At 60.7% G+C, this 54496-nt stretch carries 47 protein-coding genes, 4 tRNA genes and 1 pseudogene (1 of these 52 running past the window's edge); 10 read left to right on the top strand and 42 right to left on the bottom strand.

The window, feature by feature from the left end; genetic code table 11:
- Positions 1-268: pseudogene (locus ACTQYB_RS06285) on the top strand (hypothetical protein); the annotation flags it as partial.
- A gap of 201 nt (positions 269-469) precedes the next feature.
- Positions 470-1480, top strand: a complete 1011-nt coding sequence (locus tag ACTQYB_RS06280) for a hypothetical protein (protein WP_441482162.1) — start codon at positions 470-472, stop codon at positions 1478-1480.
- A gap of 356 nt (positions 1481-1836) precedes the next feature.
- On the opposite strand, the gene ACTQYB_RS06275 is transcribed toward ACTQYB_RS06280, so the two are convergent.
- The 17 genes from ACTQYB_RS06275 to ACTQYB_RS06195 form a co-directional block, all read right to left on the bottom strand.
- A complete protein-coding gene (locus ACTQYB_RS06275) occupies positions 1837-2034 on the bottom strand; it encodes a hypothetical protein (RefSeq protein WP_441482161.1) in 198 nt (65 codons plus the stop codon).
- Positions 2024-2179: a hypothetical protein gene (locus ACTQYB_RS06270; protein ID WP_412170727.1), complete on the bottom strand. Its 156-nt coding sequence runs from the start codon at positions 2177-2179 to the stop codon at positions 2024-2026. The genes ACTQYB_RS06275 and ACTQYB_RS06270 overlap by 11 nt, the downstream gene beginning before the upstream one ends.
- 261 nt (positions 2180-2440) lie before the next feature.
- Positions 2441-3523 (bottom strand): hypothetical protein, encoded by a 1083-nt coding sequence (locus ACTQYB_RS06265; RefSeq protein WP_441482160.1) that lies wholly within the window; start codon positions 3521-3523, stop codon positions 2441-2443.
- Complete coding sequence (locus tag ACTQYB_RS06260; protein ID WP_441482159.1) at positions 3507-4778, bottom strand: SWIM zinc finger family protein; 1272 nt, start codon at positions 4776-4778, stop codon at positions 3507-3509. Before ACTQYB_RS06260 ends, ACTQYB_RS06265 begins: the two co-directional genes overlap by 17 nt.
- A gap of 1013 nt (positions 4779-5791) precedes the next feature.
- Positions 5792-5864 (bottom strand) — tRNA-Asn (locus ACTQYB_RS06255).
- Positions 5865-6132: 268 nt separating this feature from the next.
- Positions 6133-7176 carry a tRNA (adenosine(37)-N6)-threonylcarbamoyltransferase complex transferase subunit TsaD gene (gene tsaD, locus ACTQYB_RS06250; protein ID WP_441482158.1) on the bottom strand — a complete coding sequence of 348 codons (1044 nt, stop codon included), beginning with the start codon at positions 7174-7176 and terminating at the stop codon, positions 6133-6135.
- A 94-nt stretch (positions 7177-7270) separates the two neighbouring features.
- Positions 7271-7825, bottom strand: coding sequence for a ribosomal protein S18-alanine N-acetyltransferase (gene rimI, locus ACTQYB_RS06245; protein ID WP_033507450.1), 555 nt, complete (start codon positions 7823-7825; stop codon positions 7271-7273).
- Positions 7826-7868: 43 nt separating this feature from the next.
- Positions 7869-8750 (bottom strand): tRNA (adenosine(37)-N6)-threonylcarbamoyltransferase complex dimerization subunit type 1 TsaB, encoded by an 882-nt coding sequence (gene tsaB, locus ACTQYB_RS06240; RefSeq protein WP_441482157.1) that lies wholly within the window; start codon positions 8748-8750, stop codon positions 7869-7871.
- Positions 8751-8855: 105 nt separating this feature from the next.
- Entirely contained in the window at positions 8856-9407 is a 552-nt protein-coding gene (tsaE, locus tag ACTQYB_RS06235; RefSeq protein ID WP_044098754.1) for a tRNA (adenosine(37)-N6)-threonylcarbamoyltransferase complex ATPase subunit type 1 TsaE, read from the bottom strand.
- Positions 9408-9577: 170 nt separating this feature from the next.
- Positions 9578-10561, bottom strand: coding sequence for a DNA polymerase III subunit delta (holA, locus tag ACTQYB_RS06230; protein ID WP_441482156.1), 984 nt, complete (start codon positions 10559-10561; stop codon positions 9578-9580).
- A 65-nt stretch (positions 10562-10626) separates the two neighbouring features.
- Positions 10627-12510 (bottom strand): ComEC/Rec2 family competence protein, encoded by a 1884-nt coding sequence (locus tag ACTQYB_RS06225; protein ID WP_441482155.1) that lies wholly within the window; start codon positions 12508-12510, stop codon positions 10627-10629.
- Complete coding sequence (locus tag ACTQYB_RS06220; protein ID WP_441482154.1) at positions 12507-13160, bottom strand: ComEA family DNA-binding protein; 654 nt, start codon at positions 13158-13160, stop codon at positions 12507-12509. Before ACTQYB_RS06220 ends, ACTQYB_RS06225 begins: the two co-directional genes overlap by 4 nt.
- Before the next feature lie 224 nt (positions 13161-13384).
- The gene (leuS, locus tag ACTQYB_RS06215; RefSeq protein WP_412170676.1) at positions 13385-16339 is read right to left on the bottom strand and encodes a leucine--tRNA ligase; all 2955 of its coding nucleotides are present in this window, start codon (positions 16337-16339) and stop codon (positions 13385-13387) included.
- A 42-nt stretch (positions 16340-16381) separates the two neighbouring features.
- Positions 16382-17230, bottom strand: coding sequence for a transporter substrate-binding domain-containing protein (locus ACTQYB_RS06210; RefSeq protein ID WP_441482153.1), 849 nt, complete (start codon positions 17228-17230; stop codon positions 16382-16384).
- Between the two features lie 197 nt (positions 17231-17427).
- Positions 17428-18378 carry a magnesium transporter CorA family protein gene (locus ACTQYB_RS06205; RefSeq protein ID WP_033507459.1) on the bottom strand — a complete coding sequence of 317 codons (951 nt, stop codon included), beginning with the start codon at positions 18376-18378 and terminating at the stop codon, positions 17428-17430.
- Positions 18379-19112: 734 nt separating this feature from the next.
- Positions 19113-19186, bottom strand: a tRNA-Arg gene (locus ACTQYB_RS06200).
- A gap of 718 nt (positions 19187-19904) precedes the next feature.
- Positions 19905-19977: transfer RNA gene (locus ACTQYB_RS06195), tRNA-Ala, on the bottom strand.
- Between the two features lie 362 nt (positions 19978-20339).
- Here ACTQYB_RS06195 and ACTQYB_RS06190 point away from each other — a divergent pair.
- The gene (locus ACTQYB_RS06190) at positions 20340-20927 is read left to right on the top strand and encodes a cadmium resistance transporter (protein WP_441482152.1); all 588 of its coding nucleotides are present in this window, start codon (positions 20340-20342) and stop codon (positions 20925-20927) included.
- Positions 20928-21104: 177 nt separating this feature from the next.
- On the opposite strand, the gene ACTQYB_RS06185 is transcribed toward ACTQYB_RS06190, so the two are convergent.
- Entirely contained in the window at positions 21105-22259 is a 1155-nt protein-coding gene (locus tag ACTQYB_RS06185; RefSeq protein WP_441482151.1) for a hypothetical protein, read from the bottom strand.
- A 212-nt stretch (positions 22260-22471) separates the two neighbouring features.
- Between ACTQYB_RS06185 and ACTQYB_RS06180 the strand changes: the two genes are divergently transcribed.
- A complete protein-coding gene (locus ACTQYB_RS06180) occupies positions 22472-23206 on the top strand; it encodes an HAD family hydrolase (RefSeq protein ID WP_441482150.1) in 735 nt (244 codons plus the stop codon).
- A gap of 327 nt (positions 23207-23533) precedes the next feature.
- On the opposite strand, the gene ACTQYB_RS06175 is transcribed toward ACTQYB_RS06180, so the two are convergent.
- Positions 23534-24454 carry an EamA family transporter gene (locus ACTQYB_RS06175; protein WP_081966588.1) on the bottom strand — a complete coding sequence of 307 codons (921 nt, stop codon included), beginning with the start codon at positions 24452-24454 and terminating at the stop codon, positions 23534-23536.
- 445 nt (positions 24455-24899) lie between these two features.
- Here ACTQYB_RS06175 and ACTQYB_RS06170 point away from each other — a divergent pair, with 445 nt between their 5' ends.
- Entirely contained in the window at positions 24900-25304 is a 405-nt protein-coding gene (locus tag ACTQYB_RS06170) for a pyridoxamine 5'-phosphate oxidase family protein (protein WP_033507463.1), read from the top strand.
- Positions 25305-25386: 82 nt separating this feature from the next.
- Here the strand turns inward: ACTQYB_RS06170 and amrS are convergent, their stop codons facing one another.
- The 10 genes from amrS to ACTQYB_RS06120 form a co-directional block, all read right to left on the bottom strand.
- Entirely contained in the window at positions 25387-26661 is a 1275-nt protein-coding gene (gene amrS / locus ACTQYB_RS06165) for an AmmeMemoRadiSam system radical SAM enzyme (RefSeq protein ID WP_441482149.1), read from the bottom strand.
- Positions 26654-28453, bottom strand: coding sequence for an AmmeMemoRadiSam system protein B (amrB, locus tag ACTQYB_RS06160; RefSeq protein WP_441482148.1), 1800 nt, complete (start codon positions 28451-28453; stop codon positions 26654-26656). The genes amrS and amrB overlap by 8 nt, the downstream gene beginning before the upstream one ends.
- 377 nt (positions 28454-28830) lie before the next feature.
- Entirely contained in the window at positions 28831-29577 is a 747-nt protein-coding gene (locus ACTQYB_RS06155) for a histidine phosphatase family protein (RefSeq protein ID WP_441482164.1), read from the bottom strand.
- Positions 29578-29600: 23 nt separating this feature from the next.
- On the bottom strand, positions 29601-30023 hold the full coding sequence (gene rsfS, locus ACTQYB_RS06150; RefSeq protein WP_015451250.1) for a ribosome silencing factor: 423 nt from the start codon (positions 30021-30023) through the stop codon (positions 29601-29603).
- Position 30024: 1 nt separating this feature from the next.
- Positions 30025-31407 (bottom strand): bifunctional UDP-N-acetylglucosamine diphosphorylase/glucosamine-1-phosphate N-acetyltransferase GlmU, encoded by a 1383-nt coding sequence (glmU, locus tag ACTQYB_RS06145; RefSeq protein ID WP_441482147.1) that lies wholly within the window; start codon positions 31405-31407, stop codon positions 30025-30027.
- A gap of 422 nt (positions 31408-31829) precedes the next feature.
- Positions 31830-31900: transfer RNA gene (locus tag ACTQYB_RS06140), tRNA-Gln, on the bottom strand.
- Positions 31901-32001: 101 nt separating this feature from the next.
- Positions 32002-33021, bottom strand: a complete 1020-nt coding sequence (locus ACTQYB_RS06135; RefSeq protein WP_015451252.1) for a ribose-phosphate diphosphokinase — start codon at positions 33019-33021, stop codon at positions 32002-32004.
- Between the two features lie 64 nt (positions 33022-33085).
- Positions 33086-33850 (bottom strand): nicotinate-nucleotide adenylyltransferase, encoded by a 765-nt coding sequence (gene nadD / locus ACTQYB_RS06130; protein WP_044098753.1) that lies wholly within the window; start codon positions 33848-33850, stop codon positions 33086-33088.
- Positions 33847-34500: a phosphoribosylglycinamide synthetase gene (locus ACTQYB_RS06125; RefSeq protein ID WP_441482146.1), complete on the bottom strand. Its 654-nt coding sequence runs from the start codon at positions 34498-34500 to the stop codon at positions 33847-33849. Before ACTQYB_RS06125 ends, nadD begins: the two co-directional genes overlap by 4 nt.
- Positions 34501-34598: 98 nt before the next feature.
- Positions 34599-35918 (bottom strand): glutamate-5-semialdehyde dehydrogenase, encoded by a 1320-nt coding sequence (locus ACTQYB_RS06120; protein WP_033507505.1) that lies wholly within the window; start codon positions 35916-35918, stop codon positions 34599-34601.
- 210 nt (positions 35919-36128) lie between these two features.
- On the opposite strand from ACTQYB_RS06120, the gene thrC reads away from it, so the two are divergent.
- Together thrC and ACTQYB_RS06110 are read left to right on the top strand one after the other, a co-directional pair.
- On the top strand, positions 36129-37613 hold the full coding sequence (gene thrC, locus ACTQYB_RS06115) for a threonine synthase (RefSeq protein ID WP_441482145.1): 1485 nt from the start codon (positions 36129-36131) through the stop codon (positions 37611-37613).
- Positions 37614-38171: 558 nt separating this feature from the next.
- Entirely contained in the window at positions 38172-38345 is a 174-nt protein-coding gene (locus ACTQYB_RS06110; protein ID WP_160249019.1) for a hypothetical protein, read from the top strand.
- Here the strand turns inward: ACTQYB_RS06110 and ACTQYB_RS06105 are convergent.
- From ACTQYB_RS06105 to ACTQYB_RS06090, 4 genes are all read right to left on the bottom strand, one after another.
- Complete coding sequence (locus ACTQYB_RS06105) at positions 38342-38734, bottom strand: GntR family transcriptional regulator (protein ID WP_033507469.1); 393 nt, start codon at positions 38732-38734, stop codon at positions 38342-38344. The genes ACTQYB_RS06110 and ACTQYB_RS06105 overlap by 4 nt on opposite strands.
- 166 nt (positions 38735-38900) lie before the next feature.
- Positions 38901-39560 (bottom strand): HAD family hydrolase, encoded by a 660-nt coding sequence (locus ACTQYB_RS06100; protein ID WP_321046225.1) that lies wholly within the window; start codon positions 39558-39560, stop codon positions 38901-38903.
- 56 nt (positions 39561-39616) lie between these two features.
- Entirely contained in the window at positions 39617-41401 is a 1785-nt protein-coding gene (gene recN / locus ACTQYB_RS06095; RefSeq protein WP_441482144.1) for a DNA repair protein RecN, read from the bottom strand.
- Positions 41401-42336, bottom strand: a complete 936-nt coding sequence (locus ACTQYB_RS06090) for an NAD kinase (RefSeq protein ID WP_441482143.1) — start codon at positions 42334-42336, stop codon at positions 41401-41403. The genes recN and ACTQYB_RS06090 overlap by 1 nt, the downstream gene beginning before the upstream one ends.
- Positions 42337-42470: 134 nt before the next feature.
- Between ACTQYB_RS06090 and ACTQYB_RS06085 the strand changes: the two genes are divergently transcribed.
- The 3 genes from ACTQYB_RS06085 to ACTQYB_RS06075 all read left to right on the top strand — a co-directional run bounded on the left by ACTQYB_RS06085 (position 42471) and on the right by ACTQYB_RS06075 (position 45695).
- Entirely contained in the window at positions 42471-43934 is a 1464-nt protein-coding gene (locus ACTQYB_RS06085; RefSeq protein WP_441482142.1) for a TrkH family potassium uptake protein, read from the top strand.
- A gap of 133 nt (positions 43935-44067) precedes the next feature.
- Positions 44068-44721: a potassium channel family protein gene (locus tag ACTQYB_RS06080; RefSeq protein WP_033507380.1), complete on the top strand. Its 654-nt coding sequence runs from the start codon at positions 44068-44070 to the stop codon at positions 44719-44721.
- 170 nt (positions 44722-44891) lie between these two features.
- Positions 44892-45695 (top strand): hypothetical protein, encoded by an 804-nt coding sequence (locus ACTQYB_RS06075; RefSeq protein WP_441482141.1) that lies wholly within the window; start codon positions 44892-44894, stop codon positions 45693-45695.
- Here the strand turns inward: ACTQYB_RS06075 and ACTQYB_RS06070 are convergent.
- From ACTQYB_RS06070 to argH, 9 genes are all read right to left on the bottom strand, one after another.
- Positions 45659-46432 carry a TlyA family RNA methyltransferase gene (locus tag ACTQYB_RS06070; RefSeq protein ID WP_441482140.1) on the bottom strand — a complete coding sequence of 258 codons (774 nt, stop codon included), beginning with the start codon at positions 46430-46432 and terminating at the stop codon, positions 45659-45661. The genes ACTQYB_RS06075 and ACTQYB_RS06070 overlap by 37 nt on opposite strands.
- Positions 46429-46728, bottom strand: coding sequence for a hypothetical protein (locus ACTQYB_RS06065; protein ID WP_441482139.1), 300 nt, complete (start codon positions 46726-46728; stop codon positions 46429-46431). The genes ACTQYB_RS06070 and ACTQYB_RS06065 overlap by 4 nt, the downstream gene beginning before the upstream one ends.
- On the bottom strand, positions 46725-47759 hold the full coding sequence (locus ACTQYB_RS06060) for an HAD-IIA family hydrolase (RefSeq protein ID WP_033507350.1): 1035 nt from the start codon (positions 47757-47759) through the stop codon (positions 46725-46727). The genes ACTQYB_RS06065 and ACTQYB_RS06060 overlap by 4 nt, the downstream gene beginning before the upstream one ends.
- Complete coding sequence (locus ACTQYB_RS06055; RefSeq protein ID WP_441482138.1) at positions 47756-49867, bottom strand: helicase; 2112 nt, start codon at positions 49865-49867, stop codon at positions 47756-47758. The genes ACTQYB_RS06060 and ACTQYB_RS06055 overlap by 4 nt, the downstream gene beginning before the upstream one ends.
- A 153-nt stretch (positions 49868-50020) precedes the next feature.
- A complete protein-coding gene (gene tyrS / locus ACTQYB_RS06050; RefSeq protein ID WP_033507377.1) occupies positions 50021-51346 on the bottom strand; it encodes a tyrosine--tRNA ligase in 1326 nt (441 codons plus the stop codon).
- Between the two features lie 84 nt (positions 51347-51430).
- The gene (locus ACTQYB_RS06045; RefSeq protein WP_441482137.1) at positions 51431-52468 is read right to left on the bottom strand and encodes a hypothetical protein; all 1038 of its coding nucleotides are present in this window, start codon (positions 52466-52468) and stop codon (positions 51431-51433) included.
- Positions 52469-52728: 260 nt separating this feature from the next.
- Positions 52729-53544, bottom strand: coding sequence for a putative ABC transporter permease (locus ACTQYB_RS06040; protein ID WP_441482163.1), 816 nt, complete (start codon positions 53542-53544; stop codon positions 52729-52731).
- A complete protein-coding gene (locus tag ACTQYB_RS06035; protein ID WP_033507343.1) occupies positions 53544-54068 on the bottom strand; it encodes an HD domain-containing protein in 525 nt (174 codons plus the stop codon). Before ACTQYB_RS06035 ends, ACTQYB_RS06040 begins: the two co-directional genes overlap by 1 nt.
- 1 nt (position 54069) lies before the next feature.
- Positions 54070-54496, bottom strand: partial view of an argininosuccinate lyase gene (gene argH, locus ACTQYB_RS06030; protein ID WP_033507341.1) — the 3' end only. The gene runs 1076 nt beyond the window's last position; 427 of the gene's 1503 nt are visible here — the last part of the coding sequence; the start codon falls outside the window, past its right edge — the gene reads right to left on this strand; its stop codon occupies positions 54070-54072.

Raw genomic sequence — 54496 nt, 5'->3', positions numbered from 1 at the left:
CACCAACACCACCCACGCAAACCAACCACCCAACCACCACCCAACAAACCCTACAAAACACAAGCAAACACCGGCGTGTCGAAAACACCACACACCACACACAAAACAACAACAAAAATCCTCTCATCATCCCGACACGCCGATATCTTCGAGTATTCTATTTGCATTTATCGCACTGTGCCAGATCTGTTCCTCCCATGGGTCCCTGATTTTGGATAAGCTGTTCTTCATCGTCGGACGGATATCCGCCCGCGACCATATGGAATGATCCATACACGATAATGGCCAGGGGGAATATATGCTTTGCAACACATGTAAGTTCTCAATTGATCATCCAACATCGTCCTGCCCGCGATGCGGTTCGCCGACAACCATCGGTGATGTTGGGCAGCAGCAATCCATACCCGGACGTTTATCAGCACTACTCACCACGACTCGGGCACGGTTGCACCAACTGTTCAGGAACAAGATGATGATTATCATGGTTGTTCTCGCAGTAGTAGCTGCTGCTGGTTACGGATGCTACACAGTATTGTCTCGCACGATTTTCAGCCCAAACACCCTTGTCAATGAATACCTTGCAGCAATCGCCTCTGGTAACTATCAGCGTGCTACACAACTCGCAGAGCCCAGGCTTCAAGCAAACAAGCGAGCGATGCTCACCGACAAGGTTGGGCGGGCTGAATCCTCGAGAATCTCCGAGCCTCGCGTCGTTTCGATTCGCCCACGTTCCGACGAGACATTGGCTGTAGATATCTCATATGAATTGAACGGGGAAACCTGCAGTGACGAAATTATACTTGCCCCGGATGGTTCACGATATATGGTCTTCGACAATTGGAAAATCATCAGGCCGCTACTCAAGCAGGTCTCTTTTAGTGCGCCCAAAGGACAGGACGACTATCTTGTCAACGACGTGAAGCTTAACGCGGAACAAGCTGAAACCACAGGGCATGTCGTTGATGACAGGACGCTGACTTTTACTGCTTATCCGGGAACGTATGTCGTCAAAGCCGATGTCGGGCGGTATTTCAATACGAGTACAGTGACCATTCGTACAAACGAGAACACCCTGTTGTTTGACAGGGAGATTGACGTGGAGCCCAATGCGGATTTGGAAGCCGCAATCTCAAAGGAGATGCGAAGCGCATTGAATGAATGCGCGACCATGAAGACGCTGAGGAGCGAAGCATGTCCTTTCGGTTTCACACCGATCTATTGGTCAGGTGAAGATCCCGCCATCAGCAACATCAGCTGGTCGATGGATTTCTATCCGACAATCGACAATGTCAGCATAGATGGGACTTACAGCACCAGATATGACGGAAGGGTGAAACGCACGTTCGAGGCACCGGATGACTTCAACAAGGAAATACGCAGAATGTGGACAGGGTACGAGACTTTCTCGGTCGAGGGGAAATATGCAGTTGATGGGGACAGAGTAGTGGTCGAGATGAACACCTATGGATCATACTTCTGAAAAACCGTAACATGGCATAATACATTTCGGTGTTGAAGTAGGGGGCAATGCAATACAGTGCGTATGAAGTTCGGCAGTCTGACCGGCTTGAAAGCCACCATGGTGTTCGTAAGGTGTTCGTATGTTCGGACAGCCCGAAAGCCGGTCACGACCGAACCCACCTGTCGTGACAAGATAGGTTCACTGATTCTACCCAAGCAGGGCTCATAATCATGGCGTCCATCATTGACAAGCGGCAACAACTGCGAGGGTGTTCTAGTTCCACAGTTTGTTGAGCGCACAGTGTCACTGGCACAAACATGCGAAGAGTCAAGAGTCACCGATGTGCTTCAACCCATACACCGGTGATTGTAAACTCAGTCGCCGTGCCGTTGCCCCCTGCCGGTGACAACGATAATCACCAGTGCAGAGAGACCAAGCAGGATGCCAGGGGTCATGCCCTTGGCGAACGCACCGAAATTGCCGCCAATCAGAAGGCCGATATAACCGACGACCCCGAAGACGATGCCGATGACACCGAAGATGAGCAGCGCCCTGCGCAGGTTAGTATTCATGATGAATATCCTTCCCCGTGCAGGCATCATCGGACTCTCTTTCAGCGAGCACAATGGCTTTGGCGCTGCCCGTCACAGAAAACGACACAACACGATGGCCTTGCGCGGCAAGTTCATTCGCAGCGTGCTCGATCGCTGCAGCCATATCGCTGGCTTTCGGATGATACCCAATTCCAACAGTCTTATACGTGAGCAGTCCTCCTGCCGGCAGGCTAAGGCATGAAAACCTACCCGTCGCGAACAGGAGATGGCAACAAGTTGAACATCAAAGAAACACTACGAGAGAGGGGAAGCTGGATAACAGTGCGGGCGGAATACCAGTTGAGACAACAAACAGGCCTGCATGTCAGCAAGCAGCATACTGTATTATTGTATTACATCACAGCAATACAGCAGTGCGGGCTTGTCACCTGCTGTCCCGCCCCCATGAAACGTCGTCATCATGCTCCTCGAACGCATTATCCAGCATCATTTGCAGTTGCGGGCGGCGTGGGTACATCATCCGTAACCGCTCTCGCTCCTGTACCGCACGGTCCCAAGCGCCAAAACGTATGCACTGCCTGAAGATGCGCTGAATCTTCGCCCGGTTCTTCTCGGTATCCTCATGGAGCAGATCGCCATCGGCGTCCTGCAACGGATGCATCAGCATCGAGACCACCGCATCGCGCTGAGATAGCGCCGCAACCGGCGCAAGCGTACTGAACAAAGAGTCCCAATTCTCGACACTATCGCTCAGGAAAATCGGCTCGCACCCACCGACGGGAGGCTTCCGCCGACGAAGATAATGCCACGCGGCATCACCCAGCTGCTCCTGCACCAGCAACTGTTCGTATGCGACACTGCGATTGTCATACCCGATGAATACCTTGTTGTCGAATTCTTCGAACAGTTCGACAATGTAATCGCGAGTTTGCGGCCATTCATCGCCGGCGAGGTCCTTCGCCATGGCAAGGTAGCGGTGCGCGGGAACGATATCGGACACAATCGCGTACACTGCGATTCTGAGCAAGCCTTCATTGTCATCGAAATGCTCATACGCAGCCTCCAATACGTCAAACACTCCTCCGGGCAGGCCGCGCCTGGCAATCTCACCCGGGCTTGGAGGGACAGTATTTTCTGCGGTATTGCCAACCTTGCCATCACCGGCAACGCCGCCACCGGTACCCTTGCGATAATCATTCTCGCCAGCGCAAAGCATCGAGTCCAGATCCTGCCGAAAACGCGCATGCCCTGGCACGCCTGGATTTCGCTGCAGCCCATCATGTACGCGCTCAGCTGCGTAGCGCAACGCGGTGGTGACATCCTTCATCCCAAAGTAGCGTTCAAGAATATCTCTGACCGTTTCCCACTGGGGGTCGGTAAGCAGATCCTGCTGGAGAAAACGGTACCCGAACCGGTAGCTCATCGTCGCAGCAAGCAACGATTCCATAGTTCCGTTTGGCCGCTCCTCGATGAAATTCTCATCATGGAAGTCATTGTTCTTGCTCATTGCTCTCCTCATTCCCGCCGTCAGAGTCATCGGTATCTTCATCTGTTGTTTCCGGCTCTTGCTCGCTCTCCGCGACGCCGTAGTACGGTAGCAACCGCGTATGCAACCATTCGCGCTGCGGAAACATGCAAACAATCTGAGTAGCCAATTCATGGGCCAGCTCCTCACCGAACACCGTTTCAATCCTGCTGATCCACGCCGCCACATAACGCACTGAGGTATCGTTATTCACTCGGTAGAACTCCGAATCAGGTTGCAGCAGCATCGTGCACACCCGGTCCTTCCACCGTTCCGGATCGGTTTGCGCCACCAGATCAAGCAGATTCAGCAATACCCGGGGATTCGCATTGTGCCGGCAATATATTGCGGCAGCTTGCGGCAAATGCTCTTCCCGTAGCAATCGTTCATATGCCGGATTGTTTCCGCCATAGGAAATCTCCAGCGAATGCCGGGATGCGAAATCAACGATGGCATCTCGGTCCTCCTGCCAATGCTCCCCCGAGACCTGGCGAAGCCGTTGCACGTACACCGCTTCGGGCAGGGTGCGGGCCATGAGGATGTACCTGCTGTACATGTGCCGCAGTCCCTCGCGATCACCAAGACGCTCATATGCGGCTTCAAGGAAAGTGAACCAACCGTGAGGCAGCTGTGCAACATCTGTGGGGTGGAACAGCGGAACCAGCAACCGTATGTTTGCATTCGTCTGATTGCTCCTCTGGGCAGAAGTCGATGACCGTTTGGTGTATGAATCGTTCGCGCGAATCAACGACACCAAGTGCAACTGTGAATCAGGCAATCCCAAAGCGGTTTCCAGCACGCGGCGAACCGCTTTCCAATCCTGCTCGTCCAACGCATCAACGGCTTTCCAGCCATTCGCGCCCGGAAACTGATCATTCCAATACCAACGAATTGCCTCCGAAGCGTCGTTCGGGAGAGCGGCATCTGCCAGCCGCTCATCTTGCTGGTCCGCAATCGTCAGGAGCACTGCACCCACATGCTTGCAATACGAGTGTTTCTGGCCGTAGGGGCATGTGCACGCGGCCGACATAACCGCACCACCGTGAATGCGGATATCGACATCATAGAATCCGAGCGAGCCCGCCACCTGCGCATGCCACAAATCGGCGTCATCCGTGGATTGTCTGATATCGGTGACCATGCCGGCATCACGGTACCCATACGCACGGTCGAGAATCCGCTGGTCAAACAGCGACGAAAAATCCATGAGTTTGCACGTGTGCTGGCCGTTCCCCATCTCCGCCTCCATCGATGACGCTAGCGTTGCGCGTTGCTGAGTATTGTAGCGGGAGTATTGGATGCGGGTTGTGCGAAGACGATGACGGGAATCTGTCATGCGAGAGATCGACAGGTATTCGCTGAGGAAATACACGTATTGTTGAGTTCAATCGAGACACGCTTATGCCACATAGGCGTAGCGAAGTCGAAATGCAGGCATGCCAGGCGTGATTGACCGTCGCGCGTCCCGGACTGAATCGTTAACACGCATGGCTGTGGTATTGGAGATGCGTATCTCGCGTATCTGTAGTACCTCCCCGACCGCATCTTCGCTATTTGTGTTCATGTATGTTCAACATCGCAGGTACTCGCCGCAGAATATCAATAACCCTACTTCGGATATCAGGTGTTGACGAACACAGATACGCAAGATGGTTTCCAGCAGGTACTACAGATAACGCAGATAGCTACGCACCAACGCGCAACAGGGTGACACCCGCCCTCCTCCCCCACCCAAAAGGAAAGGAAACCACAATACGTTGGGAACAGGATGGGGAAGAACGGCCATGACCGGCTCGGGCGCCAACGCTGGATGTGCCCGGGTTGCAGGACGACAGGCACGACACGCGACCTTCCCGGACGACACCGTGTCCTCGCATACGAATGGGCATGCTACATGAAAAGCGCCAAGCCGGAACCCGGCACCTCAATCGAATGGACTGACCTGCACATGCCCGTCTTCAACACCTGAACGTGAAGTCTAAAGCAATAACTTTGGCTCCTATATGCCGCGTCGGCAGAAGGTGTGACGCACGGTTTGCGAGCTACAGGAGCACCGGCATTGGAACACTTGTTGGCCTATACGCCCACAAAGAACGAAGTCTAAAGCACCACGTTTTTCCTATACGCCCAATGAACAATACGGGTGCATACCTCCCCAGACTTTGCTGGACGACACGCTGACGGAGCAGTCACGGAAGGTACATGAGGGTGATACGGAAACAGCCCCCGGTGACCCGGGGGCTGATGGAGCTCCTGCGGCTGGGCTTGAACCAGCGACCGTCCGATTAACAGTCGGATGCTCTGCCAACTGAGCTACGCAGGAATATCTGCTTTCGCTTTGTCCGTGGGATTAACTCCCGCGCACAATTGATATATACTACACGTGTCGAGCGGATATGCAAATCGGGCTGGCATTCGGCGTGTCGCAAGTCATTGCAATCATTCGGACTCAATCAGACACCGTCCGCTGACCGTTCTCACTGCATCGTGCACGCGTAGTCGTGACTAGAGCAAGACCTCGCGTGCACGCCCGCAGCCCGTCGGCACTGTCGGCCTCGTCGCCCCGGCAGCATCCTCACCCGCTCACCCGCTCACACGCTGATCGTCGTCAGCGGCATGGCCGAGTCGATCGGGAAATCCGGGTCGGACGGCTTGACTCCAGCCTCGACCAGATTCACACCAAGCATCGCGACCATCGCCCCGTTGTCTGTGCACAGCTTGATCTGCGGGATACGAACCTCCACCCCGCAACGCTCTCCTTCTTCAAGCAGCTTGGCTCGCAGCTGGGAGTTCGCCGAAAAACCACCGCCGACGATCAACGTCTTCGACCCGTATTGTTCGCATCCGTGCATTGCCTTTCGAGCCAACACGCTCGCCACGGAATCCGCCAACGACGCGCACACGTCATCCACCGGGATGGCACGTCCTTCGGCCTGCTGCTCCTCGATCCACCGGGCGACAGCGGTTTTCACACCGGAGAAGCTGAAATCGTACGGATGCTCCCGTCCGGCCTTACCTTGCGTCAACCCTTGGGGCACGCGGATGGCATGTGGATTGCCCTGCTGCGCGTGCCGGTCGATATGCGGGCCACCCGGATACGGGAATCCCAGCAGGCGCGCAACCTTGTCGAAGCACTCCCCCGCCGCATCATCGAGCGTGGTGCCAACGACATCAATATGCCGCGCGACATCCTCGACATGCAGCAGTGACGTATGCCCGCCGGAAACAATCAGCGCGAGCGTGTCCGGCGGAAACGCGCCAAATTGCAGCTGCGTGACCGCAATATGCCCGATGACATGATTGATACCGTAAATCGGCTTGTGCGCCGCCCATGCAAGCGCTTTGGCTCCGGAAACCCCGACGGCGAGGCAGCCTGCCAGCCCAGGGCCTGCGGACACGGCAACCGCATCGACGTCGGAAAGCTCAAGCCCGGCATCCGCGAGCGCCTGCTGAACGCACGGGACGAAGGCTTCGGCATGAGCGCGTGAGGCGATTTCGGGGATGACACCACCGTAGCGCGCATGCTCGTTCATGGATGAGGAGACGACGTTGGAAAGCAGAGTGTTGCCCCGAACGATGGCTGCGGCGGTTTCGTCGCAGGTTGATTCAATGCCGAGAATGGTTGGCTGGTTCATGGTTGATTCCTTTGGATGCTGATCATATGCGTTGCACTGCGTGCCGTTCACGCTTGCTGTTTTTTCGTGCTGTTCGTACGTTTCTCCAGGCGTCTCACGGGTCATGTCGCATGCCGTCCGTCGCGTCATCACTGGGAAGCGCAAATCCGGCGATATGCGGCGTCAAATCGAGCGCCATGGTGTAGGCGTCGACGTTGTCCGGCTGATAGTAGTGTTTGCGCCTGCCGAGCGTGGTGAACCCTTGATGCCGGTACAGCGCCAGTGCGGGTTCATTGTCGACGCGCACTTCGAGCAGGATGCGACGGGCACCTTGCGTTCGCGCGCGGCCGATCAGCCCGCCCAGCAACCGTGTGGCGATGCCCTGGCCTTGGTATGGGCGGGCCACGCCTATGGTCATGATTTCAGCGTCGTCACCGTCGTACCAGTAGCCGGCATATCCGCGGATTGGCAGGGTTCCGGGCTGTGCCGTCGTCGAATGGTCGATGGCGGAATCAGAAACGATATCAATCAGGTACGTGCGCGCGGGTGCGTCGAGTTCTTGGCGAATCATGGTGCTTGTCCACGATCCGCGCCCGAACAGGTCGCGTTCGAGCACGGCGAGCGTGGCGATCAGCGGTTCGCGTTCGAGTGTGGTGTAGTCGACAATCATGGCTGTCGGTCCGTATGTCTTGTATCCCAGTTCAGCTACGTGGTCAACGGCTGTCGGCTGCGGTTGCGGCGCCGTGGTTGAGCACGTGTTTGAGCGGATTGGGGATGGACACGTCGGGCCGGCGCAGATACAGGGGTTCTGCGCTTGCCGGGGTCGCTCCCGCGTTGAGCTGGGTCATGGCCAGTTCAGCGAAGGCCCGCAATCCTGGTTCGCCTTGTTCCGGCAGGGATGCATCGAGGACGGTACCCGGGTGTTCAAGCTGGTTCCAAGCTTGGCTGTAGCGTTGGACACCATGTCCGATGACGTCGACGATGATGTCAATCTGTCTGCCGCGCCCGTCGGCCTCTCGCAGCTGTTGGACGACGGCGTTCACCCGTTGCACGATATTGTCCGGGTAGTCGATATCCATGCCGATCAACGTGGCGATACGACCGCGTTCTTCCACGGGTTGCGAGGTGCGCAACGCGTCGAGGTAGGCCTGCGCATCGACGAGCTGGAAGTACAGTTGGCGGCGCCTGGCATCGTTGACGGCAAGAATGAGCCTGTGCGGCTCGTCTGGATCGGGGTCGTCATCTTGCGCCTGTTTGCCGGTGATGGATGTGAGGCTGCCGTCTTCCTTGCGCAGGAGGCCGAGTAGCGTCTGCGCGTCGAGAATGTTCTGCCCGATCAGCTGGGCACCGGTCGCAAAAGCGAGTGCTTTGGCGGTGACGATTCCCGCCCTGAGCCCGGTAAACGGCCCCGGACCGGTGCCTACGATGATGCGGCTGATGTCCTGCGGCTGGATGTTCGCCTGCTCGCAGGCGTGGCTGATATTGACTTGGAGGCGTTCGACATGGGTTCGTGAGTCGGTTTCGATGATGGGCTCGTGCCCGACGAGCCCCACCGTCGAACCATATGATGTGTCGATGACCAGCGTATGCGTCATGGTGCCTCCTGCGTGTTTGCGGATCCTCAGTTACTTTACTCTTGTCGCGCGGGTGATGCTCGGGCGTTGAAGCTTGCAGTGCCCGGGCAAGGACGTGAGCGGCGCTTACCGGAGGTCGGCTATGGCGTCAATCCGTCGCCGCCATGGTTGACCGACGGGGATGAGTTCGACGGTTCTGATGCCGTCGCTAGTCAGTTCCGGCGTGGCGCTTTCCGCTCCCCTGCCAGTGTGCGGGGCGGCTGGCAAAGGCCTGCCGATGTGGATGTCGAGCCGTTCGTCGGCGAGCGCGGCAGCCATTTGCTCGCCCCATTCCATGAGGATCACGGTGTTGTCGCTCGGGTTGTCGAGTTCTTCGTCAAGGCCGATGGATTCTAGCTCGTCAAGCAGCCGGTCCACGCTGTCTTGTCCCGGCGCGTACGCGTTTCCACCCAGCCGGTAGGCGTCGACATGGATGAGGGTTGCCGGCGTACCGTCGGCAAATCGGCCGTGCAGTTCGCGTGCGATGGTGAACGTGGGCGACACGACGGGCTCGTCGGCGTGCAGTCCGGCGCCAATGCCTTGGGCGAGCGTGGTTTTCCCGGCTCCCAGCGGCCCGGACAGGAGCAGGACGTCACCGCCGTGCAGCATGCTGCCGATGCGGATGCCGAGCGCGCGCATCGCGTCGGCGGTGGGAACTTCGACGCTCAGCGTCGTGCCGGTCTCGCTGTGGGCTGTGTTAGCGCCGCCCACGTTGGTATGGGTTGTACCGGTATAACTTACGTTTGGATTGATGGTGTGTGTCATGGCGTGTTCTCGATGTCTGGTTGTTCAGTGTGTCCGGTTCTTGTTCAGGCCGCCGGCCTGCCTTTGCGGGCGATGAGCTGGATGGCTTGTTCGAGCGCGTATACGGGGTCGCCGCCGTTGGTTTTGCTTTGTTCGTCGGCCCACGCGAGCTGTTGGATGCATGCGGACAGCCCTGCGGAGGTCCAACCGGTCAGCTGGCGCATGGTGTTGCGCATGACCCATGGGTTGGTTTTCGCTTCAGCCACGGAAATGGTGCCCGCTCGCACGGCTGATGCCTTGGCGATGGTGCGCAGTTTCAGGGCGAGCGCGCCGATGAGCGCGATCGGGTCGGTGCCCTGTTGGACAGCCGATCGCATGGCGATGATGGCTTGTGTGGTGTTGCCCGCCATGGCAGTGTCGGCGACGGTGAAGCCGGTGACCTGCGGATTGGCGGTCAAGTACTGGTTCACACGATCAAACCCGATGGGGTCATCGTCGAAATCGAAGCACAATTGTTCGCACATGGCGGCGAGCTCGCCAGTACGCTCTCCAAGGACCGCGACAAGTTGCTGCGCGGCCGCAGGCTCAATCCGCCGGTGCCGTTGTTCGAACTGCGAGGTGACGAACTGGACTTTAGCCTTCGGGTTTTTCAGGTCGGCTGGCTTGTCGACACGCGCTCCGGCGCGAGTGAGCTCCTCGAGCAGCCGTTTGCCTTTGGGGCCGCCTTCATGCTGGGCGATGACAATGCTTGCCTGCCTGGGGTCGGCGACTGCCTGCTTACAGTAGGCGACCATGCTGTCGCCGAGCTGTTCGTCGGCGTTCTGCATATTGGTGACGGTCACGATGGATACAGGCGACAGCAAGGAAGGGCTGACGGCTTCGTCGAAGGCGTAACGGTCTGCCGTAGAGGCATCGAGCTCCACGGTTTCGGCGTCGGGCCGCGCGGCTGAGGCCTGTCGACGCATATCGCGTACGGCTTCCTCGTTGAGGTAGGAATCCCCGCCACAGACAATGCAGAACGGCGGGAAAGTGTGTTTCGTGGCTGCCATGGTTCCAATCTCGCTGTATCGGTGGACATCTTCGGGTGCGTGAGGTATCGGGATGCGACAAGTCATCAATCGTGCCGGTGCCATTGGTCGTCGATCATACCGCGTGTTTCGGCAAGCCATACCCCAATCTTCCCGCATGCCCGCCATGGGCGTCCCGCCGGAGTGCAACCCGCACGGCTGTTGCCCGCAATCGGCGGGTGCGGCCGTCGTTCGCCTCCAGCGGTCACGAAGGTGCGGCGCGCTTCCCGCTCGTGTTGCTCTCGACTCGTTCGCCCGAGCCCATAGCGGATTGCACGGTCGCCTATGGCATGCGCACCCGAACGGATGATGCCGGGCAGCAACGCGATGACCGCTTGCACGGCGAGTGCCAGTAGCGCCCCCGGGATGCCGGACGGCCATGCCAACGCCGTCCATGTCGGGGCCGCGCACACACGGGCGGTCCACGCCATGATGGCGGTGCCGCAACTAGCCAGCCATGCGGCCGCGAACGCCAAAGCCGGCACGAAAGGCGCAAGTATCAGCGCAATCAGCCCGGTGATGGTGGCCCAGCTGACAAACGGCGCCACCATGAGGTTGGCGAGGACGGACAGCAGCGGAATCTGCGGTTCCATAAGAATTTGTATGGGCAAGGTGAATATCTGCGCGGACAGGGTCGTTGCGACCGCTTGACTTGCCGCGTGGGGCAGTCGGCGATCCAATCGCCGTTGCAACGGCAGGGTGCACAGGGTGATGCCGAGCACCGCCGCACTGGAGAGCGCATACCCGTAGCTTGCGGATTTTCCCGGAGCGAGCGTCAGCACCATAATCGTAGTCCATGCGAGCGCGCTGGCGGTCTGCGGCGGACGGCCGAGAAGCATGCCGATGGCACTGAACGTTCCCATGATCTGGGCGCGCAGCACGGAATCTGACGGGTACACGAGGATGGCGAGCCCCTGATAGGCTGCGATAACACCAATTGCGGCAACAGGGCGCGGCAGGCGGATGGCAGCGCCCAGCCATTGGGCCAGTTGGGCGACGAGAATGAAATGTCCGCCGGACACGGCCATCAGGTGCATGATGCCACTCGTGCGGAATTCCTGTTCGACCCGTGCCGCATACGTGGTGTCCGGCTGTTCCAAGGCGCCCGGACCGATGTAATCCTGTCCGAGCAAGCCGCAAGTCAATCCCGGCACGAGAATCCGGCCTTGATCCGACAGTCCCGCGGTCACGGCGGCGAAGCTGTGGCGCATCCGATTGGCAAGAGAGCGGGCAGGTTGCGGCGCGCGCGTAATCCCGGTGTGCTTAAGGTCATCCACCCACAGCGGTCGACTGCCGAATGCGGCTGGGCTCACGCTTGCCTGTGTGCGAATCTGCATGCCGTGGTCGAGGCTGATACAGGTGTCGCCATTGGCAAACAGCCGTGCGCTCGCATGCGAGGGTGTCACGCGCGCAGTTTCATGCACACCGATGATGGTGACATCCGCCTGGCAATCAGCCCCGCGTCTCGATGATGCGGTCATCGGCGTGTCGATACGCATATCAAGCGTGGATAGTCGCGACGCTGACGTCTGTTGGGCTACACGCATGGCTGGATCACGTTGTTGCGTCCGCTGGTGGGCACTTGAGACCAGTATTCCTGCCCCGCCCGCCGTAAGGACCATGACCAGCAGCACGATGCCTGCGCCTGTGGGAACCGTGCCCCGCCATGCTGTGCGGATAATGCAGGCAAGACTACGGCGGGCATATATCATCGCTGCGAGCAATGCGAGGCTGACAGGAAAAATCACAAGAAAAGCGTGCATCATGGACGCCGTCCATACCCGGGCACCCGGGGAGGCGCCAGCAACGGGGTTGGCACGGTTGCAGACTGCCGAGGCGGCGAGCTCCCCCGCCCACATGGCAATGGCGACAGGCAGCAGTCTCAGATCGCGGCGGCCATCGAGCCGCACTCCGGTTGACGTCCGGCTCATCGGACGACCGCCTGGGCTCGCAGTTTTTCGAGGGTTTTCGCCCCGATGCCGCTGACGTTGAGCAGATCGTCGACGCTGGAGAACCGGCCATGCTCATTCCTGTAGTCGATGATGCGTTGCGCGGTGACCGGACCGACGCCGTTCAAGGTTTGCAGCTGTGCGGCATCCGCAGTGTTGATGTCGATACGCCCGTCATCCGTTGCAGCCGGTGTCGGCGCAGGCGCGTCGGACTGTTGTACGGCACCGGATCGTCCGCTCTGCCCGTCTTCCCCTGCTTGCGACTGCCCGCCGGCGACTGTGCCGGCATCTGGTGTCGCATCGTTCGGGGATGCGAAGGCCGATCCCGTGGTAGGGGCGACGGATGCATGGGTTGCGGCATCGTGCCCGTCAAGCCGTGCAAGATTGACGGATTGCCGGATCAGGAGCCCCAAACTGGCGCATAACGCGCCAATGAGTATGAGCATGATGATGGCGGCCTGACCGGGGGTGCAGGTCAGTCGCGGGCGACGTTTCCCCGGCGTGTCTTGGCATGCCACGGCCGCATCTGTGCTTCTCACGCCGGCGAGCACGGCGAGACTGGTATGCCCCGTGCCGGTTGCCGGTTCGGCTGATTCGCCGGCAGGCGCCAGACCTGTCTCAGATGCGGCCACTGAGGCAGTGTTCGTTTTGGTCCCGCCGGCGGACTCGGCCGCCGCCCCTGCTCTACAAGGCGGCGGAGGCGGCGAAAGCAGACTGCCCGGGGACGCGTCATCATACTCGGAAAATACAACACCCATGTCTCCAGCATGCCGGGGACATGGGTGCTTTGCACGCCGTCGAGGCAAATGTGGTCAAAGGATGATTCCCTGATGCGGGAACACCTTTGGCCGGCGAATCACTCCGCCGGGACGATTGACACGATCTTCGGGGCCTTGACAATCACCTTGCGTGGTTCCTTGCCGCCGAGACGATCGGCGACCGCTTCGAGCGCGCGCTTTTCGAGCTCTTCGGGCGCGATATCCGGGCTGACCTCCAGCTTGGCGCGAATCTTGCCCTTGATCTGCACGACCGCGGTAACCGTGTCCTGGCCGACGTAGCGTTCATCAGCCTTCGGCCATGGTTCATGGGCGAGCGACTCGGCATGCCCCAGCCGGTTCCACAGTTCCTCGCAGATATGCGGGGCGATCGGCGAGAGCATGAGGATCAGCGGCTCCACGGCGGCGCGCGGCACCGACTTCAAACCAGTCAGGTGGTTGTTGAGCACGATGAGCTTGGCGATTGCCGTGTTCGGGCGCATGTTCTCCATTTCCACGGTCACGTCGGCGATCGTGTTGTTCAGGAGCTTCAGGGTCTTCTCGTCCATCGGATCGTCGGAAACCTTGATCTCGCCGGTGTTCTCGTCGACCACGTTACGCCACAGGCGCTGCAGGAAACGCATGCCGCCGATCACGTTGCGCGTGTTCCACGGGCGGGACTCGTCCAGCGGGCCCATGCTCATCTCATACAGGCGGAAGGTGTCGGCACCGTAGTTCTCGTACATGTAGTCCGGGGTGACGATGTTCTTCAGGCTCTTGCCCATCTTGCCGAACTCGCGGTTCGCATGCTGGCCATGCCAGGTGAAGGTCGGCTCGCCGTCCGGGCCGGCCGGGCCTTCCTCGACCTCGTCGGCGGGCACGTACTGTCCGCGGTCATCCGTGTAGGCGTAAGCCTGAATCATGCCCTGGTTGAACAGCTTGTGGAACGGTTCCGGCGAGCTGACATATCCCAGATCGTACAGGACCTTGTGCCAGAAGCGCGAATACAGCAGGTGCAGCACCGCATGCTCCACGCCGCCGACGTACAGGTCGACACCGCCGGATTCGCCTGCGGTCTTGTTGTGATGCGGGCCCATCCAGTAGTTGAACTCGTCGGTCTCCACCATGTGCTCGGCGTCTTTGGGGTCGATGTAGCGCATGTAATACCAGCAGGAGCCCGCCCAGTTCGGCATGGTATTCGTGTCGCGATGGTACTGCTTGGGACCGTCGCCCAGGTCGAGGGTGATGTTCACCCAGTCGTCGTTGCGGCTGAGCGGTGCCTCCGGGTTGGATTCGGCGTCCTCGGGGTCGAAGGTCTTCGGGCTGTAGTCCGGCACGTCAGGCAGGTTGATCGGCAGCATGCTGTCGGGCAGCAGGTGCGGCACCTCGTCCTCGTCGTAGACGATCGGGAACGGCTCGCCCCAGTAGCGCTGGCGGCTGAACAGCCAGTCGCGCAGACGGTAGCTGACCGTACCCTTGCCAACACCGGCGGCTTCCAGCCAACCGATGACCTTGTCGATCGCCTCGTCAACACGCAGACCGTCGAGCGACAGGCTGTCGCCCTTCGCATAAGTGGATTCGGTCGAAGAGTTGATGACGATGCCGTCGTGGGAGACGAACGGGGCCTTACCCTCATAGTTGGCGAGGTCGTCGTTTGAGCCGGGCAACGGCTTGACGGTGTAGATGACCGGCAGACCGAACTTGGCGGCGAAATCGTAATCGCGCTGGTCGCCGCCAGGTACCGCCATAATCGCGCCGGTGCCGTAGTCCATGAGCACGTAGTCGGCGGTGAAGATTGGCAGCTGCTTGCCGGTAATCGGGTTGGTCGCGTACAGGCCGGTGAACAGGCCGGTCTTCTCGCCACCCTCGTCGACACGGTCCTTGGCGGTTTTCGCCTCGGCAGCAAGCCGGTACGCGTGCACAGCCTCCTTCGGGGTCGCGTACCCGCCCTTCCATGCTTCGGGCACATCCTGCGGCCAAGCGGCGGGAACATGCTCAAGCAGTTCGTGCTCCGGGGAGACCACCGCGAAGGTGGTGCCGAACAGGGTATCGGGACGTGTCGTATAGACTTCCATATCCTGTTCGCCGTCTTCCGAGGCGACCGGGAAGTGTACAGCGGCGCCGTGGGATTCGCCGATCCAGTTGCGCTGCATGAGCTTGACCTTCTCAGGCCAGTCGATGGTGTCGAGATCTTGGATCAGGCGGTGGCCGTACGCGGTGATGCGCATCGACCACTGGCGCAGCTCGCGTTGGAAAACCGGATAGTTGCCGCGTTCGGAGCGACCTTCCGCGGTGACTTCCTCGTTCGCCAGAACCGTGCCAAGGCCCGGGCACCAGTTGACCGGGGACTTGGAGATGTAGGCGAGACGGAAATCGTTGAGCACGTCGGCCTGCTGGCGGGCGTTGAGGTCACTCCACGCCTTGCCTTCGAAGCCGGGAATCGGCTTGGCACCGGACTTGAACTTCTCGACCAGTTCGCTGATCGGGCGGGCGGAACCCTTGCCGCCGTCGCGGCGGATGAAATCAGGGTCGTACCAAGCATCGTAGATGCGGGAGAAAATCCACTGCGTCCAGCGCATGTAATCGGGGTCGATGGTCGCGAAGCTGCGGCGGTTGTCGAAGCTCAGCCCCATGCGATGCAGCTGGCGGCTCATATTCGCGATGTTCTGCTCCGTGGTAACGCGTGGATGCTGGCCGGTCTGGACCGCATACTGTTCGGCCGGCAGACCGAAAGCGTCATAACCCATGGCATGCAGGACGTTCTCGCCCTTCATGCGGTGGTAGCGGCTGACCACGTCGGTGGCCAGATATCCGAGCGGGTGGCCGACGTGCAGGCCCTTGCCGGACGGGTAGGGGAACATGTCCATGGCGAAGTAGGGGGTGCGGCCGTCGGCGTTCTTGCCGTTGCCGTCCGTCAGGTCACCCTTGACATTCGCCGCCCAGAACGTGCCCTGCTCGTCCCAGGTCTTCTGCCACTTTTCCTCGATGGTCTGTGCGAGCTTCGCGTTATAGCGGTACGCCGGCTCGCCTTCGTGTGCTTGCGTGTTGTCGGTCATAAACAAGGATTATTGCCGCACAACGGGACACGACGCGAGTGCCTATCCATTATCCGAACGTATTGTCGGCGGGTTGAGCTTCGCGTACGGGTGGTAACCGAGCTGATTGGTCATTTCATCGGCGAAAGAGCGCCAGGTGCCGGAGGTGACCATCTGCTTGAGGATTGCGTCGATTTTCGAGGCGAGTGCGCCCTCCCCCGCCTTGACGCTTACGGCGTGCAAGGACGTGCCGAATCGGCCGGATACAACGTGCAGATACTGCGACCCTTCGTTCGCGGCGAGACCGGCGAGCGCCGCGTCATCGCCGCTGACTGCGTCAGCCTCCCCGACGAGCAGCGCGGTGACGCATTGCAGGTAGGTCGCACGCTCCTGGATGCGCGCCTTGGGCTGGAGGCTGCGAATGCCGTCGGAAGCTCCCGACCCGGTGACGGTGCACACGGTATGGCCTGCCAGGTCATCGGTGCCGGTAATCGTGTCGGCGTCGTCGGCGCGGACGAGCAGTCCTTGTGCGGCGCTCAAATACGGGCCGGCGAAGGTTGTGGCGTCGTCGCTGGAGGTGATTCCAATCGGCAGGGGCGCCGCGACGATGTCGACGAAGCGGTCGTTGAGCCGTTTGCTGTAATCGGAGACGGTGACCGACCTGAACATCATCTGCTTTTTCGCATAACCGAGCTCGTTGGCCACGTAGGTGGCGACATTCACGTCGAATCCGGAGTAGGAGCCGTCGTGCAAGCGGCTCAATCCCGGCATGTCTGCGGCGACGCCGATGGTGATGGTCGGGCCTTCCGGCAGATTGGCGGACGCGTCTGAGGCATCTTCGCAACCTGTCAGGGATGCGGCTGCGAGGGCGCAGCAAAGCACGGTGGCAAGTATTCGTCGTGGTGTGCGCATCTGATCACCTCCGTTGTGCGTATCGCGGCTACGCGTGTCGCAGTGGTATGCGTCGCCGTTGCGAGTGTCACCGCCATATGCCGCTGCCATGTGTCACCGGCCTGCGAATCACCGCCGGCGATGGCGAGCGTCTGGTGTCTGACCTTACCTTCTGGTGTCTACCTAGGCGGTATGCCGATCGGCAGGCACCCGGCACATCACTTGAACAGACGGGAACGGGCGAGGAACCACGCAGTCAGGCCGCCCGCGGCAATGGCGAGGACGATGACGATAAGGAAGCCCCATTTGCTGGCCGTCAGCGGCATACCGAGCATGCCGGTCTGGAAGTTCATGCCGTACATGGAGAACACGAGCGTCGGAATGGACAACGCGATGGAGATGATGGTGAAGATGCGCATCACATTGTTCAGGTTGTTGGACACGATCGAAGCGAAGGCGTCGGTCATGTTCGCAAGGACCCCGCTGTAAATGTTCGCCATCTCGATTGCCTGCTTGTTTTCGGTGATGACATCGTCGAGCAGATCCTCGTCCTCCGGGTATTGCTTAATCCGTGAGAGCGTGGTGAGTTTTTCCATCACGATTTCGTTGGATTTCAGGCTTGTGGTGAAGTAGACCAAGGTCTTGCTCAATTCGAGCAGCATGAGGATCTCGCGGTTTTGCATCGAGTGGCGCAAACGCAGTTCGAGTTTGTCGGTTTCGCGGTCGATGATGCGCAGGTATCGCAGGTACATCGTGGCGTTGCGGTACAGGATCTGCAGGATGAATCGAGACTTCATATACGTGTTGAAGCCGCGGATGGTGCCCTCCATGAAGGGGTGGAGGACGGGCGTGTCCTGCATGCACACGGTGATGATGAGGTTCTGGGTGACGATGATTGACAACGGGATGGTCTCGTACCAGTCACGGCCGCTGCGTTCCTCGACGGTCGGGATGTCGACGATGATCATCGTGTAATCGTCTTCGGCGTCCACGCGGGAACGTTCCTCGTCATCGAGCGGGGCGCGCAGGTCGGCCAGATCGATGCCAGTTTCCTGGGAGACCGTGGCGAGCTCCACGTCGGTCGGCTCCGAAAGACATAGCCATGCGCCGGTTTCCGGTTTCTCGATCTGCTCCACTTGACCGTTGATGGTGCTGAACATTCTCAGCATGCGCTCACCTGCCTTTCATCTATGCTCTCGCCGTACGCGAATCGTGCGCCTGAGCCACCGTCCTTCTGTGGATGTTCCGCGGCCTGACTCCAAACGAGTCGCGGCGACCGCCGAAGAATCCCAAATAAGCATAATCCCTCACGGCTGGGACGAAACCGTCTTCCCGCGGTTTCACCCCCTGACGTAACGCGATGTTCAGCGCGCGTTTGTTTCCCAGCCACCCGGGGGGGTTGGGTCGCGGGTTGTCGGGTGCGCTGTGCGAGACGTGTTTTGAAGAAAACACACAAGACCACGCCGCAGGGAACCGCGGGTTACCGGTTACGCTACGCGGTGCACGGGCTTGCGAGCATACCGACCGCAGCGATGTCCGCCATATGACCGTCGGACGGAATCTCAACATCTCGACGATACGACCGATTTCATCGAGAAATTGAGAAGAAAGTCTCAATATCTCTCCACGAAGGAGCCCTCCCGCGATTTTTTAAGAACCAGTCACTCTCATCTCAAACAACAGACAGCCTGAAATCCTTGATATTCCAAGCTTTTCAAGAAACCTACCCTGTCCTCATCTCGCCGAGAAATCTCAATATCTCACCAAAACGACCGACGGACGCGAGTTGTTCGGACTTCAGACAACCGAAAGCCGTCCGCCTGAAGCAATGACAACCGGCAGCCCCCAAAATCAGAATCGGCGGGAAAGAGAAAACCCCGGGACTGTTCCCAGGGTTTGAACGTGCGCCAGACAGGATTCGAACCTGCAACCTGCTGATCCGTAGTCAGCTGCTCTAATCCATTGGGCTACTGGCGCAGTCGCTGCTCGCGGGAGATTCATACATCTTCATTGCGGCAACGTTCGCATCATACCCACATTTCACGATAATCGCAACAGGCGTGTCTAAATGGGACAGCAGCGAGCCCGGGGACGCGCACAACTGCGGAACACCGTGTACGGCCGCGACAGCGGGCGGGATTCGTCAAGCCGCGCGTGCCGCAGCATACGTAACCGCCGAATGTCTCCACCGCTTTGCCATGGTCGATGGTGGTTCGTCAGGCTGCGTATGCCGCGGGATACGCAACCGGGCAAAACCCGACGAGGGATGGCGATAGCCGATAACATCCGCTGAGCTGTGCATGTCCCGGCATGCGTAATACGACGGTCGTCACGGGGCACCGCCGTTCTTCAGTGCATTCCGCGGGGTTGCGTATGTTTGGGCATACGCAAACCGTCGGTCTGCTGCAAGCCGTTGGCATCATCTCCGGGGATCTGCGGCGTTGCGTATGCCGCCGCACACGCAACCAGATGGAACGTCTCAGGCAACACCGTTGGCTTTCATACGCCTTGGTTCGCTTTGGTTCCCACGCGGTCTGCTTCCTATACGCGCGTTTCGCACACGGACGACATGGCACGACACGTGCGGGATGGCGTGAGGACGAGATGACCAGATGACGGGACGACGACATCCGCGACTCCGGGAATGTCACCTGAAATGAAAAACCCGCATCGCTCTTGCGATGCGGGTTGTCCGTGGAGCTAGGGGGATTCGAACCCCCGACCCCCTCCATGCCATGGAGATGCGCTACCAGCTGCGCCATAGCCCCGGTCGGTCTTCAGTTATCTCGTCCGTTCTTCGCGGACCTCGTATACATTACAACACCATTGGCTGATATCAAAATCGACCACCCCTCTCGGCGTGTCGCACTTGATTCCACGACGGCACATCCTCGTCAGGAATACCGCTTGAAGGGTTGCTGTTGGTTGGAATATCGTGCTTCCGGGACCGCGGTTCAGGGGCGACAATAGAGTCCGACAGAAATTCTGAAGTCCACTAGAGTTAAAATGTCAATCGATCGAAACCAAAAGAGACGCAGGGGCCAGTAACCGGCAGCCAACAGCGACGACCGCACACCGATCACCACACACCAAGAATCAGCTACACACCAACCAAACAGGAAGGTCCACCGTGATCGCATCCATTATCCAAGCCGTGGCGCTATTCGCCGTGACCAACATCGACGACATCATCGTGCTTGCCTTGTTCTTCGCCCGCGGAGCAAAACAACGCAACACCACGCGAACTATTCTGCTCGGCCAGTATCTCGGATTCTTCGGCATCCTCGTCATCGCCGTGGTCACCTCATACGGTGCCGTGACCTTGCTTCCTGCCGGAGCAATCCCTTATTTCGGTCTGATTCCGCTGGCACTGGGCATCAAAGCCGCATGGGACAGCATCCGTGGCGAAGACGATGACGACACCGGCGAGGGCAAAAGCATCACCCTGCCGACAGTCGCAGCGGTCACCTTCGCCAACGGTGGAGACAATATCGGCGTGTACGTGCCGGTATTCGTATCCAACAGCCTCCCGGTGGTCATCGTGTATTGCGTTGTATTCCTTGTTCTGGTCACCGTCCTGGTGCTGCTCGCGCGCTTCATCGCGACCCGACCGGGAATCGGCGAATGGCTCGAGCGTTCGGACCGGTACCTGTTCCCACTTGTGCTCATCGCGCTCGGTGTGGTGATTCTCGTCAAGGGGCACGCGTTCGGCATATGACCGAGCTGATACTCGAACCGGGGCGAATCGTTGCGTCCGGCGCTAGATAATGCAAGCCACCCAGTCGGCTACCGGCCATCCATCGGTTGCAAACCGCACAACCACCCAACAACAACAGGCGGCACGCAAACGCGTAACCGCCTACCGGAGATTGCTGTCATCGATATTATCGATTGATTATTTCGTCGCAGTACCAGACCTATCAGTCGAACCGGATGACGACGAACCGGTTCCAGAAGTATCCGAGTCTGTGCCAGTAGTACCCGAATCAGATCCGTCGGTCGTGCTGGAATCAGAAGTCCCACCACCGTTTGAACCCGCCGACGAACCAGAATCTGAACCCGAGGCTGCGCTCGAGCTGCTCGACGCACTGGCCGAAGGGGACGCACTGGCAGTCGCGGACGGGGACGGGCTTGCAGTCGACGAGGCTGAGGCGCTGGAGCTTGCGGACGGGGACGGGCTCGCGGTCGTGGACGGCTTGTCGCTTGGCTTCTCGAGCTGATGATCGTCATCACGCCGCGTCTGCGAATCGCTGGGGGTCGGAGTCACCCGCGCATTGCCGACCATGTCACGCACCACGCTATCCGTGCCCTGGCCGCGGGTGACCAGCATGATGACGCCTGCGGTGATACCCACCGCCACCAGCGCACTGACCACGGAGATGATAATCGCCACGCGTTTGGTCTTGCGAGTGCGTTCAGTGTTCGCCGAACCAGACAGGTGCCGGGCGGCCGTCGTCCCGGTCTCGTTGCCGGAAACAATAACGCGCCCCTGATGGCCGTCCGCACCGGTATGAGCATGAGCGGCCGCGGATGCACCGGAGATAACACGGGTGGCATCATCCGCCACACCACCGGAAATCACACGAGTGGCATCATCCGCAGGCTGCATCACCGTGGTCGCGTCCGCAGCACCAACCGTGGGCATGGCACGCGTTGCATCGGACTTGGCCTCCCCTTCACCCTGGATATTCCTTGCGTTCGCGGCACTCTGGGCGCCCTGCACGGGCAGCACGGTGGTCTCGTCACTGCTGATACGACGAGGCTGCCTCGCGGTTTCCCCGCTCGCGCCGTCCGCATCAGCGGTCTGGTCGGTTTGCTCCCCCTCGATCTGCTCGTCATCGCCGCCTTTGACATCCTGGAGTTTTTCCGAAGACGCTTTGAGGATGTTCTGGTACAGCTGCGAGGACACCGCGGATACAATCGAGCCGACAGCCACGCCAATCACCGATCCGGCGATGCCGATTCTGGCCGACAGCAGGAACGAGGTGACCGCCGCGAGCGCACCGGCGACAAGTTGCGGTACAGAGATTCCCTTGAAAAAGTTCTTCACATTGCTGACTGTATCGAAAAAAGCAGGAACACGCTGGGCGTGGGCTGAAAAATCGCGCCATGCTCACAATGCGGATGCGTGTCGCAAACGGCAGATGTATCGGTTAAGTCGTTGCGCTGTCGCTCCTTCCCACCGTATACACGGTGCGACGTCGGCTCAGGTCCGTTCAACGGCCGGGCTGTTTGTTCGCGCGTATGGGAATAATAAGCCGGGTGACTTTCAACGACACCTTGACATTTTCTCAATCGTCCGCCGTACTCGATGCACCGGAAGGCCTTCCGGAAGCTGTGTTCTGGGACATGGACGGGACACTGATCAATTCGGAAGTTTACTGGGCGGCGGCCGAACGGCATGTCATCGAGCTGCATGGCGGCACGTTCAGCGACGAGGTACCACTGCGTGCGCGCGGCCAGTCCACCCCGCGTCTGCTCCAGATTGTGCAGGAGTACATTCCCGCGCATGTGGACCCCGATACACTGCGCTCCGAAATCATCGGCTATGTGATTGACCGCGAGCGCGAGAAACCATGTTGGGCGACCGGTGCGGTCGAACTGCTTGACGTGCTGTCGCAGGCCGGAATCCCGAACGTGATCGTGTCCGCCTCCCCTCGCGCGATGGTCGACAACATGGCCCGCCAGGCGCCCCAAGGCGCGTTCGTCGGATACGTGTGCGGCGAGGATGGTCTGCCCGCGAAGCCGGACCCGGCACCATACTTGCGCGCCGCAGAAATCGTGGGCGCTGCCCCTGCCAACTGCCTGGTATTCGAGGACTCCCCTGTCGGTTTGCAGTCCGGCGGCGCGAGCGGCGCGACCGTCGTCGCAATCACCGGGTTCACGCCAGAAGGCGTGGTCTTCGACGGTCCTCAGGTGACCAATATCAAGGATTATGTGGGGCTTGGTCTCGACGATCTGGCGAATTTCATGGAGCTCGGTTCGCTCGAGAAGTGATTGCCGGGGATACCGGTTCCACGCATCAATACAACTTGGATACGACTTGGCTGCCTCGCGTTCCGGTAGTATGCCGCCGCTGAGTACCCCACGGTATTGGATTCGCGCAGAAACCGGGACGGCTACCGATCTTCTGTCGACACCGGGAGTTGCGTCAGCGTCGGCAGAAGGTTGGTGTTCTGCTTCTACCGACGCTGAAGCGTCCCTCAGCGTCGGTAGAAGGTCACACGCGCAACATACTGTAGGGTTTATTTCCCGCACCGCTGATATGCGAGTCCCGTCTAACGTGACCAGTTTCGGAAACAGCCACAAAGACCGACGGCAGGATTATTTGCGTTTGGTTACCACGGACATAATGACCGCCACGAAAATCAGCGAGAAACCCACAATCGAGGTCCAGCCGATTGCTTCGCCCCAGAACATCGCGGAGAATGCGACGGCGAACAGGCTTTCCGTGCACATGATGATGGCCGCGCTCGACGGCGGCACGTGCGCCAGACCGATATTCTGCATGATCTGCGCCATCGTGGTCGCTCCGATCAGCAGATACAGGAAACTCATGATGACATCGGGCGCAAGCCATGACGCGTTCGGAAGCGGTTCAGTCAGCAGCGCGCCAATCAGGAAGAACACGTCGGCGACGGCGAATTGCATGAACGTGACGGCAATTGGATGGAAGTGCTGGGTGTAGCGTCCCAGGAAGGTGAGATTGAACGAGAAAATCACCGCGTTCGCGATGGTCATCCAGTCGCCTTGGCTGAGCGCAAGCGAGCCTGATCCGGGTTTAAGAGCAACGAAGCCCACGCCGGTCAGGCAGATGATTGCGGCGACAAGATTGATCAGTTTAGGGCGCTGTTTGGCGACCAGCCATGCGGCGAACGGGGTGAGCACGCAATACGAGGCGGTCAGGAAGGCGCTGCGGCCAGGATCAATGGTTTTCAGGCCTTCGGTTTGCATGACCATCGTGCCGTAGTAGGTGATGCCCACAACCAGCGCGGGAATGATGATCTCGCGGGTGAGCGCGGGAATGATTACCCGATGGAACAGGACGAACATAATCAAGCAGGAGCCGGTCATACGCATAGCCATGAGCCATTGGGGCGTAATGGCACTCATCGCCACCTTCGCGACCAGATAGCTGCCACCCCACAGGGCGGCACAGCACAACAGCATGACACGCGCAAGGTTCGGCGGGAAGGTACGTGACATACGGCTGCGGAATTCCTGAAAGCGGCTGCGTGCACGCATGTATCTCTCCTCCTTCGCCTCGCGGGCTTCGATGCTCGGCATGATGATTCCGGCGTGGGTGTGCTGGCCATCGCCGGTTTTGCCGTACTCACGATAGCCATCGCGCGGAAAGAACACGCCCGGAAGTCATCCGATTTTTCACAAGGTTCACCTCGTTGAAATCTCACGCCGCCGTCTGAAGCGGGGCGTCTCGGCAATGTCGAACGGGTCCAGCCGACGACGACCTGTGTCGGCTCGAAGGTCTCGACGCCCGCGGCGAAACCGTCGTGAGATACCTCACAATCCGCGGTGTCATACCTGCAATGACCCGGGAACTGCCGTAAGCTGGTATCACCGGTTCGTACAAGCGCCGACGACCCGGTCGGCAGCCGCGATGCGGCGGCGCACAAGGCGCCCAAACGGCACACGCAGACCAGTACCATGAACCACAAGCGAAAGGAACATCATGGCCACCATCACCCCGGAAATGAAGGAATTCATCGCCAACCACCTGCCTTGGGTGGCTACCATCAGCAAGGACGGACAGCTCAACATCGGCCCGAAGATGTCCACCTTCGTGCTTGACGACCATCACATCGCCTACCACGAGCGTACCGCCCGCCAGCATTACCAGAATCTGCTGGACGGCAGCGAGCTGGTCATCGGCGTCGCGGACCTGGAGACCAAGACCGGCTACCGGTTCCGCGGCAAGGTGACGCTGCACAGTGATGACGCGATCTATGAGGAGCAGGTCAAGGTCGCGGAGCGCAACGGCACCAAGAAGCCAGCGGTCGTGCCGGTGCTGGAGGTCACCGAAATCGACGACCTGACCGCGGGCGCGAAGGCCGGCACGGTCATCGAAAAAGACTGAACGCGGGTAAGAACGCGGGCGGCGGCATGGCGGAAACCCGTCTGCCGCCGCTTTTCGTTATATTGCTTCTGTCACAACCCCGCTACCGGCCTGCATAGCGGCGGATATCAACCGGCACGTGCATCCCGCCAAAGGTGCCCGGATGTTCATCCCATACGCCGGGAATAATCGCCCCGCAATCAGGACATGTCCCGTCGGCGGTCAGCCGGTATCCGGTGATGTCGTACCAGTCGCGCTCAATCAACCTCGCCCCGCAAGACGGGCAGTATGTGGTGCCGCCGTCGCGGTCCGACACGTTGCCCGTATACACGTAGCGCAATCCCTCTTGCAGCGCAATCCGGCGCGCGTGCAAGAGCCGCTCCTTGGGTGTCGGGGGCACGTCACGCATGCGGTAGTCGGGATGGAATGCGCTGAAATGCAGGGGCACATCGCGTCCGCAATGTTCACGCAGCCATGCGCATTCGGCGTGCAAAGTCCCGTCGTCATCGTTATGACCGGGAATGAGCAATGTCGTCAATTCCACCCAGGTGTCCGTGCCGTTGACCGCGTAGTCGATTGTCGCCAGTACATCAGCCAGATGCGTGCCGGTGTCATGCCAGTAGAAATCCTCGGTGAAGCCTTTCAAATCGATGTTCGCCGCATCCATGTACCGGTAGAATTCAGGCCGCGCGCAGGCGGACATGTACCCCGCCGTGACCGCTACCGTGCCGATGCCATGGTCGCGGCAGGCGTGGGCGGTGTCGATGGCGTATTCGGCGAATACGATGGAATCGTTGTACGTGAACGCGACAGACGACGCGCCGCACCCCTTCGCCGCGTATACGATGTCATCGGGCTGAGCATCGGCCGCGTAAGTATCCCAGATACGGGACCGCGAAATATCCCAGTTCTGGCAGAACCGGCAGCCGCTGTTGCATCCGGCGGTGCCGAAGCTCAAGATCGCGGTGCCAGGATGCCAATGATTGAGCGGCTTTTTCTCCACCGGGTCCAACGCGAATCCCGAACTGCGTCCATACGTGTCCAGCATGATGACACCGTTATGGTTGGAACGCACGAAACAGAAGCCCCGCTGACCGTCGCGCAGCTTGCATCCGCGCGGGCACAAGTCGCATTGCACACGGCCGTCCTCCAGACGATGCTGCCATCTGCCGATCGCCGGATCGCCGGGAACTGGACCCGCCGTCACCTCGCGTCGGCCGTCCGGGCGCGGGGACGGCGGCTCATAGGTGTGCGGAAACGGGCTGGTCGGTTGGAATCCCCCACGCATCGATGCCGCGACCTCGTCCGGGTGGGGCTGATCGATCGGCTGCCCGGCATCCGTGGATCCGTGTGACGGCTGTGATTCGCGCTCATGCATGGTGGTTCCTTTCCTTGCCGGTAGCATCGGTGTCGGCTGCGTCGGGGGCGGCGGCACCGGCGGCATCTGCATCAGTCTCCGACGTGCCGATTCGCGTGTCCTGTATTCCCTTTTCATCGTAGGCACTGACGGTGTACGTCCATGCCGCGAACCGCGCATCATTCCACGTGGTGTCCGCGCGCAAGCCCGCTTTGGCCAGCAGATGACTGACGAAATCATGCGGATGCGGCAATTGATCCCACACTTGTGGCAGGAACGTGGCCCGGTGCCCGCGCCCGTCATCGATGACCAATCCGTCACGCCGGGGCACAAGCGAGGCTTCCAGCTGCACGCGCGAGGTCACAGGCAACGCCCGCTTCGGGGACAGGACGGACACTTCGATGCTGATGGCGGGGTATTCCCACGGTTCCACCGGGCGGAAGCGCGGATCATGGCAGGCGGCGTCCACGGTATGACAGGCGACATCCTCGCCCAACGGACGGGTCGGCTCGAGCGATCCGATGCACCCACGCAAATCGCCTTGCTCGTGCAAGGTGACGAAACAGGCGCCGTCATGCTTCAGCCACGGGTGGGCTTCGCTTGTTTCCGCTGCGGTCGGTCCGTCGATGTCGATGCCGCAATATCTGGCGAGCGCCGTCCGAGCGAGGCGAGGCAATACTTCTGCGGCTTCCTGCGGCAGGGATTCTTGCTGATTCTGCGGATCTGTGCAGGCATTGACGGTATTGCGGGCACAGCCGTCGGCATTGCGGGCGGCATGACCGCTGTGCTCGCAATCGCCATCGTTCTCGCGGTCTTCACTGTCGCCGTCATTGTCACCCTCCCACACGGCGAAGGAAGCGTAGCCGACAACCGCCTGATTGGGGTCGGCCATGTCCGGACGGCGCATCGGCAATCCCGAATCCGCGAGCGCCAGCACTCCCCCGTCGCCTGATGTTGAACAGCCGAGCGGCCTGATGGTAAGGCCGCGACGCCGGCACACGTCAATCAGCCCGTTAATCGGGTAGGCGCCGCAGGCGTAATCGGGCACAATCGGCAGAATTCCGGCGGTAATGCGCGCAATCGTGTCATCGTCAAGCTGGCGTGCCACGTGTTCTGGATGGTAGTGGGACAGGTCCGAGCTGATGATGACGACGGTCGCAGGGTCCGTCCAGAACCGGTCAATTAGTATACCAAGTTCGCCGGGCGTGGTGTCCCCCGCGTTGAGCGGGATGATGCTGGTCTGCGGGCCGAGGACACGTTGAATCCAAGGGATATGTACTTCGACGGCATGTTCGCGCCGGTGGGTGTCATCGTTGACGATGAAGCCGGGGGTATCGGCGTCGAGCGCGGCACATTCGGCTTCGGTGTCAAGGGGCACCGTGCCGAGCGGGGTGCGCCATGAACCGGCGGTGCAGCATGCGGTGCCGTCTACCGGCACGCGGTGAGTGGGGCCGATGATGACGGCACGGCGGATTTGTCCACGGCCGCGTGCAAGCAGACTGTAGGCGAGTGCCGCGGTGGTGCCGGAGTATACGTAGCCGGCATGGGGTGCGATGATGGCTTTCGGGACGCCTTGGGGCAAGCGGCTGAGCAGATTGTGATGGTGGTCTAGCAAGGTGCGCGCATAGTCGAGTTGGCGGTCGATGATGCCGCGTAGCGCGTCCGGATCGGCCGGGTAGAACGTTCCGGCGACGGCGGGCTGGCGAATCGCCCCCTGCCAGATCGGGTTCGCGCACGTCGGTATGCGCGGCTTACGTCGTTCTGTTCCTGCCGCGACGTCGCTGCCGGACATATGCTCATGTGGTGTGGTCATGGCGATCACCTCTCCCCTTCGATGATAATCGAGTGACGGGCAAGAGATGAACAAGCAGCGAACACAATGCATGGTATGCCCCGCAACCTGGTCGGCACGCGACATGGCTGGGACCGGCGCACGGCAAGCACTGATGCACCACCGACATCACCACACGGCCTGCAAAGCGACACGGCCGGCACCACCGAACCGTTGCCATGCAAGACGCGCGGATGTTCGGATCCGGTGCGCGCCCATTCACAAACCGTCTACGCTCACGACCTCCGTTGCGTCACCAGTTTGGGTACGCATACCAACTGGCTACGCCTAACTGCTTCTTGGCGTAGCCAGTTGGTGAGGGAGAGGGAGCTGCGGCGGCAGGATAGATTGCCAAGCAATCAGGGCAGCGTCGGGGCTTCCCACTGGTCCGTGTCCGCGATCGCGGGGCCGTGGTTATACTCGGTCATCCGCCAGCGCACGGTGCCGTCCGGCTGATCAGCTCCGGTCAGACGCGCCCAATGAGCGTTGAACATGGAGGTCATCGCCCCGAAGTCATGATTGCCTTGCGCCATGCCGAGCAAAGTCTGCAAGGTCTGGGAAATCCATGCTCCATGCGAGAAGACGAACAGCGTGGTGTCCGGGCCGGCGCGATGCGACCAGTCGTCAATCGCCTCGACGCCACGCTCCCCGACCGCGCCTTTCGGCTCAGCGCCATGCTTGAGCTCTCCGCCCGCGAAATGCCGCCATGACTGGTAGTCCTCGGTGAAATCGCGTTCAAGCTCTTCAATCCGTAGGCCTTCCCACGCACCGAAACTGCGTTCACGCACCCGTGCATCCGGGTGCACGTCAAGCCCGAGCGGATCAGCGAAAGCGTGCGCGGTTTGCACAGCCCGGCCAAGATCTGAGCAGACGACCAGCTGCTTGGGGATATCCGGACGACCATCGACATACAAATCGCGCAAGGTCCGTGCCGTCTGACGGACCTGCCATTCGCCGACTTCATCGAGCGGGATATCCACCTGACCTTGCAAGCGATGCTGCTCGTTGTAGGCGGTACGGCCATGCCGCACGATGATAATCGACCTGACATGCGGGCCGGTCGGCTGGACGCGACGATGCTCAGGACCTTGGTATTCCCCACCCATACCGGGTGTACGATTCACCATGCTCACTGCTCGTCGGCGTCCGCGGACGCGGGTTCGGACGCGCCGGAGGATTCGGGTGCTTCAGGCAGCTGCAGGTCGATGGCCGGGCAATCCTTCCACAGGCTTTCCAGCCGGTAGAAGCGCCGCTCCTCCTCGTGCATCACATGGATCACGAAATCGCCGAAATCAAGCAGCACCCAGCGGCCTTCCTGCAGGCCTTCGCGCGAGCGCGGCTGCAAATGGCCGCCCTTGGTGTACAGGTCCTTCTCGATTTCCTCAGCGACGGCAAGCACCTGACGTTCGTTGGACGCGGTGACGATCATCATCACGTCGGTGATGGCGATCGGCCCGGTCACATCGAAGGCGACAATATCTGTGCCCTTCATTCGGTCGGCCGCGGCTGCGGCGATGCGGACGGCGTCGATGGAACTTTGCAATGCGGTCATATCAGCGCTCCCAAGCGGGCTTCCAGCCCTCGATATTGTGTTGTGTGTTCTCGGAGTATACCATCGTATCGTCGGGCACGTCGTGACGGACGACAGACCCGGCGCCGGTGGTGACACCATCGCCGACCTCGACCGGCGCGACGAACATGTTGCCGGCACCCACATGGACGTTGGAGCCGATCTTCGTGCGGTTCTTGTGCACCCCGTCGTAGTTGGCGGTAATCGTGCCGCCGCCGATGTTGGTGTGCTCGCCCAGCTGGGCGTCGCCGATGTAGCTCAGATGCGGGACCTTGGTGCCGTTGCCGATATGGGCTTTCTTCATTTCGACGAATGCGCCGGCCTTGGTTTCCTCGCCCAGCTCATTGCCCGGACGCATGTAGGTCCACGGGCCGATATTCGCTGCCCGTCCGACATGCGATTCCTGGACACGGGAACGTTCCACATGCGCTTCGGCGTCGATTCGCGCGTCGATGAGCGTGGTGTACGGACCTACGACCGCGCCTTCGCCGATGGTGGTCGTTCCTTGCAGGAAGCTGCCTGGAAGAATTTGCGCATCCCGTTCGATGCGCACGTCGTCATCAATCCGGGTGGTGGACGGATCAAGGATGGTCACGCCCTGACGCATCCAGTATTCACAGACGCGACGGTTGTGAGCGGCGGCGAGCGCGGCCAGCTGCACGCGGTCGTTGACGCCTTCGACGCTCAAGGGGTCGGGAGCGGCCCACGCTCCCACCCGACCGGTGTGGCGAGCGGTTTCGAGGGCATCAGTCAGATAGAATTCGCCTTGCGCGTTCTGGGAGTCAAGCCCGGCAATCGCGGCGGCGAGAACCTTCGCGTCGAACACGTACACAGAAGTGTTGACCTCGCGGACGGCCAGTTCGCTGCTGTTGGCGTCCTTCTGTTCGACGATGCGCAGCACGCTGCCGTCGCTGTCGCGGATGATGCGGCCGTACCCGGTCGGGTCGTCGAGCACGGTGGTCAGTACGGTCGCGTCGTTGCCGCTCGTGCGATGGTAGTCAAGCAATCCGGACAAGGTCTTGGTATCGAGCAGCGGCATGTCGGATGCCGCGATGAGCACGGTGCCGTCGGCCTTGCCTTCGGCGGCAAGCTGGTTCATCGCACACTGGACTGCACGACCGGTGCCGGGCAGATCGTCCTGGTTGACGATTTCGACGGATTCGTTGTAGGAGCGTGCCGCCTCAGCGACGCGATCGGCCTGATAGTGGACGACAACGGCGAGGGTTTCCGGATCAAGACCTGCGACGGACGCCATGACCCGCTCAAGGAAGGTCTTGCCCGCGAGCGTATGCAGCACCTTCGGCGTGGCGGAACGCATCCGGGTGCCTTCCCCTGCGGCAAGAATGATTGCGGCTGACAATGTCATACGATGAAATCTCCAATTCTTCGTAACGGCGCTGCGCTGGACGGCCATGCGTGAGGCGTCTGACGGCGGCACGCCATGCTTCGAGGATTGTAACCGTCGGGGGCGGACATGGGGGCGTCAGCACAAGCTGTCATCCATGCCTGACTGATGTCAGCGCCAAATGAGGAAGCGGCTTTGGTTCGCTTCTGCTGATACCTAAGAACAAGTCAGCGTCGGATGCCCACGTTGGCAGATACCCCGAAACTGTCTACGCTGACAGTCCTCTCAGCGTAGACAGTTTGTAGGGAGTGTGGGAAGGATGGCGGTGAAAGCAAAACGCACGGGGCCGTTGGGCCGCGTGCGTTTGTGATGCCGTTGCCGGACCCGGACTCGCGGGCCCGGCCGGCGTGGGTTCCGTGTTTCGCGCGCGGAACCGTTTCGAGTTCCCCCACCTGGACTCGAACCAAGACAAAGGGTTCCAAAGACCCGTGTGCTGCCATTACACCATGGGGGATCGGCGGTTTTCATCGCCAAGTTGCTATTATGCCATACTCTGGCGTTTCGTCAATCCGTCCGCGCGTCTTTCAGCGCTGTCGGACCGACGAACCGCAGAATTCAAGCGAACAGGAAGCCCTGCCCGTGATGCACCGGATAGGTGTCAAAGAGCTCTGCGACCGAGCCGTCCTCGAACACCGCCTTGATAGCGCTGGCAAGCAGCGGCGCGATGGACAGGACCGTCAGGCCGTCCCAGCGCTTCTCCTCCGGAATCGGCACGGTATCGGTGAGCACGACCTCGCGCGCACCGCAGTTCTTGAGCCGTTCGACCGCAGGACCAGACAGCACGCCGTGGGTAGCGACAACGGTCACGGACTTCGCGCCCGCGTCACGCAGCACATGGCATGCACCGGCGATGGTGCCGGCGGTGTCGATCAGATCGTCGACGAGCACGCAATCCTTGCCTTCGACTTCACCGACCACACGGTTGGAGACGACCTGATTCGGCCGGGTGATGTCGCGGGTCTTGTGGATGAAGGCGAGCGGGCCGCCGCCAAGGCGCTGCGCCCACTGCTCCGCCACACGGATACGGCCTGCGTCCGGGGAGACCACTGCGACATTGTCCAGCTGGTTGGCGAAACGGTCACGAATGTAATCGACGAGGACCGGCATGGCGATCAGATGATCCACCGGGCCGTCGAAGAAGCCCTGAGACTGTGCCGCATGCAGGTCAACACTCATGATGCGGTCGGCACCGGCGGTCTTGAGCAGATCGAACATGAGACGGCAGGAGATGGGCTCGCGGCCGCGATGCTTTTTGTCCTGGCGCGAGTAGCCCAGCAGCGGGCACACCGCGGTGATGGAGCGGGCGGATGCGCGCTTGAGCGCGTCGATCATGATGAGCTGCTCCATGATGGACTTGTTCACGGGGTTGCAGTGGCTCTGCAACACGAACACGTCGGCGCCACGAACCGATTCGGTGTAGCGCACATACATCTCGCCGTTCGCGAAATCGTATGCCGTGGTTTCCAGCACGTCGATGCCAAGTTGCTTGGCAACATCCTGCGCCAGCCTGGGGTGCGCCCGGCCGGTGACGAGAATGAGGTTTTTATCTGGCTTTCCTTCGAGGATTGCGCTCACCGTGTCTCCAAACGTTGTTCGCTGAAGTGGACGTATTTCATAGTAGCCATCCGCATTGACCGGCTCAGGCGGACATGTGCGTGTCCTTGGCGCCGCCGGTGATCCCGCGGTACAGGCCATGCTTGCCAATATACTGCACGACACCGTCTGGCACCAAGTACCACACCGGCTCGCCATGGGCCGCCCGCCGCCGCACGTCGGTCGACGAAATCGCCAATGCCGGAATCTCCAAGGTGTCCACATGACCTTCGCTAAGCAGCTGTGAGGACGGGCTCGTATACCCCGGCCGCGTGACCGCGACGAATTGCGCGAGATCCCACATCTTGTCGGCGTCCTTCCAACGCATAATCTCCGCGACCGCGTCCGCTCCGGTGATGAAGAACAATTCGGCGTCGGGATGCTGGGCGTGGATGTCGCGCAGCGTGTCGATGGTGTAGGTGACCCCGGGACGGTCGATATCAACGCGGGAAACCGTGAACTTTGGGTTCGAGGCGGTGGCGATGACAGTCATGAGGTACCGGTCCTCGGCGTTGGTGACATGTCTGTCCAGTTTGAACACCGGACGTCCGGTCGGCACGAAAATCACCTCGTCGAGGTCGTATACCCATGCGACTTCGGAGGCAGCAACCAAATGCCCGTTGTGGATGGGGTCGAAGGTGCCGCCCATGATGCCGATACGTGGCCGGCTATGCCAATTGCCGCGCGCGGACCTGCGCGAGGATGATCCGGGCGTGTCGATTTGCGGGCGTTGCAGCAGGTCCGACATACGCCGGCCTGCATCGGACTGGCCTGGCGCCGGCATGCTCGTCTCGGATGGACTGTCACTCATGCCTTGTCTCCGTGGTGCTCGCCGTGACGGCCCGCATGTTGCTGACCGGGCTGTTCAGGCTGCCCGGAACGATCGGCATGCTCGGCACGTTCGGCATGCTCGGCGATCTGGCGCTGCTGCTTGTCGGCGTCCTCGGTCTGCTCCTCGATCTGTTCGGCGGTCGGGTCGGGCTCCTTGGGATCGATCTTGCCCATATCCTCGTCCCATTCCTGCTGGACGACCCGCCGGATCTCCGCGAAGGTGGGCAACAGGAAATCAGGCTGATACAGGCGCCGGATCTCCGCCACCCGTTCGGTGATGCGGATCAGCGTATCCGTCATCCCGTCGATATCCCAGTCGCGCTCCATGGCGGCGTACTTGCGGATGTGGTCTTCCATGACGCGCATATGCTCGGCGACCTGCGCCTGCTGTTGCTCGTCGAGGTCGACCACGTCAGGCGCATCATTCTCCGGCCACCCGATGAGCACCGCATCCGCGTATTCCAACGACGCCCGCTGGGCGGCGGTGGCGATACCGTCCTCAATCTGCACGAGAAACACATACCTCACGGTACTCAGCCGTTCCGCCGCAACCCGCAGGGCGAGCTTAGGGTCGTCCAGATCGATGCCGCGGTCTCGCGCCAATGCTTCATTCACTGCCACTTGTGTCACCTTCGTTTCCTTCACGGTTCCTACGAACCGCCCCTGATGCCGTCATACCGGGATGCCGGGATGTATCGCCAACGCCCCTTTCGGTGCGGCGCCGCGAATTACCGGCGTACCTGCCCGGTGCCGTAGCCAATCCACTTGGTGGTGGTCATCTCCTGCAAGCCCATCGGTCCGCGCGCGTGCATCTTCTGCGTAGAAATGCCAAGTTCGGCGCCGAAACCGAAGACGCCACCGTCGGTGAACCTCGTGGAGGCGTTGACCATGACCACGGCGGAATCCACGAGCCGGGTGAACCGCTCGATTGCGGAATAGTCCTCGGCGATAATCGATTCGGTGTGCCCTGTCGAATGCATGTTGATATGCCCGATCGCCTCGTCCAGCGAATCGACGACCTTGACACCCATTTTCAGCGCGAGATATTCGGTGTCCCAATCCTGTTCGTCCGCCTGTTCGAGATCGATGCCCTCGATGCCGGCGGCGTCGATGATGCCATAGGCTCGCTCGTCGGCGCGCAGCACCACATTCGCCTCGGCGAGCGCCTGCGCGGCAAGAGGCAGGAACACTTCGGCGACATCGCGGTGCACGAGCAGCTTCTCCGCCGCATTGCAGACCCCGACACGCTGGGTTTTTGCGTTAAGGATGATAGGAATGGCCTTGTTGAGGTCGCCGGAACGGTCAACGTAGATGTGGACGTTGCCGGCGCCAGTTTCAATGACCGGGACTTTGGAGTTGCGTACCACGGCCTGGATGAGGCCGGCCCCGCCACGCGGGATGAGCACGTCGACATGGCCGCGCGCCTCCATCATCGCGGTAGCGCCTTGGCGGCCGTAGGCGTCGACCGTGGCAACAAGCGCCTGATCGAACCCGTGTTCGGCGATGGTCTCGCGGATGACACGCAATGTGGCCGCATTGGTGCGTTCGGCTGCATGGCCACCGCGCAGGATGGCGGCGTTGCCCGATTTGAGGCACAGCGAGGCGACATCGACCGTCACATTGGGCCGGGCCTCGTAAATCATGCCGATGACGCCGATGGGCACGCGTACCTGGTTGAGGCGCAGCCCGTTGGGCAGGTTGTACCCGCGCACGATTTGTCCGACCGGATCGGGCAGCGTGGCGACATGCCGGACGCCTTGTGCACTGGCGGCGATGCGGTCCACGTCGAAACGCAGGCGGTCGAGTTTTCCTTCATCCATGCCGGATTCGAAGGCTTCCTGCATATCCTGTTCGTTGGCGGCGGCGATGTCGTCGGCATGCGTGTCGAGGGCGTCGGCGATGGCGAGCAGCAGCTCGTTCTTCGCTTCGGTGTTCGCCTGTTCGAGTGCGCGCTGGGCCTGGGCGGCGGCGTCCGCCATCATGCATACGGCGCTGAAGACCTGCGCGTCGACGCGCCCGGCCTGCCCGCTGTCTTCTTGGTTCGTCATAGCCAAAACAGTAGCGCACACCGCGGGCATCGCGCCGATTCCGTTCACACGGCGGGTCAATTATTGCCAAAGGATGACCACGGCGGGCCGATACGGCGTCCTTGGCGGTGCCGACGACGGTGTCCATATCGGGGAACGACAGCGCCGCATGCCCATGGTTCCCGGTAGAATACCGCCCATAAGATCCACTTAACTTTGCAAGGATGATTCGTGATCACGTTCCATAGCACCCGCAGCACCACCGATTCACTCACTTCCAAGCAGGCCATCCGCAAGGGCATCGCCGACGACGGCGGCCTGTTCGTCACCGACGCGCTCGGCGACACGCAGATCGACGTCGCGTCCCTTGCCGGCAAGTCCTACCAGCAGATCGCCCAGGAGGTGCTGGGCGCGCTGTTGCCGGATTTCACCGATGACGAGCTGGCGCAATGTGTGCGCGACGCCTACGGCGAACAATGGTCGGATCCGGCGATCACACCGCTCAAGCCCTTGGGCGACGATTACATCCTCGAACTGTTCAACGGCCCGACGTCCGCGTTCAAGGACGTCGCTCTGCAGATTCTTCCCCGTTTTATGGCGCATACCGCCCCGACCGGCGATCCTAACGAGAAAATCATGATCCTCACAGCAACCTCGGGCGACACTGGCAAGGCCGCGCTGGCCGGGTTCGCCGACGTGCCGGGCACGGGCATCACCGTGTTCTACCCGGAAGGCAAGGTCAGCCAGGTCCAGCAGCTGCAGATGACCACGCAGGCGGGCTCGAACGTGAATGTGTGCGCGGTGCGCGGCAATTTCGACGACGCACAGAGCGCCGTCAAGCGGATTTTCGGCGACCATGAGCTCGCCAAGCGCATCGACGACCAAGCGAATGTGGTGCTTTCCTCGGCCAACTCCATCAACGTGGGCCGTCTGGTGCCGCAGGTCGTCTACTACTTCTCCGCGTACGCGCAGCTGCTCGAACGTCAGGTCATCAACGCGGGCGACGAAGTCGAGTTCTGCGTGCCGACCGGCAATTTCGGCGACATCCTCGCCGGCTATTACGCGAAGATGCTCGGCTTGCCGGTAAAGCATCTGGTCGTCGCCAGCGACAAGAACAACGTGCTCTTCGACTTCCTGACCTCCGGCACCTACAACCGCAAGCGCCCGTTCTTCCAGACGATCAGCCCCTCGATGGACATCCTGATTTCCTCGAACCTCGAACGCATGCTGTATTACATGTCCGACAAGGACACGCGCCTCATCCAGATGCTGATGAACGATCTGAACCAGTGGGGCGCCTACGAAGTGCCGGCCGAGCTGCTGGCGAAGATCCGGCAGTTGTTCGGTTGCGGCTGGGCCGACGAGGACCAGGTGCGCGAGATGATCGCCGACTGCTGGCAGAAGAACCATTACGTGATTGACCCGCATACTGCCTGCGGCTATTACGTGATGCAGCAGATGCCGCGCGACCCGCTCACCCCGCGCGTACTGCTGAGCACGGCGAGCCCGTACAAGTTCCCGCGCGTGGTCAACGAGGCGCTGGGCTGGGATGCGTCCGGCTCCGACTTCGATTGCATGGACGTGCTCGCCGAGCACAGCGGGACCACCGCCCCGAAGGCACTGCGCGGCCTTGAGCACGCGGATGTCCGGTTCACGGACGTCGTCGATATCGACGGCATGCCCGCCTACGTGGAGCAGGCGGCGGATCGGCTGTAACACGGTCTGATAACAACGGCCCGGGCGTTTTTCGTCCCGGGCCTTTGTTTTTCTTGGCGAGAATGGGATATGGGCGCATCGTTGCGCCGCTGCCATGGGATATCGGAATCGAAGATATTGCTTTGGACTTCATGATGGTAGTCAGACGCGCATTGTCTCGTGTTGATGCGGGAGATTGTCTCGGCATCAGCAAAGGACGATGAAGTCCCGGATTAGCGTGGGAGTTTATCGCAATTCTGCGGATTCGCGGGCGTTCTCCCGATGCCGGCTGTTAGGGCGGTTGTTCTGAACCGCGGATTTTCAACGTTCCTGTTGGGAGATTATCCGCAGGATGATGTTTCCCCATAAACTCCCGCTCCCCGTGTGGGAGTTTATGCGAGGTTCAAGCAAATCCGCCAGTTCTCCCGGTTACATCCGGTTGTCGGCTATGATTCACCAGACAGACCGTGAAACACCCGACGGTTCCGCCGGCATGGCTTATGCCCTCCCTTGCAGCCTTCAACTATGCGGATGAACATATCGACGGTCGCGGAATCGTGGTAATCGAAAGGACTGGTTTTGTTGCTGGGAGCCGTGCGGTATCGCAGCAATCTGATCGATGTGGACGACAATGACGGTTCGACCGCCGACGCCGCGACCTCACCGGCCGGGGCATGTGAGCCGATCCGTCCTGCGTCCCCGCCCTCCCCTACGGACGAGGCATCGGAAGACCGCGAGAATCCGCGTGACTAGCCGAGGCGCTGCTGTTCGATGTCGGCGTAGATTTCGGCGAGCATCTGTTCGAGTTCCTGCATGGAGATATCCGCACGCTGGGCGGCGGCGCACGCTTCCTCCAAGTTTTCCCGTGTTTTGGTCAGCAGGCGACGGCGCAGCACTTCACCGCTGCGCAACGCCACGAACGTGCCTCTGCCCTGCTCGTTGCGCACGATGCCCTCGTTGGCGAGTTCATCATAGGCGCGAGCGACGGTGAGGACGGACACCCCGAGTTCAGCGGCCAACCTGCGCAGCGACGGCAGAGCCTGCCCTTCAGTGAGCTCGCCTGAATACACCGCCGACCTGATCTGGGTTTTCAGCTGCTCGTATTTCGGTTTGTCTGAATCATCGGATACCGAGAATTTCATGCCATTCCCTATCATGCGTGTCGTCGGCTTGCGGTGGTGTGCGCATGCGCACACGCAATCGGTGATGTACACACCGCCACAAACTGTTCTACTGTTCTGATAATCAGTATATCACTTAGCAGATGATTCTGAACCCCGGAAGTCGGGTATGCCACGGGCTTCACACCTACAGACGCACCGGGGCATCATTGAAATCGAACATGATGCCGTCAGCTTCATCGCAAATGGTCGGCCAGTCCGCATCGGATGAGTCATCATGCATCGCCCATGCCCGCATGCCGGCAGCCTTCGCAGAGCGGATACCGATCAGAATATCCTCGAACACCGTGCAGTTCTGCGGGGTGACACCCAAAAGCTGCGCCGCCTTGAGATACACATCCGGCTCCTCCTTGCCGGTGTCACCGACCTCATCGACGCTGCACACAACATCGAAATACTCGTCCAGCCCGGTATGTCTCATTGCGGCGACGCGCATGCTTGGCAACAGCGTCGTGGCAACCGCGAGTTTGGCCCCGCTTTGCCGCAGATACGCGAGATATTGCAAGGCATGGGGTTTGGCCTCGACGATGGTCGCATACGCGTGCGTAGCCATTTCGGTCCACTCGTTCATCAGATCTTCCGGCGTGTCGTCCAAGTCGAACCGTTTGATCGTATATTCGGCGATCTGCCGAAACTGCATCGAGGACACGGTCGTCATGTAGTCGTCTGGCACCTCGATGCCGCGTTTGCCGAGGAAATCAATATCAACCTGATCCCACACACCCATGGAATCAAGCAACGTCCCGTCGAGGTCGAAAATTGCCGCCTTGCCGCTGTTGGCACCCATTTGAGGCTCCTTTCGTCAATCCCGCCGCCGCATTACGGCGGGACATACCGTTATTGCTACTCTACACTCGCCGCGAGCAATTCCCGTGCATGGTCGAGTGAAGTTCCCGATTCGCTGCCGGAAAGCATGCGTGCAATCTCCCGCACGCGGTCTTCCCCGTCCACACGGGTCACAGTGGTGGTAACCCCGGCAGCGCCCGGCTCGTCAGGGGTGTCCGGGGCTGTCGGGCCTTTGCTCACCACGTATTGCTCCTGCGCCCACGAGGCGACCTGCGCCAGATGCGTGACAACGAGGACCTGCGAGGATCGCGCGAGTTTGGCAAGCCTACGCCCGAGTTCCGCCGCGGCCTTGCCGCCGACACCAGCGTCAACCTCGTCGAAAATGAAGGTCATATCGGCTGCTTCGCCACGCCGCTCCGCAATCGTGAGCTCGAGGGCGAGCATCAGACGGCTCAATTCGCCGCCTGAAGCGCTTGAGCCCATTGGCAGCGGTTCGGAACCGGGGAACGGGGTGAATGCGAACATGATGTCGTCCATGCCGTGGGCGTCGAGCACCTGGGCAACATCGGCACCGGCACCAGCACCGGCACCAGCATCTGGACCAGATTCTGTGGCACGCGAAACGACCCGGACCTCAAGCCGGGACCCGCCCATCGCCAGTTCAGCGAGCTCGGCGGTAACGCGCTCACCCAGCTCGTCTGCGGCTTTCACCCTGGCGGCGCTCAACTCGCGCGCAGCGTCCAATGCCTTTGCAGCCAGATGATCCCGGTCGGTACGCAATTGTTCAAGTTTTTCCGGGCTGGCATCCAGATCCTCCACCTCGAACGCGGCCTTGTCCCGCCATGCGATCACGTCTGCGAGCCCAGGCCCCCAGCGCCGTGTCAACTCCCCCAAATCATGGATACGCGTGTTGATGGCGTCAAGATCGCCTTCATCATCATCGTCATCGGTCTGGCGTGACAACGTGAACACCACGTCCGACAGATCGGCTTCAATCGAATCAAGCCGCTGAGCGAGCTTCTCGTAGGTATCGTCGCCGTCGACGCGGATGGCACGCAGGCTTTGCGCGGCATGCCTGACCAAATCGGTCGCCCCATTCGAATCGCCGTCCGAGTCCAGTTGCGATGCGTCCAATGCGGCGATCGCCCCGTTGACACCTTGTTGGATGGATGCGGCGTTTTCGATGCGCGAACGCTTGGCCTTGAGGTCCTCGTCCTCCCCCGGTTGGGGGTCTACCTGGTTAATCCGTTCGATGGATTCGCGCAGATAATCGGCACGCTGCCGGACATCCGCCTGCTGGTGCTCGAGCGCATCCAACCGGTCGTCCATCGCCTTGAGCTCGTTCCACGCCTTGCCGTAGGCTTCCAACAGCGCATCATCACCAGCGTAGGCGTCAAGCACCTCACGCTGGCGGGCGGCAGAAGCGATACGCAGTTGGTCCGCCTGCCCGTGGATGGTCACCAAGTGCTCCGACACATGCTGCAGCACAGAACGCGGCACGGTATGCCCCGAAAGCACCGAACGCGACCTGCCGGCCACCGGCACTGTGCGTGACAGGTACAATTCGCCTTCATCCGCGGCGGCATCTACGCCCGCGTCTTTGGCCTGAATGACGGCCGGATTGTCTTCAGCGACCGCGAATACGCCTTGTGCCCACGCTTCCTGGGCTCCCGGGCCGACACGCCTCGACTGGGCGGGACCACCGGAAATCAGGCGAATCGCGCTCAGCAGCATGGATTTGCCGGCACCCGTCTCACCGGTGATGGCGGTCATACTCCTCGCAGGTGCGATGCGCGCGTGGTGAATCGGCCCCAGATCGCGTATCTCAAGTTCCTCAAGCATCAGCGGGCATCCTCCCCTGCCGTGTCTTCTTCGGTCGTATGGTGCGTCTGCCGGGTGCGGCTATGCTCACGCCAGCCAACCACTGGAAGGTCAAATTTCGTGACCAAACGTTGAGTGAACGGCACGCCGGACAACCGTGCGAGCCTCAAACGGCTCTTCGATTCGCGCACCTCGACGCGCGTGCCTTTGGGCAATGCACGCTGACGACGCCCATCACAGCAAATCCAGCCATCCGACGTCGAATTGTCAAGAATGGTCATGGTGAACGATGAGCCGGCCCCGATGATCAAAGGCCTTGCGAACAAGGCGTGCGCGGCGAGCGGAACCAGCTGCAAAGCCTCGACGTTCGGCCAGATGATCGGCCCGCCGGCGGAGAATGCGTAGGCCGTGGAACCGGTCGGCGTGGAGACGATGACGCCATCGCAGCCGAACGAGCTCATCTCCACGTCATCGACGCGGATGGACAGCTCAACCATTTTGCCCCGGTCGGAACGTTCAAGCGTGATATCGTTAAGCGCCCAATCGCTCAGCGGCTTGTCCGCCCCCGGAAGCCACACATCGACATGCGCGATCATGCGTTCGTCGATGGAATAGTCATGGGCGGCGACACGCTGAATCGCGTCGCTCATCTGGAAGCTTTCGAATTCCGCGAGGAAGCCGACATGCCCGAGGTTCACGCCGAGAATCGGCACTTTCGTGCAATGTACGAGTTCCGCGGCGCGCAGGATGGTCCCGTCTCCGCCGAGGACGACGACGATTTCGGTATCGTCGTCGATCTGGGCGGTCGGTTCCGCGAATCCCGGGGCTTCGACATTGTCGATGATCGAAACCTCGAACCCAGCGCCACGTAATTGGTCCACCGCCTCGGAAACCACAGTGCCGCTTTGACGCAACCTGGTATGCGTCACGACAACAGCACGCCGCTGCAAAGCCATACGCCGCCCTTTCAACCTCGAACACGGGTCCGCCACCGGTGGGCGCGCCCGTCCTACTGCTCCATCCTAGCTGAACTTCATCTAGAATAGCGGCTGAGCCCATGTATCGGCACGCGTAAGGAGCGCAGAAAAAAATGTCGAACCTCGTCCTCGACGAGTCTTCCATGAACCGCGAAGCCTCGCGCGGCTACAGCTGGTGGTTCTCCGGCGACGCGTTCGAACGTCAGGCTGCGCAGAATCGCCGTCCGCCGCGCCGCAGCCTCTCGGCGAAACTGTGGTCGCACCCCGGTCGGCTGACCATCCTGTACTTCTTTGCGCTGATTGCGCTGGCCACGGTTCTGCTGGAACTGCCCATCAGCGCCCATAACCGCAAGGTGACCGATCCTGTGGTCGCGTTTTTCACCGCGGTTTCAGCCGCTTCGACATGCGGCATCCAAGTGGTCAACACCACCACCCACTGGTCTCTGTTCGGGCAGGCGGTCATTCTGCTGGCGGTCCAGTTCGGCGGCCTCGGCGTCATGACCTTCGCGTCCCTGATTGCTTTGGCGGTCAACAAGCATATCAAGGCATCGCAGCGCATGCTCACCGCCACGGAACTCGGCGCGACCAAGCTGAGTGAGACAAAAGGCGTACTCAACGCGGTCCTCGTGACCACCCTGCTCATCGAGGTCATCACCTTCCTTGCCTTGTTCCCCGGACTGTTGCACGTCAATCACGGTAATGTGCGGCACGCCTTGTGGGAAGCGCTGTTCTTCGCGGTGATCTCATACAACAACGCCGGTTTCACGCCCGATGGCGCGGGTTTGCATGTCAACAGCTGGGGTGTCGGCCTTCCGGTGCTGCTCAGCGCGTTCTGCGGCACGCTCGGCTTCCCGGTGCTGCTCAACCTCGTGCGCGCCGCTCGCAAGCACACGCCGCCGAAACGCTGGACTCTGCACACCAAAATCACGCTAATCGGTACCTTCTGCATGGTGGCGGTCTCGCTGCTATGGTTCCGGTGCATCGAGTGGAACAACCACATCCTGTTCTCGCACGCCGACCTGCAAACGCGGCTGCGATACGCGCTCACCGCGGCGGTCATGCCCCGCACCTCCGGGTTCGACCCCTCGTGGGTGCCGGATGTGAGCGATCCGACGAAAGTGTTCATGAGCGCGGTCATGTTCATCGGCGGCGGCAGCACCTCCACGGCCGGCGGCATCCGTGTGACGACCTTCGCCGTGGTATTGCTCGTATGCCGGGCGGCGTTCCGCGGCAAGCGCGATGTTACCGTTTTCCACAAGCGCATCAACGAGCGCACAACGATGACCGCGGTGAGCATCATGACCACATGTCTAATACTGGTGTTCACGGTGTCGCTGGCATTGATGGCGATGTCCGGCTGCTCGTTGAGCAACGCTCTGTTCGACACCTGCTCGGCCTTCGGACTGGGCGGATACACGGTCGGCGTCGCCGACCAGAGCGACCCGGCGGCGTTACTGTTGCTCGCCATGACGATGATTATCGGGAGGATCGGGCCGATGACCATCGCGTATGCAATCAACCGGCCGTCCGAGGCTCAGGCGGTGAGCTTCCCCGAAGAGCCGATTATCGTGGGCTGAATACCCGTGCGGGTATACTGTCGGGCAGTTTGGCGCCGCTGTGGAAGGCGACGGCTGGCGAGTGAAAGCGTCGGATATGCCTGCGCATCAGGAAGTGCCGTATGCGCCGGATGTGTCGGAAAGGGATGGATTGATGGCAGACAATAATCGAAGCGTTCTGGTGGTTGGGCTCGGCCGATTCGGCAGTTCGGTGGCTTCCACGCTTGACGAGCTTGGTCAGGACGTGCTGGCGGTGGACAAGGATCCCGAGCTGGTCAACCGTTGGTCGTCGACCATTCCGACGGTCCAGGCGGATATGACAGATGTGCTTGCGGTCGAACAGATTGATGCGGGTACATTCGGCACCGCGGTTGTCGCCATCGGCGACAGCGTCGAGGCTTCCGTCATCGCCACCGGCAATCTGCTGGACGCCGGAATAACGGATCTGTGGGCGAAATCCGTATCCAAGGAGCATGCGCGTATCCTGCAACGCATCGGCGCACGCCATGTCATCAACGCGGAAATGGACGCGGGCAAACGCGTCGGACATCTGGTGTCCGGGGATTATCTGGATTACATCGAGCTTGAAGGACCTCATACGGTGGTGAAGATCCACACGCCTGCGCAGGTCGTCGGGTATTCGGTCGGCGACGCCCGCATCCATTCGCGCTACGGGGTCACGGTCGTCGCTGTCCAGTCCCCCGGCCAGGAACTCCAGTACGGTTCGAAAGATATCGTCATGCACCGCAATGACGAACTGGTCATTATGGGCAAGCAGGACCAGATTGACCATTTCATGCGCGGTTGAGCACGGACGTCACCGTCGTTCGCGGCAACTGCGGATTTGCCACCGTTCCCGGTGATTCGCTATACTCGTAGCTCATCATGTGATGTTCGGCCAGGGACGGCCTAAGTCACTGGGCACTGCCAGCGCCGGTGGGGATACCGGGACGCCGGCAACTTCACAGAAGGGCGAAGATGACCACGGAGAGCCGGCAACACATACAACGGCCCGCGATTGGGGACGACACCACAGAACATTCCGCACACGGGCAGCACGGGCAGGGTCCAGAACACGAATATGACCCGCTGTACACGACGATTATCCATACGATCAGGCGCGACGAGCCGCTCGTCATCCGGCAGGCAAGGGTACTTGGACGGCTGCATGCGCCGCAAATCGACGGAGGCACTCTGATTTGCGAGAACGCGCGCATTGTATGCGATGGCAATCTGCATGTCTCGAAAATCAGCGGATACGGCACCATTGTCGTACAAGGCGAGGCGGCCTGTCACGAACTCAACTTCGTCGGCGACATCCGGTGCGCGGGACAAGTCACATGCTGCGGCGAAGCGAAAATAACCGGCATGCTGCAAGCGGGAGGCGGGCTGCTCGCATCCGCCTTGGCCATGACCGGGGTGATGAACGCCCCGCATCTTGTGGCGAACAACTCAGTTCTGATTGACACACTGGGCGACGGACTGTGGGCACATCGGACGCTGCGCTGCCGTGACCCGCACAGCACGATTCGCAGAATCGAAGCGCACCAAGTCGAAGCCCGCAGATTGCACTGCGACCAAATCAGCGCCGAGTGCATCATGCTCGAAGACACCAGCGATGTACGTACGGTACCGCTCGAAGCCCATCTGTCAGTCGATGAAGATTCCCGCATCCGCTTCTTCGAACGCCGCGACGGGCAGCTGCTTTCCGCAGGACGGGCGATGTCCAGCGGCACGACACCGGTTCACTGCGCGGTGCGAACTTGCCCGGTGCGCAGATAAAGCAGATATTCCACGTTGCCGAAGGTCCCTTCAATCGGTGAGACCGCCATGCCACACACGGTCATCGCGTGGTTCTGGGCGCATTCGCTGACACGCAGCAGGGCTTGTTCTCGCAGCTGCGGATCGTCGACGATGCCGTTTTTGCCGAGATTGCCGCGCCCCACTTCGAATTGCGGTTTGACCAGGAGCACGACATGCGTGTCCGGCCGGGAAATCCTTGCGATCACGGGAATCACATAGGTCAGGGAGATGAACGACACGTCAGAGACGATCATGTCGGGGCTCCAAGGCAGGTCGTCGCCCGTCACATCACGGATATTGACGCCGCTCATGTCCGTGACGCGCGGGTCGGCCTCGATCCGCTGATCGAGCTGCCCGTGTCCGACATCGAGAGCGATGACCCGGGCGGCGCCGCGCCGCAGCAGCACTTGGGTGAATCCCCCGGTTGAAGCGCCGATATCCAGGCAGGACATGCCGATCGGCTCGGGAAGGCCGTGATCTTTGAAAGCTTCGAATGCGCCGACCAGTTTGTAGGCCCCGCGTGACACGTAGTCGTCTCCGCGGTCGACGTCGATGGCGTCGTTCGGCCTGACGGCGAACGACGGTTTGGTCTGGACCTTGCCGTTAACCGTGACGTGCCCAGCTTTGATCAGTCGGCTGGATTTCGTGCGTGTGGGTGCCAAACCTCGATCGACGATGGCGATATCAAGCCGGACGGGCGCTGCTGATGCGCTCATCGACGTGCCGTCCCCTCATCCAAGGCATGCTGCAAGTCAGTGAGTATACCGCCAAGCGCTTCGATACGTTGCGCGTCATCCATTTGCGGCCACCCACACAACTGTGGGTACCGTGATTCGAGTGCCGGGGGCACGGTGTCGTCGGCGGCATCAGAAGCGCCGATGCCAAAAACGCCTGTGTCGGGAACACCGGTATTGACAGCGCTGGTATCGGCAGACTTAGTGTGCGCGACCGGTGCCCCGGCGTTGGCCGATGTCAGCCCTTCACCGGGGATTCGTAGGGTGTCCGCGTTCATGCCAGCTCGAACCTCAAGTCTGAGGTGTCAACAGGCAGCGAGGCATCCATACAGGACCATGCGGCGCACAGGGCGGCACGCAACGCGTTGATATCGTGCGGGCCGTCGATGCGCAATACGCCGCCATCGACGCGTGCGAGGGCGCCGGCGCACCGCCATGAGCCATCCGCCTGATGCACCGGCTGGGGCATCGGCTCGACCAGTCCTCGCAAATCCGCCGCCACATACGTCGGGCGCAGATGTTCGGGTGCGTGCAGCAGCTGTTGCGGGTCAGTCACCCCCGTCAAAACGGCGAGCGAATCATAGCCGCCCCGGTTGCCGGCCTCGATATCGGTGTCAAGGCGGTCACCGATGGCGAGGCATTGCTCCCGTTCGACGGGTGTGGTGCCGTCATGGGCGGCGAGCAGTCTGGCTTCATCGTACATCGCCGATTCCGGTTTGCCTGCCGATGCGATCGGCTCGACGCCGGTGGCGTTGATTACCGCTTGAATCATCGAGCCGCAGCCGGGGGCGACACCAAGTTCACGCGGAATGGTCAGATCGCGATTCGTCACGAAATATTGCGCTCCCCGTTCAACGGCGTACGCGACCTGCGCCATCTCCTCCCAGCTCATCTGCGGGTACCAGCCTTGGATGACCGCGACTGGATGGTCTTCGGCGCGCCGGACGACTTGTAATCCTTGGGCTGCAACCTCCTCAGCCAAATGATCTGCACCCAGCACCAACACGGGCGAGCCTGCGGGGACATGGCGTGCGACCATACGCGAAGCAACCACCGACGAGGTAATCACCTGCCATGATTCGACATCAAGCCCGAAACCGCGCAACTGGTCGGCCACAACGCGCTGGAAACGCGAGGAGTTGTTGGTCGTGTATTCGACGGTCATACCGGCGTCCTGTGCGCGGCGGATGCTGTCCGCCGCGTGTTCCACAGGCAGTTTGCCGCGATACACGACCCCGTCAAGGTCGAGCAGCGCGAGCCGGTATGCTTCGGCGAGCGGCTTGTCGCTGCCGCCAAGCAGCTTGCTCATGCCTCTTCGCCATCCGGGTTTTCAGCGGATTCGTCAGTGGATTCAGTCGCTTCGTCAGCCGCTTCGTCGTCGGAATCATCCGCGTCCGATATGTCCGACGCAGCCTGTGCATCCGGTGTATCGACGGCATCAGTTGCATCCGCGGAATCCACAACATCAGAGGACATGCCCGTCTCACCTGCATCCGCCTCATCGGATTCAACGGCAGATTCGGCAGATTCGGCATCGGATGCCTCAGCTTCGGACTGCCCATCATCAGCAGACTGCTCCGCGTCGTGTCCATCGGCGGCATCGGCCTGCGCGGCGTTCGCGTCGGCTTCGTCCTGCGTCTGCTGGGGTTCCTGGTCGGCTTGTGCACCGTCCTCGGTCTCCTCGGCAGGCAACTCAGTCTCGTCATCGTCGTTTTCGGGATCTTCGGGCGCATACTGGGCATCGTCCTCGCTAATACCCAGCTCCTCCATCAGATCTTCCGGCAGATGCTCCAGATCGTAGTCGATGACGATGTCATCGGCGGACTGCTCGTCCTCGTCCTCTTCAGCATACTGGGCTTCAAGGCGGTCAAGCGCATCGTCAAGCTTCGCAGCCTCGTCGTCACGTCCGGCCTGTTCGAGGAAATACTGCTCAGCTTGGATGGCACGCATGCGGTAGGCGCCCGGCAGGCCCTGCGAACGCCCAAGCTTATGGGCGATGTCAATGGCCTTGTCCCAAAGCTTCAGATCGCCCAGCGCACCGGCGTACACGAGGAACATCTCGGCTTTCGCTTCGCCGCTCAGTGCACGTGCCTCGTCAGACAACGCGATTTCGATGGCTTTCTTCGGGTGGCCGACGCCGCGCTCGCAATCCGCGATCAGCGGCAGATAATCAAGATAGCCGTTCATACGATAGGCGGTGCGGAACTCGCGCAACGCCAGCTTGTACTTGCCTTGACGGTATGCAACAAAGGCCAGGGCCTCGCGGGCGAAGTCCACGCGGGACGCCTGATGAGCTGCCCACTGGGCATGCTCCAAAGCGGCTTGCGGATCGTCCTGCTCAAGCGCGTATGCGGCGAGGATATGCAGGCCGACGTTCTCGGCGTGCTCCTTGGACAGGCCGCGCAGACGCTCACGCTCGTCGGAAGAGAGCATGGACCACGTTAGGCCCTTGGGCATCTTCGGTTCGCCCGGGCGACGGTCCGTATACGGATTCTGGGACGGGTAGGACACCGTGCCGTCCGAGTTGCGCCGCGGCTTGGACATATACTCCCCACGCTTGCGCTCACGCCACTGCTGGCGCTCTTCACGGTTGAACTCGCGACGCTCCTCACCACCCTGCTTGGCGTCATCATCATGACGCTGGTCCCTGCGGTCGTTGCGATCATTGCGGTCATCGTTGCGCCATGGACGGCGTTCATCTTTGCCGCCGCGATGATCGTCGAACGGCCGGCGATGATCGTCATGACGATAGCGTGGATTGCCACCTTCCCGACGATCCTCACCGTCACGACGTGGACGGTCGTATCCGCCCTTGCGGTCGTCGCCACGATGGAAGTTCTTGTTTCCGTAGCCGCCGCGCTTGCCGTAATCCTTGCGGTCGCCGCGATATCCGCGGTCGTCGCGACGCTGCCCGTCACGGTCGCGATACTCGCGCGGCTCGCGGGAATCACCGTCACGACGGTCATCACGGCGGTCATCATGATGGAAGTCCTTGCGGTAGCCGTCTTTGTGGAAGCCGCCCTTATGGAAGCCTCCCTTGTGGAAGTCCTTGCGGAACCCTCCGCGATGCTCCCCGTCACGATGCTCCCCGTCGCGGTGGAAATCCTTACGATACCCGTCGCGGGAATATCCGCCACGACGCTCACCGTCGTTGCGACGTTCGCCATCGCGGTGTTCGCCGTCCTTGCGGAATCCGCCACGACGCTCGCCGTCACGGTGGAAATCCTTACGATACCCGTCGCGGCGCGGCCCCTTGTGGAAGCCTTCACCGTCACGCTCGCCACGCCCGTGGCCGTACGACCGCCCCTTTCCATTGCCGCGAGGCTTGAATCCCTTGCCGCCGCGGGATCCGGGACGACGAGATCCGAATGATTTTCCGTCCCCGCGCTTGCCGTTGCCGTGATGTTCTTCTGCCATACGTCTGCTTTCCGTGTTTCGTGTGCACCGGTGTCATGAGGACGCCAATGCTCTGATGCTGTGTTGTTGTCTGCCGAAATTGTCGTTATCAGTTCTTCGCGGGTGATTGGGCTCACCCGTCCCTGTGCGTACCCGGCAGATGCCGGGACGGTGTCATTGCGCGCGCCGGACCGCGCCCAGAGCCTTCTTTCCTCGTCTGATCAGCGCGTAGCCGCCCTCGAGGAAATCATCCTCGGCGAGCAGCTGATCCTGGTCTTCGACACGCTGGTTGTTGATGTATACGCCACCGGATTTGATGGTTTTACGGGCTTCGGACACCGACTTGAACAGTCCGGCCTTCACGCCCGCCTCAGCCACACGGTCGCCTGCCGCGACCTGTGCGAAGGTCCGGCCGCCTTCACCGTCGTCGACTTTCAGCCCCTCGATGGCGGCTTCCAGTGTGTCTTCGCCGATGGTCCGCAAATCGCCACCACGACCGAACAGCGCGGCCGCCGCGTCAATGGCCTGCCGAGTGGCTTCCTCACCGTGCACATAGCTGGTGACCTCCCATGCAAGCGTCTTCTGCGCTTCACGGGCGCCAGGATTTGCTTCGACCTCGCCTGCAAGACGTTCGATCTCGTCCTTGGGCAGGAAGGTGAACACCTTGAGCAGTTTCACAACCTGGTCGTCGGGCTGGTTGAACCAGAACTGGTAGAACTTGTACGGGCTCAGCATGGTCGGGTCCAGCCACATGGCATTGCCTTCGGACTTGCCGAATTTCTTGCCCTGGGAATCCGTGATGATCGGGCTGGTCATCACGTTCACGGAGGTTCCCCGCACCTTGCGGATCAGGTCGAGGCCGGACGTGAGGTTGCCCCACTGGTCGGCACCACCCGTCTCAAGCACCACACCGTATTCGTCGTACAGGTGCAGGAAGTCGTTGCCTTGCAACACCTGATAGCTGAATTCAGTGAAGGAGATGCCTTCCTCGGAGTTGAGACGACGGGCGACAGTTTCCTTGCTGAGCATGGTGCCCATGCGGAAGTTCTTGCCCACGTCGCGCAGAAAGTCAATCACCGACATGTTCGCGGTCCAGTCGTAATTGTTGACGAAACGCACGGCATTGTCGCCCTCAGTGTCGAGGAAACGCGAAATCTGCGTGCGCAGACGCTCGACCCACCCGGCGACAATCTCCTTGGGGTTGAGGGTTCGCTCGCCGCTTTGCCGCGGGTCGCCAATCAGACCGGTTGCGCCGCCCACCAGAGCATAGGGCTGATGCCCGTCAGCCTGGAGGTGACGCATCACGATGAGCTGCACGAGATTGCCGATGTGGAGCGATGGCGCCGTCGGATCGAAGCCGCAATAGTAAGAAATGGGATTCCCGTTGAGAACAGCCGCAAGCTGTTCCCTGTCGGTGGATTGGTTGATGAGTCCGCGCCACTCCAGCTCCTCCATAGGTGTGGAGAAGCCGGCATCCCTGTAATTCCTTACCTGGGCCATGATGCTCCCTCTGTTGTTGTCATGCAGTGCCGTGTGCTGTATCGGCACGTACCGCGACTGCCGCACAGACACACTCAATCTCATCTATTGTGCCAGCTCATGCCGACAGCCGGACATGGCCCAAGCCCGGCCGACACGCCTACTGCCGCTCGGGATATTGCGACTGGTCAGGATATCGCGGCTGGTCGTCATCCGGCTGAATACCAGATGGCTGAGCGGTGAACGACTGTGGTCGAACAGCTGCGGAGCATCAGGGACAGATCCGGCATTCTGGGACGAGACGTCGAACTGCAATGCGGACGACTGGTCCGGGATCGGCTGCGGGAAGAAGGTCTGCGACTGCTCCTGCATCGGTTCATCGGCCTGCGGCTGAGGCAGGAACTGCTGTCGCGCCGCGTATTGTGGCTGCGCCGGATATTGCGGCTGGAACGTGCCGAACCGTGCCTGCGACAGATCCGTCGACATCGGCATGCTGGGCGCGGTCGCCTGCTGCTGCCACGCCAGTCTCGCCATCCGCGCTGCTTGCCCCTTCTGGCGGAGCATCTTCCACACATAGGAAATCACTCCGATGACGAAGGCCAGCGCGTAGCAGGCGGGTCTGATTAAATCATGGGAATCTATCGATTTGACACCGTAGCCCATGCTCTGGGAGAACGCCTTGGCCCGGTCTCTGTTTGCGGTACCGGCCAAAGCGAAGAGAATGGAATACCGCTTGGCATATATGGCTCCCCAATCTCCTGAGTAGGAGAATTCAAGTCCATTGAGCACATTCGTCATGTTGGTTACTTTGGACTTCAGATAGCCGCTGTAATTGTTCAGTGACTTTTCCGCATCGATGGGATCCAAGGCCTCGACATAGATCATTACAATCCCGTCTTCTGAGGAGTCAGCGGCTGCACTGCACGATTTGAACGTAATCTCGTCGGACAAATCCGAGAGGTCGCTGCCAATCACATTGGCGGCATTCGAGCATCCGTGACCCAAATCCTCGACTGTCAGGCCGTGTTCCCGGGCCTCCTTCGAGAAGTCCTCCGGGCTTGTCCCGGTATCGACGCTGCAGCCGCCCAAGGGCAGAATCATGCCGCACAACAATGCGAAGACCAGAATGAACCGTCTGAACATGCAATCCACCCCGGCACCACGTCTTGTACACACGACTGCGGTTCTTGGAACGAATCCTTCTGACGCGGCGGTTTCCTCGTCTCTCGCGGTTACAGAACCACCCATGGTTTCCCCGTTCTCCTACTGGATTCCAAAGTGTGCCCGACTGGTTCCCTTGGACATTCCTTGTCTCACCGCTCTCCCAGTTTTCACCAAGTCATCATCATGCTTTGACAGATTCACGTCGAATCGCATACATCATCGTGTTCGATTTTGCATATTCACCGATTGTCGCCGTCGGCCGCATCGCCACCGTTGCGGTCAATCAGGTGTCGAACGGTTTCGATGAGTGAATCGTATGTACTGGATGTGGTGGAAGTCAGGCGCGGGAATGCGCCAATCATACGACGCTGCTGCGCGCTGAGCACACCCATCGCCGCGTCGCGCAGCCGCGAAAACGTCTCCTGGGAGGATTTCGACCAGGCGCGCATTCGACGCGTCAACGTAGGTCCGTCCCACACGGGCAGACTCTCCCCCGCCCGCGAGGCATATTCCTGAATCATGGCTTTGAGCTTGTCGAGATTCTCCTCGAAACCGGCCATACCGCGGATTGTCACGACAGTATCCGCTACCAACAGGGCAGCGCAGACAGCGCATACCGCATGCAAGACGGCAGGCGGAATCGTCTGCGTCAGCCCCGCGACCACAGGCTGAGCCACCTTGACAATGAGCACACCTGCAGCACCGAACACCACGGCCCCCAGCAGGCACACCCGCCCTTGGATATTGAACCGGCGACGGCTGTAATCCCACCATCGCGCGTGAAACAGTTGCTCCATCGCCCATGATGTCACGTATTCGAGCGCGCTGGCGCCACCAGCTGCCGCAAGGAACACGACCACCGGGTTGGCGATGCCACCGAGCAGCAAAACGGCCAGCACCGCTCCCACTCCATATATTGGGCAGAGTGGACCATTGAGGAAGCCTCGGTTCACCCAGCGGCGGCTCGCTGCAGACACCAGTATGGATTCGTAAGTCCACCCGGCGATGCTGTAGCCGATGAACCACAGGAACAGCCGTTCGAGTGTGCCGAGCATCATGCACGGGACATCCGGGAGTGCCGGGAATGTCTGGCATATCGTTTGCGGCGCTTGAACCGCGTCGGCGACAAGGTCTCCCGAGTGGCGCTGATCTTATCCGCGAGTGACACGATGTATCCTTCGAGATATTTCGGCGGAATCGGTGTCAACGGGAACATATGCCGCGCAATGCTGTCACGTTCGACGCCGCCGAGCTGGAAGTCGCGGGAGGCGTTGAGCAGCGCGGTCTGTCCATGGGTCAAACCATGCAGACGATGCGTACCGTTGTCCCACTCATGCCAGTCGTACAGGAAATAGTCGTGGAGCAGTGCGGAACGTACCAGTGCGCGTTGATCGACCCTGTCCCACAGATGCATCCGGTCCGCCAGCCAGATGCTGAGGCAAGCGACCCGGATGGAATGGGCGAAAGTCGTCACCGACCCATGCTGGTAACTGGTACGCTCGATGCGCATATGCTCGTGCAGGATGATTTCCTCGCCCTGACGCTCGACGATGCGCTGGATCTGGATTCGATCGAGCATATCAGGCCAAAGAACCCGGGGCTTTGAAGGCGCTGCCGTCACTGCGCGATGTTGCGAAATGTCCAAGCTCGACGGCGAGGTTCTTCGCGGCGCGAATCTGTTCGCGCACCCGCGCCGGCGAAGTGCCGCCACGGCCGTTACGCGCCGTGACCGACCCCTTGGTGGACAGGACTTCACGCACTTGCGGAGCTTTGTCTGCGGGCAGGAAACCGCTGAACACGATGATGAAATCGTCATCGGTCAAATCCCACAGTTCCTGGCCGCGGCCTTCGGCGAGTTTGACGCACGCGCCGGACAGCTCGTGGGCGTGGCGGAACGGCACACCGTTGCGCACCAGCCATTCGGCGATATCCGTGGCGAGCGCGAAACCACGCGGCGCCTCCTGCTCGAGACGTTCCTTGTCGAAGACCATGGTGCGCAGCATGCCA

Origin of the sequence: Bifidobacterium sp. LCP19S3_E9 (assembly GCF_052121135.1) — a bacterium.
Lineage (GTDB): Bacteria > Actinomycetota > Actinomycetes > Actinomycetales > Bifidobacteriaceae > Bifidobacterium > Bifidobacterium thermacidophilum.
Note: the sequence above shows the minus strand (reverse complement) of the source record. Positions and strands in the feature narration are given on the sequence as shown.

Excerpts from the sequence above, each read along its gene's own strand:
- amrS (WP_441482149.1), bottom strand. The coding sequence starts at position 26,661 with ATGCATGAGCGCGAATCACAGCCGTCACACGGATCCACGGATGCCGGG.
- ACTQYB_RS06280 (WP_441482162.1), top strand. The coding sequence starts at position 470 with ATGATGATTATCATGGTTGTTCTCGCAGTAGTAGCTGCTGCTGGTTAC.
- ACTQYB_RS06155 (WP_441482164.1), bottom strand. The coding sequence starts at position 29,577 with ATGGGTGGGGAATACCAAGGTCCTGAGCATCGTCGCGTCCAGCCGACC.
- ACTQYB_RS06225 (WP_441482155.1), bottom strand. The coding sequence starts at position 12,510 with ATGAGCCGGACGTCAACCGGAGTGCGGCTCGATGGCCGCCGCGATCTG.
- ACTQYB_RS06170 (WP_033507463.1), top strand. The coding sequence starts at position 24,900 with ATGGCCACCATCACCCCGGAAATGAAGGAATTCATCGCCAACCACCTG.
- ACTQYB_RS06090 (WP_441482143.1), bottom strand. The coding sequence starts at position 42,336 with ATGGCTTTGCAGCGGCGTGCTGTTGTCGTGACGCATACCAGGTTGCGT.
- rimI (WP_033507450.1), bottom strand. The coding sequence starts at position 7,825 with ATGATTGTCGACTACACCACACTCGAACGCGAACCGCTGATCGCCACG.
- ACTQYB_RS06045 (WP_441482137.1), bottom strand. The coding sequence starts at position 52,468 with ATGTTCAGACGGTTCATTCTGGTCTTCGCATTGTTGTGCGGCATGATT.
- nadD (WP_044098753.1), bottom strand. The coding sequence starts at position 33,850 with ATGAGTGACAGTCCATCCGAGACGAGCATGCCGGCGCCAGGCCAGTCC.
- ACTQYB_RS06275 (WP_441482161.1), bottom strand. The coding sequence starts at position 2,034 with ATGAATACTAACCTGCGCAGGGCGCTGCTCATCTTCGGTGTCATCGGC.
- ACTQYB_RS06175 (WP_081966588.1), bottom strand. The coding sequence starts at position 24,454 with ATGCGTGCACGCAGCCGCTTTCAGGAATTCCGCAGCCGTATGTCACGT.
- leuS (WP_412170676.1), bottom strand. The coding sequence starts at position 16,339 with ATGACCGACAACACGCAAGCACACGAAGGCGAGCCGGCGTACCGCTAT.
- ACTQYB_RS06210 (WP_441482153.1), bottom strand. The coding sequence starts at position 17,230 with ATGCGCACACCACGACGAATACTTGCCACCGTGCTTTGCTGCGCCCTC.
- ACTQYB_RS06075 (WP_441482141.1), top strand. The coding sequence starts at position 44,892 with ATGACCACGGAGAGCCGGCAACACATACAACGGCCCGCGATTGGGGAC.
- holA (WP_441482156.1), bottom strand. The coding sequence starts at position 10,561 with ATGGCAGCCACGAAACACACTTTCCCGCCGTTCTGCATTGTCTGTGGC.
- ACTQYB_RS06270 (WP_412170727.1), bottom strand. The coding sequence starts at position 2,179 with ATGGCTGCAGCGATCGAGCACGCTGCGAATGAACTTGCCGCGCAAGGC.
- ACTQYB_RS06060 (WP_033507350.1), bottom strand. The coding sequence starts at position 47,759 with ATGAGCAAGCTGCTTGGCGGCAGCGACAAGCCGCTCGCCGAAGCATAC.
- tsaB (WP_441482157.1), bottom strand. The coding sequence starts at position 8,750 with ATGACGCATACGCTGGTCATCGACACATCATATGGTTCGACGGTGGGG.
- ACTQYB_RS06100 (WP_321046225.1), bottom strand. The coding sequence starts at position 39,560 with ATGGGTGCCAACAGCGGCAAGGCGGCAATTTTCGACCTCGACGGGACG.
- tyrS (WP_033507377.1), bottom strand. The coding sequence starts at position 51,346 with ATGGCCCAGGTAAGGAATTACAGGGATGCCGGCTTCTCCACACCTATG.
- ACTQYB_RS06205 (WP_033507459.1), bottom strand. The coding sequence starts at position 18,378 with ATGCTGAGAATGTTCAGCACCATCAACGGTCAAGTGGAGCAGATCGAG.
- tsaD (WP_441482158.1), bottom strand. The coding sequence starts at position 7,176 with ATGAACCAGCCAACCATTCTCGGCATTGAATCAACCTGCGACGAAACC.
- ACTQYB_RS06040 (WP_441482163.1), bottom strand. The coding sequence starts at position 53,544 with ATGCTCGGCACACTCGAACGGCTGTTCCTGTGGTTCATCGGCTACAGC.
- glmU (WP_441482147.1), bottom strand. The coding sequence starts at position 31,407 with ATGACATTGTCAGCCGCAATCATTCTTGCCGCAGGGGAAGGCACCCGG.
- ACTQYB_RS06070 (WP_441482140.1), bottom strand. The coding sequence starts at position 46,432 with ATGAGCGCATCAGCAGCGCCCGTCCGGCTTGATATCGCCATCGTCGAT.
- recN (WP_441482144.1), bottom strand. The coding sequence starts at position 41,401 with ATGCTTGAGGAACTTGAGATACGCGATCTGGGGCCGATTCACCACGCG.
- amrB (WP_441482148.1), bottom strand. The coding sequence starts at position 28,453 with ATGACCACACCACATGAGCATATGTCCGGCAGCGACGTCGCGGCAGGA.
- ACTQYB_RS06035 (WP_033507343.1), bottom strand. The coding sequence starts at position 54,068 with ATGCTCGATCGAATCCAGATCCAGCGCATCGTCGAGCGTCAGGGCGAG.
- ACTQYB_RS06260 (WP_441482159.1), bottom strand. The coding sequence starts at position 4,778 with ATGGGGAACGGCCAGCACACGTGCAAACTCATGGATTTTTCGTCGCTG.
- ACTQYB_RS06105 (WP_033507469.1), bottom strand. The coding sequence starts at position 38,734 with ATGAAATTCTCGGTATCCGATGATTCAGACAAACCGAAATACGAGCAG.
- ACTQYB_RS06085 (WP_441482142.1), top strand. The coding sequence starts at position 42,471 with ATGTCGAACCTCGTCCTCGACGAGTCTTCCATGAACCGCGAAGCCTCG.
- ACTQYB_RS06080 (WP_033507380.1), top strand. The coding sequence starts at position 44,068 with ATGGCAGACAATAATCGAAGCGTTCTGGTGGTTGGGCTCGGCCGATTC.
- ACTQYB_RS06265 (WP_441482160.1), bottom strand. The coding sequence starts at position 3,523 with ATGAGCAAGAACAATGACTTCCATGATGAGAATTTCATCGAGGAGCGG.
- ACTQYB_RS06120 (WP_033507505.1), bottom strand. The coding sequence starts at position 35,918 with ATGACGAACCAAGAAGACAGCGGGCAGGCCGGGCGCGTCGACGCGCAG.
- ACTQYB_RS06065 (WP_441482139.1), bottom strand. The coding sequence starts at position 46,728 with ATGAACGCGGACACCCTACGAATCCCCGGTGAAGGGCTGACATCGGCC.
- ACTQYB_RS06055 (WP_441482138.1), bottom strand. The coding sequence starts at position 49,867 with ATGGCAGAAGAACATCACGGCAACGGCAAGCGCGGGGACGGAAAATCA.
- tsaE (WP_044098754.1), bottom strand. The coding sequence starts at position 9,407 with ATGCGCGCGCTCGGCATCCGCATCGGCAGCATGCTGCACGGCGGTGAC.
- rsfS (WP_015451250.1), bottom strand. The coding sequence starts at position 30,023 with ATGACCGCATTGCAAAGTTCCATCGACGCCGTCCGCATCGCCGCAGCC.